Genomic DNA, 50,393 nt, shown 5'->3' with positions numbered 1-50,393 from the left:
GGGGCGAGCCCCCCCCCCCCCTCATCTTCATATTGCACCGGCCCCCCCCCCCCGGGCGGGGCGCGGAGGGGCTGCGGTTTTTTTTGCGTGGCCCGGCGGGGGGGGGGGGGGGGGGCCCCCCCCCCGCCCGGCCGGGCTCTTCGTGGAGGTGGAGCGTGAGCGAACCGCGGTCCGCGCCGACGGTCGGACAGGTCGTCCTCGGTCGGCGTCTTCTGGACCTGCGGGAAGGCGCCGGGCTCAAGCGCGAGGAGGCGGCCCGCATCCTGCGCGTCGCGCCCGCCACCGTCCGCCGTATGGAGATGGCCGAGGTCAGCCTCAAGATCCCGTACCTCCAGCTGCTGCTGAAGGCCTACGGGGTCACCGACGAGGAGGCCGAGGGATTCGTCCAGCTCGCCGAGGACGCGAACAGGCCCGGCTGGTGGCAGCGGTTCCACGACGTCCTGCCCGGCTGGTTCTCGATGCACGTCAGCCTCGAGGGCGCAGCGGCCCTCATCCGCCAGTACGAGCCCCACTTCGTCCCCGGACTGCTCCAGACCGAGGACTACGCGCGGGGGGTCCTCAAGTCCGGCGCGATCGGCCAGACCCGGCCGGAGGACATCGAGCGACTCGTCGCGCTGCGCATACAACGCCAGGATCTGCTCACCCGCGAGGACGCGCCCCGGTTGTGGGTCGTGATGGACGAGACCGTCCTGCGCCGACCGGCCGGCGGTCCGGAGGTGATGCGCGCGCAGATCGACAAACTGCTCGAAGCCGCGGCGCTGCCGAACGTGACGCTGCAGGTGGCCCCGTTCGCGAACGGGCCGCACCCGGGCACGTACGGGCCCTTCGTGCTCTTCCGGTTCGCCATGCCGGAGCTTCCGGACATGGTCTACAGCGAGTACCTGACCGGCGCGGTCTATCTCGACGCGCGTACCGAGGTGGCGACCCACCTCGAGGTCATGGACCGCATGGCGGCGCAGGCCGCTACAGCACATCGCACGAAGGAGATCCTCCGGGATCTCCGCAAGGAGTTGTGAATGGATCGCATCAAGCCGCGCAAACGGGTCTACAACGGCATGCCCGCGCGGGACTTGGGCAGCGAAGGCTGGCACAAGCCGTGGAGCGGCGGGAACGGCGGGAACTGCCTGGAGGCGATGAAGCTCGCCGACGGCCGGATCGCCGTTCGTCAGTCCACCGACCCGGACGGTCCGGCGTTGATCTACACCACCGACGAGATGACGGCCTTCATCGAGGGAGCGAAGGCGGGAGAGGCGGACTTCCTGTTGTCCTGACGTGACTGCCGTGACGTTTCTTCGATGCCGCGGCCGTCGAACGATTGTCTTTTTCCTGCTCAGCTTCCTAATTTGGTACTGAATTGATCATCATTGACCGCGTCGGGCGCTTACGGAGCGTCATATGACCGGGCAGCCCCCGGTCTCTGTCGCCAAGACCCAAATCGACGCCGACGCCGACCTCGACACCGACCTCGACACCGACACCGGCATCAATACCGACACCGACATCAACACTGGCATCGACATCGACCAGCCTCGTCCCGCACGGAGGTGCGATCGGTAGGTTTCCGCCCGGCCTTCGGTGGTGGAGGGCGGGCCGCCGCTCCGCGCGTCGACGACGGCCCGCCGTGCCTCATCCCTCGGCGGGGCGTCGCCGCGGGGCGGGCGGGAGCGCCTGGCACAGCGCGTCCAGCGCCGCCTCGTAGGCGTGGTCCGGCGGTGTCGCGTACCCGACGACGAGTCCGTCCCGCGCCGCCATGTTTGCGGCGGGATGACGGAACGCCGCCAGGCCGTCCAGTGCGACGCCCTGCCGGACGGCGGCCTTCAGCGCCGACCGCTCGGTGCCCGGCGGCAGCCGCAGCACCGCGTGGAGACCGGCCGCCACCCCGGTGACCTCGACGTGCGGCGCCTGTGCGGCGAGCGCCTCGACCAGCCGGTCCCGGCGGCCGCGGTACCGCTGCCGCATACGTCGTACGTGACGGTCGTAGGACCCGGACGCGATGAGGTCGGCCAGGCCGAGCTGGTCCAGGACGCTGGCCCACGCCTCCCGCTCGCCCTTGGCCGCGAGGACCCCGTCCACGTACCGCTCGGGCAGCGCCATCCAGCCGAGGCGCAGCGCGGGCGACAGGCTCTTGCTGACCGAGCCGATGTAGATCACCCGCTCGGGATCGAGTCCCTGGACCGCCCCGACCGGTTTGCGGTCGTAGCGGAACTCCCCGTCGTAGTCGTCCTCAATGACGATCCCGCCGCGCGTGCGCGCCCAGTCGATCACCGCCGCCCGGCGGTTCGCGTGCAGCGGGCCGCCGGTCGGGAACTGGTGCGCCGGCGTGAGCAGCACCGCCCGCTCGCGTCCCAGGGGTTCGACGCATGCCCCGTCCTCGTCCAGGGGAAGCGGCGTCGTCCGCACGCCCGCCGTCGCCAGCAGCTCCCGGTGGAAGCCCAGCCCGTAGGCCTCCACGGCCAGCGGACCGCGCAGCACCCCGCTGCCCGGGGCGAACAGCAGACGCAGTGCGTGAGCGAAGCCCGAGCAGATCACGAGGTGCTCGGGCACGGTGCGCACCCCACGCGCGCGTGCCAGATACTCCGCCAGGGCCTCCCTCAGTTCCCGGCGTCCGGCGGGGTCGCCGGGGCCGAACGCCTCGGCGGGCGCCTGCTGGAGGGCGCGCCGGTAGGAGGCCAACCAGGCCGTACGCGGGAACGACGACGCGTCCGGAACGCCCTGCCGCAGATCGTGCCGGGGGCCACGCGCGCGTGCGGGCGTCCTGACGGCGACGCGCGCGGACCGGCGCAGCGGCTCGGCCCGTTCGGCCACCCGGGTGCCGGAGCCCTGCCGTGCGGTCAGCCAGCCCTCCGCGACCAGTTCCGCGTAGGCGTCGGCCACCGTGTTGCGGGCGACGCCGAGGTCGGCGGCGAGTGAGCGGTAGGGCGGCAGACGGGTTCCCGGAGGGAGCCGTCCGCCGCGCACGGCCTCGCGCAGCGCCCGGATGAGCGCGGCTCGCCGCCCGCCCGGCCCGGAGAGCTCCAGATGCAGGTCCGCGCCGATCCGCTGACCGGCATCGACCCATGAATCTGCCATGGGAATGCACTCTACCGACGGTCTTTCCTCTCCCTGGGCTGCCGGTCATGGGATCAAGAGGGGCTTCGGCCGCGGCCGTCGTCCCCGACCGGTCCGCCGGCAAGGAGTACCGCGCGCTCGTCGGATTCGGCGCCGCCGCCCGCGAGAGCCTCGGCCTGCGAGAGCCTCGGCCCGGCCCTCGCCGAACGGGTCCGGATCGATCCGCGTCTCGCAGCCGGACGACTAGACGCTCATCGGCCGGTCGAACGGGCCGATCGGCGCGGGCAACCGGGAGACGCCCGTCAGACGACGATCGACGGCCGCCGCCACCGCCCGTCCCTCGGCGATGGCCCACACGATCAGCGACTGGCCACGGGCCGCGTCCCCCGCGGCGAAGACGCCGGGGACGTTCGTCGCGAAGTCGGCGTCCCGCGCGATCGTCCCGCGCGGGTCCAGGGCCAGCCCCAGCTGTTCGACGAGTCCGTCCTCCCGGTCGGGTCCGGAGAAGCCCAGGGCGAGCAGCACCAGATCGGTGCGGAGCGCGCGGGCGGTGCCCGCCACCGGCCTGCGTCGCGCGTCCACCTCCGTGAGATGCAGGGACCGCACATGACCGGTCTCGTCCCCGGTGAAACGGAGCGTGGACGCGGCGAACAGCCGGGCGTCCGCGTCCGCGAACGGCGCGGACCGCAGATCGCGCGCCTCCTCGTGCGCCGCGGAGAGGCGGTAGATCTTCGGATACGTCGGCCAGGGGTCGGCGTCCTCGTCGCGCTCCGCGCCGGGCTGCGCGTAGATGTCCAGCTGGGTCACGGACGCCGCGCCCTCGCGCACCGCCGTGCCCAGGCAGTCGGCGCCCGTGTCGCCGCCGCCGACGATGACCACGTGCTTCCCTGCGGCGGACATCGGGGACGTCTCCAGATCTCCCTCGCACACCCGGTTGGCCAGCGGCAGATACTCCATCGCCTGGTGTATGCCGGTCAACTCCCGCCCCGGGACGTGCAGTTCACGCCAGTCGGTCGCCCCGGTGGCGATCACCACGGCGTCGTAGCGGGACCGTAGATCCGCGGCCATGACGTCCCGCCCGACGGTGGTCGAGGTGCGGAACTTCGTGCCTTCGGCCCGCATCTGCTCGATCCGTCGTTCGAGGTGCAGCTTCTCCATCTTGAACGCGGGAATGCCGTACCGCATCAGTCCGCCGACACGGTCGTCCTTCTCGTAGACGGCGACCGTGTGACCGGCCCGGGTCAGCTGCTGTGCGGCGGCCAGTCCGGTGGGCCCGGAGCCGATCACGGCCACCGTTCTCCCCGACAGCCGGTCCGGCGGCCGCGGCGGTGTCAGACCGTCGGCCCAGGCCCGGTCGGCGATGGCCGCCTCGACGTTCTTGATGGTGACGGCGGGCTGGTTGATGGCCAGGACACAACCGGCCTCGCAGGGCGCCGGACACAACCGGCCGGTGAACTCGGGGAAGTTGTTCGTCGCGTGCAGCCGCTCGGCGGCGGCCCGCCAGTCCTCCCGCGACACCAGGTCGTTCCACTCCGGGATCAGATTGCCGAGCGGGCAGGCTTCGTGGCAGAACGGCACGCCGCAGTCCATGCACCGGTCGGCCTGCTCGCTGATGAGGGGCAGCAACGCCCCGGGGACGTACACCTCGTCCCAGTCCGCGACCCGTTCACCGACCGGCCGACGGGGCCAGTCCCGGCGCGGTGTGTGCATGAATCCCTTGGGATCGGCCATGGGCGTGCCCCTCGCGTGCGCGTACGACAGGCCGAGCGTCGTCGGGCGGCACTCTCTTCGCCACGATACGTTCTGCCGGCCCCCCGCGCAGAGGGGGGTGACAGAGATGATTCGGTCGGGTTCGGTCGGATCCGGACGCAATGCGATCGGAACGGGGAGTACGTCGGTCAGACGAGGGCGAGGAGGTACACGGCCGCCGAGGCCGCGGACGTCAGCGTGCGCACATGGTTCCACCGCGTCCACTCACGCAGGTAGACGGGCCAGTACGCGACGGCCTCCGGCGTGCCCGGGTCCTTGCTCATCAGCGCGTCGTTGCGCGGCACGTTCGCCACGACGGTCACCCCGAACGCCCCGCACAGGTACAGCGCGCTGCCCACCAGCAGGCGGGCGGCCCCGTGGTCCGGCCACAGCACGAACGTGACGACGGTGATCACCGCGCACAGCGCGGCGGAGCCGAGGAACAGGATCATGAACACCGGTGTCGTCGCCGAGGAGTTGATCGCGTTCATCGCGGCGACGCCCTGCGCGGGCGGCAGCGCGGCGAGTCCTCGCATCACCAGGACGGAGAAGGCGCAGAAGACCCCGGCCATCAGCCCCGTCGTCAGCGCGCCCAGCACCGCGAGCAGCACATACGGTCCCTCGATCATGACAACGTCAACTCCCCCCGTCGAGCGTGATCCTGCCCGGTACCGCCCCTCACCTCAAGTGAGAACCCGGTCGTGACCGTCCCCCCGGCCCCCGGCCGCGCTGCCGTCCCGGGCCGCCCGCACGTTCCGCACGTCCCGGTCCTCGCGCCAGGTGCGGATGACGGCCTCCACGTCCGCCGCGATCCGGCGGCGTGCCTCGTGCCGTGGCACGCCGCTCATCAACAGCCGGTCGTACGGAGTGTCGAGGTGCCGGACGGACGCCCTCACCGCGAAGACGACCGCCGCCTCGGACAGCGCCCGCCCGGCGGCACTGCGACCGACCCGGCCGCTGCCCCGCAGGGAGGCATGCGCGGCGATCCCGAGCGCCCGGTCCGCCGGACAGCCGGGGAACACCCGCAGGATCTCGGCCGCGAACGACTCCGCGAAGTGCGCGTCCTGCGCCGACCGCAGCCGGGCGTCGCGCGCCCGGCGCCGGCGCCGGGCCTCCGCGTCCGCCAGGCACCGCTCCTCGGCGCGGGCGAGCGCCGCCTCCTCGACCAGGACGCCCTGTCGTTCGTACCGGCCCTTGCGCCGGTTGAACCGGACGACCACCACCGACAGCCCGCTCTCCTCCCGCGACCTGCGTGTCAGCGCCGTGTCACCGCGCGGCAGGAACACCAGGTGCCCGAGGTCGGCGCAGTCCAGACAGCGCGGGGCGGCGTCCTCCAGGACCAGCATCGGCAGCGGCCCACGTCGGCAGCCGGCGCACTGTTTGCGCCGCAGCGGCTGGACGGCCAGGAGGCCGGACCCGATACCGACCACAGGGCCGGGTGCGGGCCCGGGTGCGGATTCGGGGCCGGGGCCAGGTCCGGGGCCAGGCCCGTCCGGGATCCCGGGTCTGTTTCCGGTTCCCGCTCCGGGCGCGGGGAGGGCTGCGCTTGCCATAGGGGCTTCATGCCCCGTCCCCTGCGCGGTGGCACCTCCCCGTCACCTGCCTTCTCCCCCCTTCCCACGCCACCCGCGACGAGCGCGCCGCCCGCCGCCCGCCCGCCGGAATCCGGGTCCCGGGTTCCGGGGACCGCCCGCAGGCCGTCGCCGCGCGTGCCTGACGCATCATGGCCGTGTGCGACTCGAAGCGATCACCTGGGAACGGCTCGGCGACCTCCTCGCCGAGCGCCTGCTCGACCTGGAGCCGGACGACGGCAGCCCCTGGCGCCGTATCGCCTTCGACGGCGCGCCGGCGGCCCGCCCCGGCGATCTCGCCGAGCGCGTCGCGCAAGCGCTGCGCACCCGCGGTCGGCCCTCGTGCGTCGTGGACACGCACGGCTTCCTGCGCCCGGCCTCCCTCCGCCTGGAGTACGGCCGCCACGACGTGGACGCCTACTTCGACGGCTGGTTCGACACCGGCGCTCTGTGGCGCGAGGTGTTCAATCCGCTCGACGCCGACGGCGACGGCCGGATCCTCCCCGACCTGCGGGACCCCGTCACCGACCGCGCCACCCGCAGCGACTACGTCCCCCTGCCCCGCGGAGGGTTTCTGCTGCTGCACGGCCCACTCCTCCTGCGGCACTGGTTCCCCTTCGATCTGACGGTCCACGCCCTCCTCTCCCCGGGCGCCCTGCGCCGCCGGACCCCCGAGGCCGACCACTGGACGCTGCTCGCCTTCGAGCGGTACGCCCAGGAGACCGACCCCGCCGCCACAGCGGATGTGCTGGTGCGCGCGGACGACCCCCGCCACCCGGCCTGGGGCGGCTGACCACCGGGGCCCGGGCCGCAGGCTTTCGCGCGGCTGAAGACGCTCCCGGCCGCGACGGCACCGACGGCAGCGCCGGCAGCGACGGCACCGGCCCCTGTGCCGGTGAACCGTGCGGAGTTGAGATGCGGGCGTCCCACGGCACGGCGAGAATGAAGGGCGCCGGGACTGCGTCGCCCCCCGCGCCGCGCCGGCCGTCCGGCACCGGGAGGTACGTCATGACCACCGCCGGAGACATCATGCACCGGGGCGCCCAGTGGATCCCCGCCCACGAGACCCTCGACCGCGCCGCCCAGTTGATGCGTGAGCTGAACGTCGGGGCGCTGCCGATCAGCGACGAGAACGAGCGGCTCTGCGGCATCCTCACCGACCGGGACATCGTCGTCGGCTGCGTGGCCGTGGGCCGCGACCCCGCCCGGGTCACCGCCGGGGACATGGCGCACGGCACCCCACGCTGGATCGACGCCGGTGCGGACGTCGGCGAGGTGCTCCAGGAGATGAAGGACCACCAGATCCGCCGGCTTCCCGTCATCGAGAACAAGCGCCTGGTGGGCATGATCAGCGAAGCCGACCTCGCCCGGCACCTGACCGACGACCAGATCGCCGCCTGGGCGGAGAGCGTCTACGCGAGGAGCGGACCGGCCACGGCATGACGGCCGACGTCGCCCCGGACCGCCGCGGTCAGAGCCACCCGTTGCGCCGGAAACCGCGGTGCAGGATCCGGCAGCCGACGGATATCAGCACGATGACCAAGGGGTAGCCGAACTTCCAGTGCAGCTCCGGCATGGTGTCGAAGTTCATGCCGTACACCCCGCAGACCATCGTCGGCACGGCGATGACGGCCGCCCACGCCGTGATCTTGCGCATGTCCTCGTTCTGCGCCACCGTGACCTGCGCCAGGTGCGCCTGCAGGATCGAGTTGAGCAGTTCGTCGAAGGCCGCGATCTGCTCCGTGGCCCGCAGCAGGTGGTCCGAGACGTCCCGGAAGTAGGCCTGTATCTCCGGGTCGACCACCCGCATCGACCGGTCCGCGAGGTCAACCAGCGGACGGCCGAGGGGGACCACCGCCCGTTTCAGCTGCAGGAGTTCCCGCTTGAGCTGATAGATGCGCCCCGGATCGGCCCGCGCGCCGTTCTCCGCGAACACGTCCGTCTCGACCTGGTCGATGTCCGCCTGCACAGCGTCGACGACGTGGAGATAGTCGTCGACCACGTGGTCCGCGACGGCGTGCAGCACCGCCGACGGCCCCTTGGCCAGCTGCGCCGCGTCGGACTCCAGCTCCTCGCGCAACGGTCCGAGCGAGCCGTGCCGCCCGTGCCGCACCGTGATCACGAAGTCCTGTCCGACGAACACCATGATCTCGCCGGTGTCGACCACTTCGCTGGTCGCGGTGAGCTCCTCGTGCTCCACGTAGCAGACCGTCTTGAACACCGCGAACAACGTCTCGCCGTACCGCTCGACCTTCGGCCGCTGATGGGCTTCGACGGCGTCCTCTACGGCCAGCGGATGCAGGTCGAAGAGCTGGGCCACACCGGCGAACTCGTCGTTCGTCGGCTCGTGCAGACCGAGCCACACGAAGCCGTGCCCGGTCCTGCGCATCCGCTCCACCGTGTCGACGAGATCCACGCCGTGCTCGGTCCGCATGCCGTCCCGGTACGTCACGCAGTTCACCACCGAGGACCCCAGCGGGGACCGTGCGTGATGACTCAGGTCGACCCGGGGGCGTCGCCGCCCCAGCCTCGCCACCCCGCGCAGGCCGCCGACCCTCCCGAGGCCCGTGACCTTCCGCAGATTCCCCGCCATGGTCATCCGGGTCTCCTTGCGTGATTCTCCCCGCGCCGCGACCTGCGCCCTGCCGCGCCAGTCTGCCAGGCCCGCGCACACCGTGGGCAAGCCTGTGGAAAGGAAGGATTCCGCTTGGTTCCCGGCTGTGGACGACGGGACTTCGGGCTGCTCAGGAGAGCTGAGCCCGCCTTCCCCGACACGGGATCCCGGCCGCGTCGACCACCTCCGGCGGGTCGCACGGCTGGGATGATCGACGTATGACGCGATCCGACGCATACCTCCTCGACAACCGGCAGCCCGAGGCGGGGGAACGCTTCGACGCCTTCGCCTCCCTCTTCGACCCCACCACGTTCCGTCATCTCGAAGGGCTCGGGGTCGGGCCCGGCTGGCGCTGCTGGGAGGCCGGTGCAGGCGGCGCCTCCGTCGTATCCTGGCTGGCGAAGAAGGTCGGTCCGACGGGCAAGGTCCTCGCGACCGACATCGACACCTCCCGCCTGACGTCCGCGGCCCGCCCGCCGGTCGAGGTCCGCGTACACGACCTCGGCTCCGGCGAACCGCCCATGGAGGGCTTCGACCTGGTGCACGCCCGGCTCGTGCTGGTCCACGTACCGGAACGGGAGCGGGCGCTGCGGTCGATGGTGGGCGCTCTGCGCCCGGGCGGACGGCTGCTGATCGAGGACGCGGACCCCGCCCTGCAGCCTCTGCTCTGCCCCGACGAGCACGGCCCCGAGCAGCAGCTCGCCAACCGTCTGCGGCACGGCTTCCGTCAGCTTCTCGCGGGCCGGGGCGCCGACCTCTCCTACGGGCGCAAGCTGCCGCGTCTGCTGCGCGAGGCCGGACTGCGCCGTGTCGAGGCCGACGCCTACTTCCCCGTCACCTCGCCCGCCTGTGCCGTCCTGGAGTCCGCGACCGTGCGCCAGATCCGCGAGCAGCTCGTCGGGGCGGGCGTCGCGACGGACGAGGAGATCGACCGGCATCTGACGAACGTCGCCGAGGGCAGCATGGACCTGGCGACGGCCCCGATGATCTCGGCCTGGGGACGCAAGGAGTAGCGGGGCCTCGGGAGCCGCCGACGGACGAAGGCGCGCCGCGGAAATGAGGCGCGCAAGGCCGGGGCAGACGTCGGCGGGAGCGGACGCCGGCAGGCACGGACGCCGGTGCGGACGGATGCCGGTGCGGACGGATGCCGGTGCGGACGGACGGCTCGGCGCGCCCGCTGGGAGCGCCCGGCACAAGGGTGAAGGCCGCGCGGCTTCAGCCCGCCCGGGAGGTCCGGTCGGTCGTCGTCGCCGTGCTCTCCCGCGGTGCCGGCGGTCTGCCGCCCACCCGTTCCACGGCGCGGGCCCCCGCCCGGCATCCCTCGACCGCCGCCGCCCCGGCGTCGGCGCCCGCGAGCAGCGCGGCGAGGAACGCACCGGTGAAGGCATCGCCGGCGCCCGTCGTGTCCCGGGGAGTCGCGGGAGCCGCGGGAACACGGGCGATGACCGTGCCCCTGCGGGCCACCAGCGCGCCGTCCGCCCCCTGCTTGGCCACCACCAGCGGCACATGGCGGCTCAGCTCGGCCGCCGCGTCGGCCCCGTCGGGCGCCCCGGTGAGCAGACGCGCCTCGTCACGGCTCGGCAGCAGCACGTCCACGTCCGCGACCAGGCCGAGGAAGCGGGGAAGACCCAGTTCCACCAGAAAGCCCGCCGACGCCGGATCGAGGCTCACCGGGATTCCCCGCGCGCGTGCCGACCCGGACGCCGTACGCACCAGTGCCCGCCCCGACTCCGAGAACAGCAGATATCCGGAGAGGTGCAGCCGGCCGACGCCGTCCAGCAGGGAGTCCGACCAGTCGGCGGGGGAGAGGCGCAGGGAGGCGCCGCTGTCGGTGAGGAACGTCCGCTCCGCCGCCGCGTCCGTGTTGACCAGGCAGATCACCGTGCCGGTCGACGCCTGCGGATCCACGACGAGAAGGGGCCGCACCTTGCCGGCGGTCAACGCCCGTTCGTGCCAGGTCACCGACTCCGCGCCCACCCGGCCGAGCAGCCGGACGTCCGCACAGCCCCAGTGGGCGGCCCAGCACGCCACGTTGGCGCCCGCGCCGCCCGGCAGCGTCCGGATCACCGCGGCCGTGTCCGTGCCCGAGACCGGCGGACCGCTGTGCCGGGCGACGACGTCCGTCACCACGTCCCCGACGACCAGCAGCGCCCCGCCGCCCGCAGGACCCGCCGGTGCGCGTCCGGACGGGCCCTCGGACAGGGCCGTCGCCGCCGAGCCGGCCGTCGCCCCGGATCCTCCGGCCGCCATGTCCGCGCCGGATGTCTCCGCCGCCCCGGCGGCCGGCCTCGCGCCCGCGGGCGCCTCCGGGCCGCGGACCGGTCCGGCGGGATCGCCGGCCGCACCGTCCGGTTGTGGCGTCATGCCCCGGCCCACGCCGCAGCGATCCGCGCCGCCAGGCGCACGTTGCCGCGCACCGCCGCCAGGTTGGCGCTCAGGGACGCCCCGTCGGTGTGCCGGACCAGGTAGTCGAGCAGGAACGGCGTGACGCCCTGGCCAAAGACGCCGGCCTCCTCGCACGCGTGCAGCGCGTCGGCGAGCACACGCGCGTGCAGCGCGGGATCCAGCTGCTCCTCCTCGGGCACCGGGTTGGCGACGATCAGGGCCGACCGGGGCGCGCCGAGCGCGTCCTGGGCCCGCATCACGTCGGCCACCTGCTCCGGAGCGTGCACCGTCCAGTCCACCGGATGACCCGAGTCCGACAGGTAGAACCCGGGGAAGCGGTCGGTGCCGTACCCGGCGACGGCGACGCCCAGCGTCTCCAGCCGTTGCAGGGTCGCGGGCACGTCCAGGATCGACTTGACCCCCGCGCAGACCACGGTGATCCGGGTGCTCGCCAGCAGCCCCAGGTCGGCCGACTCGTCCTGGGTGACCGTCCACTCCCGGTGCACCCCGCCGAGGCCACCCGTCGCGAACACCCGCACGCCCGCCAGCGACGCCAGCAGCGCCGTCGCCGACACCGTGGTCGCCCCGCTCGTACCGGAGGCCACTGCCAGCGGCAGGTCGCGATGGCCCAGCTTGCGGAACCCGTCCTCGTCGGCGACCCGCTCCAGCTGCTTGTCGTCCAGGCCCACATGGGGCCGCCCGTCCAGCACGGCGATCGTCGCCGGCACGGCGCCCTCCGCGCGGACGACGGCCTCCAGCTCCCGCGCCACCTGAAGATTGCGCGGGCGCGGCAGCCCGTGCGAGATGATCGTCGATTCCAGGGCCACCACGGGTTGACGCGCGTCGATCGCGCTCCGTACCTCCTCCGACACCACCAGCACCACGCGCCCGCCTCCTGTCCGTCGGTCTCCTCTCATCTCTGGCGGGCGGCGCGCCCGGTCAAACCCTTGCGTCCTGTGGGGCAGGACACCAGCCTGGAAGGCATGACGGAGCACAAGGCACGTATCGACCACGTCGTCCTGTGGGTGCGCGACCCGGCGGCCGCGGCCGCGTTCTACGCACAGGCCGTGGGGCTGACGCCCGTCAGGCTCGCCGAGTTCGTCGCCGGCGAAGCGCCCTTCCCCTCAGTCCGCGTCAGCGAGGACTGTCTCCTCGACCTGATGCCGTCGTCGGCGGCGGAGCGCATGACGATGCTCCCCGGCGCCGCCGACAGCGCGGGGCACCCCGTGAACCACGTCTGCCTCGCCCTGCCGAGGGCGGACTTCGACGCCCTCCACACCCGTCTGGCGGAGCGCGCCGTCCCGGTGTCGGACCTCGCGCACGGCTCCTTCGGCGCCCGCGGGGACGCCACGCGCAGCTTCTACTTCCGCGACCCGGACGGCAACGTCGTGGAGGCGCGGCACTACGACTGACGAACCGTGCTTTCGCCGCCGCGGTTCCGGGTGAACAGCGCCAGCGCGGCCAGCGGGAGGAGCAGGGTCGCCGCGGCGACGTTGAGCCATCCGTAGCTCGCCCGCGCCACCACGAGCCCGGCGATCGCCCCGCCGACACCCGCCGAGGCGTTCATGGTGAGGTCGGAGATCCCCTGGGCGGCGGCCCGCGCGGACTGCGGCAGCGCGTCGGTGAGCAGTGCCGAGCCGGAGACCAGCCCGGCCGACCAGCCGAGGCCCAGGACGAACAGCCCGGCGGCGGTCTGCCGGTGGTCGTCGCCGGCCGTCCCGGCCAGGAACAGGGCGACCGCCAGCAGCCCGGCCGCGAGGCCCGTCACCGAGAAGCGCCCCACCCGGTCGGCGAGCCGCCCCATCAACGGCGCGAACGCGTACATGCCGGCGATGTGCCCGCTGATGACCAGCCCGATCAACTCGATGCTCGCACCGTGGTGGGCGAGGGCCACCGGGGTCATCGACATGACCGAGACCATCGCCGTGTGCGACACGGCCACCGTCACCAGCGCCAGCCGTGCGTGCGGTGAGGCGGCGACGGCCGTCAGACCCGCCCGCAGGGAACGGCCCTGCGGGGACTGCTCGTCCTCCGGCGCGAGCGCGCGGGCCGTCAGCAGCGGGTCCGGGCGCAGCAGCACCGCCACCACCAGCGCGGCCGTGACGAAGATGCCGGCCGCCCACAGGAAGGGGCCCGCCGCCGCGGGTATCCCCAGCCCGGCGACGCTGCGGCCCGCGGGCGCGGCGATGTTCGGGCCCAGGACCGCACCGATGGTCGTCGCCCACACGACGTGGGAGATGGCCCGGGCGCGACGCTGCGGCTCGGCGAGGTCGGCGGCGGCGAACCGGGCCTGCAGATTCGCCGAGGAGGCCGCGCCGAAGGCGGCCATGCCGCACAGCAGCAGCGGGAAGCTCCCCAGCCGCGCCGCCACCACGACGACGCCCGCTCCCAGCGCGCCGACGAGGTAGGCCAGCACCAGCCCCGGCCGGCGGCCGCGCGCGGTCATCAACGCGGCCAGCGGCATCGACAGGACGGCCGTGCCGGCGACGGTCGCCGTGGGCGCGAGCCCGGACAGCGCCTCGGTGCCGCTGACCTGCCGGGCCAGGACGGCGGCCAAGGCGATGCCGGTGGCGACGCCGAGCCCGCCGAGGATCTGGCCGGCGATCAGCACGGCCATCGTGCGACGGCGCAGGGCGGACAGGCGCACCGCGTCCACAGGCGGCGCCGCGGCGCGCTCGACGGCGGTCACATCGGACTCCTCTCCACGGCACAGGTCCGCGCCGGCGCGCGGGAGATCCGCACCACGACAGGAACCTGCGCCACCGCGTGGCCGTGCGCGGCGGGCCGGCCACGCGGACAGACGGACATGCGGGTCACCGGCGCAGTCTCCCCCCTCGGCGCGGCGCCGCCCAGACCGCGGGGCGCGGCTCGGACCGCCGGTGCGAACGCTTCAGAACAACGGCTCGGGCAGGACGCCCTCCAGAGCGAGCAGCTTCCGCTTGGTCTCCCGACCGCCGCCGAAGCCGCCGAGGCCGCCGTCCCTCTCCACCACCCGGTGGCAGGGCACGACGACCGGCAGCGGATTGGACCCCATCGCCGCGCCCACCGCCTGCGCCGCACCCGGCTGCCCCACCCGCTCCGCCAGATCGCCGTAACCCACGACGGCCCCGTAGGGGACACCGGCCGCCAGCTCGCGCAGTACCTGTCGGTTGAAGCCCGAGATCAAGGACCAGTCCAGGGGCAGTTCGAAGACCTGCCGCTCTCCCGAGAAGTAGGCCTCGAACTGGCGTATCGCCTCGGCCAGCAATGGGGACCCTGGCGCCTCGACGGGCTCCGCGCCCAGCCGCTCCGCAAGCCTGGCCAGCGCCCTGTCGCGCACCGCGTCGGTGGCGTGGAAGACGACGTTGACCAGCCCCTCGGTGCTCGCCGCCAGCATCAGCGGCCCGATGTCGGTGCGCACGACGGCCCACACGACCCGCTGCCCGTACCCCGCATTGCTGTCCATGCGACCACCGTACGGGCAGCCACCGACAACGCCCGTGGGGTCGCACGTCAGTACCAGTACAGTGCCCTGCGCACCACGTCGGGCCGGTCGGTGATGACGCCGTCGACGCCGTACCCGGCGACTGCCCGGGCGGTCTCCGCGTCGTCGACGGTCCAGGCGAAGACCTTCATCGGCCGCCCGTGCGGCCCGGTCAGCTCCTGCACGGCGGCGACGTACGCCTCGGAGAGGGCGGTGTAGGACGGGTTGATCTGGTCGGCGAACACCGAGAACCGTGGCAGGTCCGACAGGGCCGGCATGCCGAGCAGACCGGTCCGCACCGCGGGCGCAAGCCGGTGGACGGTCCGCAGGCAGTCGGCGCTGAAACTCTGCACGATCAACCGGTTGGCGAGGTGGCGGTCGTCCACCCACCCCTCGTCGCCCAGCAGCTTCAGGACGTCCTGCTCGATGCCCGGGTAGAGCTCCGGATTCTTGATCTCCAGGAGCAGCTTCTGGTGGTTTCGGTCGACCCGGTCGACGTACTGCGTCAGCGTCGGCACGCGCACGCCCGCGTAGGCGGGATCGAACCAGCTTCCCGCGTCGAGCCGCGCGATCTCGGCGGCGGTGAAGTCCTTCACCCTCCAGGGAGCGCGGCCCGGGAAGACCTCTTCGACGTCGGTCGTCCGGCGCAGGCTGTCGTCGTGGACGACGACGAGCTCGCCGTCCCGGGTGCGCTGGACGTCGTTCTCCACCCACAGGGCGCCCAAGGACGCCGCCCGGTCGACGGCGTCGAGGGTGTTCTCCGGGGCGAGGGCGGAGGCGCCCCGGTGGGCTATCACCGCGGGCCGCAGAGCGATGCCCGCGCGGGCGCTGTGGACGGGGAGCAGGAGCGCCACGGCGCCCAGGATCGCGGTGGTCGTGACGGCAACTACGCGTGTGTGCATGCGTACTCCTCGCGTCGAGCGATCACATACAGCTCAACTGTGACAGCGAAGGGTCCACACCGGAGGGAGCGCGGGACGGTCACACAAGGGGGGAAGACGTCCCGACGTCGCTCACTGATGCCGCACATGTGGGGCAAGGACGTGTTTCTTTGCCGGAAAATCGTTCGACCATTGAGGTGGGAGTCATACTTTCCTTCAGCCTTGACCGCGCGCAGCGGCCCGGAAGGCCGCGTTCCAGAGACATCGGGCAAGATCCGCAACAGGGCGAAGGGCAACCGCGCATGCACGGCACGGTCGACGGTTTCAGCTACGGTCTCGTCACCCCGCTGGTGGCCTACGTCATGGCCTGCCTCGGCGGCGCACTGGGTCTGCGCTGCACCACCAGAGCCCTGCTCGTCGCCCACTCCTGGCGGCCGGGCTGGCTCGCCCTCGGCTCCGCGGCGATCGGCTCCGGCATCTGGACCATGCATTTCGTCGCGATGATGGGCTTCACCGTCCGTGGCGCCCCGATCCACTACGACAAACCCATGACCTACGGCAGCCTGGGCGTCGCCGTGGTCATGGTGGGCGTCGGGATCTTCATCGTCGGCTACCGGGGCGCGACCGGAACCGCACTGTTCACCGGGGGCACCCTCACCGGTCTCGGCATCGCGTCCATGCACTACCTGGGCATGGCCGGGATGCGTCTGAACGGCACGTTCGAGTACAACTCGCTCACCGTCTACGTCTCCGTGGCCATCGCCATGGCCGCCGCCACCGCCGCCCTGTGGGCCGCGGGGCAGGTCAGGGGCTTCCTGTGGAGCGTGGGCGCCGCCCTGGTCATGGGGCTCGCCGTCACCGGCATGCACTACACCGGCATGGCCGCCCTCAGCGTCCATCTGCACACGGGCGGCGCGCCGACGCCCGGCGACTCGCCCGCGACCCTGCTCGCACCGATGCTGATCGGCCCCTTCGCGTTCCTCTGTCTCGCCGGCGCCGTCGTGATGTTCGACCCGCTGATGATCACGGGCAGGCCCGACCGGACGGCTGCCCCGCACAGACCCGGAGTCCCTGCGCACCCGGTCATCGGGCCCCCGGCGCGCAACGCCCGCCTCCGCGGCCGCCGGAACACGGCCGGGCAGGAGTCCCGCACCCCGCAGAACCGCTGAGCCGGGCACCCGCGAACGCTCCGGAACCGCTGATCGGACCCCGTTGTCAGTGGGGGGTCGTACGGTGGATGGCATGCGGCCCGTTTCCCACATCGAACGCACGGTGGCGCCCTTCGAGGTCGTCAGTCCCTACCAGCCCAGCGGCGACCAGCCGACGGCCATCGCCGAGCTCGCCAAGCGTGTCGAGGCGGGCGAGAAGGACGTCGTCCTGCTCGGCGCGACCGGCACCGGAAAGTCCGCCACCACCGCGTGGATGATCGAGAAGCTCCAGCGCCCCACCCTGGTGATGGCGCCGAACAAGACCCTGGCCGCCCAGCTGGCGAACGAGTTCCGCGAACTGCTGCCGAACAACGCGGTCGAGTACTTCGTCTCCTACTACGACTACTACCAGCCCGAGGCGTACGTCCCGCAGTCGGACACCTATATCGAGAAGGACTCCTCGATCAACGAGGAGGTCGAGCGCCTGCGCCACTCCGCGACCAACTCGCTGCTCACCCGTCGTGACGTCGTCGTGGTCGCCTCGGTCTCCTGCATCTACGGCCTCGGCACCCCGCAGGAGTACGTGGACCGCATGGTCCCCCTGAAGGTCGGCGACGAACTCGACCGCGACCAGCTGCTGCGCCGCTTCGTCGACATCCAGTACACGCGCAACGACCTGGCGTTCACCCGCGGCACCTTCCGGGTGCGCGGCGACACCATCGAGATCTTCCCGGTCTACGAGGAGCTCGCCGTCCGCATCGAGATGTTCGGCGACGAGATCGAGGGCCTGTCCACGCTGCACCCGCTCACCGGCGAGATCATCAGTGAGGACCAGCAGCTGTACATCTTCCCCGCCACCCACTACGTGGCGGGCCCCGAGCGTCTCGAGCGGGCCGCGAACGACATCGAGAAGGAGCTCGGCGAGCGTCTGGCCGAGCTGGAGAAGCAGGGCAAGCTGCTGGAGGCCCAGCGCCTGCGCATGCGCACCACGTACGACCTCGAGATGCTCCGCCAGATCGGCTCCTGCTCCGGCGTCGAGAACTACTCGATGCACTTCGACGGCCGCTCGCCCGGCTCCCCGCCGAACACCCTGCTCGACTACTTCCCGGACGACTTCCTGCTCGTCATCGACGAGTCCCATGTCACCGTGCCGCAGATCGGCGCCATGTACGAGGGCGACGCCTCCCGCAAGCGCACCCTCGTCGACCACGGCTTCCGGCTGCCCTCGGCCCTCGACAACCGGCCGCTGAAGTGGGAGGAGTTCCAGGAGCGCATCGGGCAGACCGTGTATCTGTCGGCGACGCCCGGCAAGTACGAGCTCTCGCGCGGTGACGGCGTCGTGGAACAGATCATCCGCCCCACCGGCCTCATCGACCCCGAGGTCGTCGTCAAGCCGACCGAGGGGCAGATCGACGACCTGGTGCACGAGATCCGGGAGCGCGTCGAGAAGGACGAGCGGGTCCTGGTCACCACGCTCACCAAGAAGATGGCCGAGGACCTCACGGCCTATTTCCTGGAGCTCGGCATCCAGGTGCGCTATCTGCACAGCGACGTCGACACGTTGCGGCGCATCGAGCTGCTGCGCGAGCTGCGCGCCGGCGAGTTCGACGTGCTGGTCGGCATCAACCTCCTGCGGGAGGGCCTCGACCTGCCCGAGGTGTCCCTGGTGGCGATCCTCGACGCCGACAAGGAGGGCTTCCTGCGCTCCGGCACCTCGCTGATCCAGACCATCGGCCGTGCGGCGCGCAACGTCTCCGGTCAGGTCCACATGTACGCCGACAAGATCACCCCGGGCATGGAACGGGCCATCGACGAGACCAACCGCCGCCGGGAGAAGCAGGTCGCCTACAACACGGCTCACGGCATCGACCCGCAGCCGCTCCGCAAGAAGATCAACGACATCGTCGCGCAGATCGCGCGCGAGGAGGTCGACACGGAGCAGCTGCTCGGCTCCGGCTACCGGGCGAAGAAGGACGGCCGTGCCACCAAGGCCCCGGTGCCCTCCCTCGGCGACAAGGCGGTCAAGGGCGCGAAGTCCGGCCAGGCCAGGGGCAAGGCCGCGGCGACGGTGCCGACCGACCGTCCGGCGGCCGAACTCGCCGAGCAGATCGAGGAGATGACCGAGCGCATGCGGGCCGCCGCGGCGGACCTGCAGTTCGAGGTCGCCGCCCGCATCCGCGACGAAGTCTCCGAGATGAAGAAGGAATTGCGCCAGATGAAAGAGGCGGGTCTGGCCTGACGGACCCGTGCGACTCCTGTGCCCCGGCCCCGCACGTGCTGTGTTGCAAGACCGACACAAAGTGCGGGCCTGGGTGCGGCACTGTCAGTGCCCTTGCGTAGGGTTTCCGTCAACCGCGGGCGCCGCGGCAACAGGGGACAGCTCGAGAGGGGAATCAGCGCGTGACCGTCAACATGACCAAGGGTCAGGCCATCAGTCTGCAGAAGAACGACGGGGGCAGCCTGACCGCGGTGCGCATGGGTCTCGGCTGGCAGGCGGCCCCGCGGCGCGGCCTGTTCGGCTCCCGGACCCGGGAGATCGACCTCGACGCCTCCGCCGTCCTGTTCGCGGACAAGCAGCCGGTCGACGTCGTCTTCTTCCGCCACCTGGTGAGCGACGACGGCTCCGTCCGTCACACCGGTGACAACCTGGTCGGCGGCGTCGGCCAGGGCGGCGACGACGAGGCGATCCTCGTCGACCTGGCCCGTGTGCCGGTCCACATCGACCAGATCGTCTTCACCGTGAACTCCTTCACGGGCCAGACGTTCCAGGAGGTGCAGAACGCCTTCTGCCGCCTGGTCGACGAGACCAACGGCCAGGAGCTGGCGCGCTACACGCTCGCGGGCGGCGGCGCGTACACGGCGCAGATCATGGCGAAGGTGCACCGGGTCGGCGGAGGCTGGAACATGACGGCCCTCGGCACCCCGGCCAACGGCCGTACCTTCCAGGACCTGATGCCCGCCATCCTGCCGGCGCTGTAAGGCCGTCGGCCGGCGAGCGGCATCACCACAACACCACACGTGACGCAGGGGGACGACAGGCGATGACGGCCGAGCTGGTGCGGGGGCAGAACCACCCGCTCTCCCAGGTCCGGCTCGAGATCCGGATCTCGGCCGGCAAGCCCGTCGTGGCGACGGCCGTTCTCGGCGACGAGAGCGGCAGGATCCACGGCGTCGAGTGGGTGGCCCATCCGGGCGTGCCCACACTGCCCGGCCTGGAGGTCTCCCGCCAGGCCGCGGCGGACCACCGCCTAGCGGTGGACCTGGACGCGATGCCGGAGGCCGTGCACCGCGTCGGCGTCGTGCTGGCGCTCCCCACGGGCGTGGGCGGCCCGGCCGGCTTCGGCTCGGTGGCGGCTCCCTTCGTCGCGGTCACCGGCCTCGACGGGGCCGAGATCGCCACGTTCACCCTCACCGGCCTGGACACGGAATCGGCGGTCGTCGCGCTGGAGTTGTACCGGCGCCGGGGCGCCTGGAAGGTGCGCGCCGTCGGCCAGGGCTATGCGGGCGGCCTCGCCGAACTCCTCACCGACCAGGGTCTGCCGCAGGCGCACCGGCTCGCGGCCGAGATCAACGAGGCCGTGGTGCGGGGCCTGGCCCGCTCGGTGCCCGCCCCGCCGCGCACGCCCGACGGCGACCGCTCCCGGCAGACGGCGGGGTCCGCGCTCGGGCCGGAGCAGAGCGGCTCGCCGTACGGCTCTCAGAACACTCCCGGACAGGGAGCGCACGGCGCTCAGGGCATCTCGGGGAGCCCCGAGCCCGCGCAGTCGGCGCAGTCGGCGTCCGCGTCCGCCGTCGGTCCGATCGATTACAGCCATCCGCGTCGGCAGAACACGGCTCCGCCTCCGCCGCCGCCCACCGCGCCCCCGGCACAGCCCGGGGAGCCCGCCCGGCCGGTGGCCGGCGACGCGACCGGCTGGTCCATGGAGGAGCGGCTCTACAACCAGGTCTGGGGCATGTTCGAGGACTTGGCCCGCAGCACCGCCGCATACCGCAGCGCGGTCGACTTCGCCGACACGCGGATGGAGAAGGAGCTCGACCAGGTTCTGTCCGACCCGCGCAGCAGGATCGGCGGCCAGGGCGACGCCGCCCGCGAGGCGGCGCAGGCCAAGCACAGCCGGCTCGTCGACCAGGCTCGGGAGGCCCTGGATCGCGACCTCGGCCAGCTCGGCGCCGAGGCCGACGTCGTCGAACCGGCGCTGCCCGCCGCGTACGCGCGCTGGGACAACCCTGTCTGGCACGCCTACCGCGTGCCCATGGAGATGCCCATGGCGCTGCGTCTGGGCGACCTCCACGTGCCCGAGAGCGAACCGCTGCGCATCCCGATGCTGGTCCGGCTCCCGCTCGAACGCGGGCTGTGGATCGACAGCGGCCGCACCGGCTCCTCCGACGGGCTGTTCGCCGACTCGCACGACATGCGGCGCCTGGCCATGGAGTCGGCCGTGGCGCACACGGCCCGGCTGCTCGCGGTGCATCCGGCCGGCGAGTTCACCGTGCACGTCCTCGACCCGGCCGGTTCGGGCGCGCGGGAGCTGTCGCCGCTGGTGCGGTCCGGGGTTCTCGCGGCCCCGCCCGCGGCCGGGGCGGCGGGTGTGGCGGCGATCCTGGGGCAGCTCACCGAGCGCGTCGACCTGGTGCAGATGGCGGTGCGCGGCGGAGTGGCCGACTCGCTGCCGCCGGGATTCGACACGGCCCAGCAGTTGCTGGTCGTCAACGACTTCCCGCACGGTTTCGACGACCGTGCCGTGACCCAGCTGCGCTACCTCGCGGACGAGGGCCCGGCCGTCGGCGTGCACCTGATGATGGTCGCCGACCGGGAGGACGCCGCCGGTTACGGTCCGTTGCTGGACCCGCTGTGGCGCGGGCTGCTGCGGCTGACCCCGGTGGCCGACGACCACCTCGCAGACCCCTGGGTGGGCCATGCGTGGACATACGAGCCGGCTCTGGTGCCGCCGGGCAGTCAGGTCCTCCAGCAGGTGCTGACCCAGGTGGCGGCGGCCCGCACCAATTATTCGTAAACTCCTCTGACCAGCGGACTTGGCCTTTCTTTTGCCAACCGCTTTACCTTCTCTTGGTGATTGGGGTACTCTTCTTCTCACGGAGGGGAGTACTCCCTGCTGCGGTGTACCCGTCAATACGGATCAGGCCTGATCCCGGGGCGCCGGCCCGTTTCGGGTGGAAGAGACCTCCGGCAGCGCGACGGCGCTGTTCACCTGCCGTTACGTACTGCCGGAGGCGCAGTGGATGTTTCCGTGAACCTGTGGGTTCTGACCATCGTCGGCCTGGCCGCCCTCATCGCGGTCGACTTCTTCATCGGCCGCAAACCGCACGACGTCTCGATCAAGGAAGCGGGGATCTGGACGGTCGTCTGGATCGCCCTGGCCGGGCTGTTCGGCCTCGGCCTGCTCCTCTTCTCCGGGGGGCAGCCCGCCGGGGAGTTCTTCGCGGGCTTCATCACCGAGAAGTCGCTCAGCGTCGACAACCTCTTCGTGTTCGTCCTGATCATGGGCAAGTTCGCGGTCCCGTCGCAGTACCAGCAGCGGGTCCTGCTCGTCGGCGTTCTCATAGCCCTGGTCCTGCGGGCGATCTTCATCGCGGCGGGCGCCGCGATCCTCGCCAGCTTCGCGTGGGTCTTCTATCTCTTCGGCGCCTTCCTCATCTGGACGGCCTGGAAGCTCATCCAGGAGGCCCGGGCCGACGACGAGGACGAGGAGTTCGAGGAGAACAAGCTGCTCAAGGCCGCGGAGCGCAGGTTCGGCGTCGCCGACCGCTACCACGGCACGAAGCTGTGGATCGAGCAGAACGGCAAGCGGATCATGACCCCGATGCTGGTCGTGATGCTCGCGATCGGCACGACCGACGTGCTCTTCGCCCTCGACTCCATCCCCGCCATCTTCGGGCTGACGCAGGACCCGTACATCGTCTTCACCGCCAACGCCTTCGCGTTGATGGGGCTGCGCCAGCTGTACTTCCTCATCGGCGGTCTGCTGAAGAAGCTGGTCCACCTCAGCTACGGCCTGTCGATCATCCTCGGCTTCATCGGCGTGAAGCTGGTGCTGCACGCGCTGCACGAGTCCGGGGTGCACGTGCCCGAGATCAGCATTCCGGTCTCGCTCGGCGTCATCTGCTCGGTCCTGATCGTCACCACGATCACCAGCCTGCGGGCCTCCCGGAAGCAGGCGGCGGCCGAGGAGGCGCAGACGGCGAGCGAAGGCGCTCCGAAGGACACCATCGGAGCCTGACCACGCACGACGTAGGAACAACCACCCCCGGGAGCGGTGCGCGGCGAATTGCCGAGCACCGCTTCCGGTGCTTCTTTGGTAGCCGGGCGTTTCCACTCGGGGACGCCGCAGCCGGGGGGTGGAGGCACCATGAGCACAGCGCAGAAGTTCGTGCAGATCGTCGACTTCGAGACCGACCGCATCGAGGAGATGCGCGCACTGGCCGAGGAAGGGGAACAGGGATTCGCGGGCCGGGAGGACGCCCCGAGGCGCCGGCTCGTCCTCAGGGACAGGAACCGGCCGAACCACTACCTCGTGGTGGTCGAGTTCGACTCCTACGAAGCGGCCATGCGCAACAGCGAGTCCGAGGAGACGGGCAAGTTCGCGGAGCGGATGGCCGCGCTGTGCACCCGGCCCCCGTCCTTCATCGACTGCGACGTCGTGGACGCCGCCGAATTCTGAGGACGCCGCCGCACCGGGCCGTGCCGTAGGGCTGGGGGGCGTGCGGTAGGGCTGGGGGCGTGCGAGCCGGAGTGCGCGGCCCGCACGGCTCTGCGACGATCACTGCATGATCGCTCGGCTCAGGTCGGTCACGACCCGGTGGACGGCCCTCGTGCCGGCGCTGGCGGTCGTGCTGCTGGTCCTGACCTGGGGGCGCGACCTGCCGGGTCCGCTGGTGGCGCTGGCGACCCTGGTCCTCGCCGGAGCGGTCCTGGCAGCCGTGCACCATGCCGAGGTCGTCGCCCACCGGGTGGGCGAGCCCTTCGGCTCGCTCGTCCTCGCCGTCGCGGTGACGATCATCGAGGTGGCGCTGATCGTCACCTTGATGGCCGACGGCGGCGACAAGAGCTCGACGCTGGCCAGGGACACGGTCTTCGCGGCCGTGATGATCACCTGCAACGGCATCGTCGGCCTCAGTCTCCTGGTCGCCTCCCTGCGCCACGGCACGGCGGTCTTCAACCCGGAGGGCACGGGAGCCGCCCTGGCGACCGTCGCCACCCTGGCCACACTGAGCCTCGTCCTGCCGACCTTCACCACCAGCAAGCCGGGCCCGGAGTTCTCCAGCGTCCAGCTGACGTTCGCCGCCGTCTCCTCGCTGGTCCTCTACGGCCTCTTCGTGACGACGCAGACCGTACGGCACCGCGACTACTTCCTGCCGGTCACCCGCCAGGGAGACGTGATCACCGTCGACGACCACGCCGCCGTCCCCACCTCCCGGACCGCCCTGATCAGCCTCGGGCTGCTCGGTCTCGCCCTGATCGGCGTGGTGGGGCTCGCCAAGGGGGTCTCGCCCACGATCGAGTCCGGGGTGGAGGCGGCCGGGCTCCACCCCGCGGTCGTCGGCGTGGTCATCGCACTGCTCGTGCTGCTCCCCGAGACCATCGCCGCACTGCGCTCAGCGCGCCGCGACCGGGTGCAGACCAGCCTGAACCTGGCGCTCGGCTCCGCGATGGCCAGTATCGGCCTGACCATCCCCGCGGTCGCCCTGGCCTCGATCTGGCTCTCGGGCCCCCTCGTCCTCGGGCTCGGCTCCACCCACATGGTGCTGCTGGCGCTCACCATCGTGGTCAGCTCGCTGACGGTGGTCCCGGGAAGAGCCACCCCGCTGCAGGGCGGCGTCCACCTGGTGCTGTTCGCCGCCTACCTGGAACTGGCGATCAATCCGTAGCGCCGCGGTCCGCTCCCGCGGTCCGCTCCCGCGACCGCGGATCGGGTACGACGTCGGGGGCGTCCTCCGGACTGCTCGTCGAAGCGCTCGGCGCCCTCTTCGCCCAAGCTCAGTCCACGACGGCCCGTGCTGCCGCCGTGGCCGGCACCGGACGCGTCTCCGGCAGCAGCGCGAAGCAGCAAAGGCTCAACAGCGCGATCCCCGTCAGATACGCCCCGACACCCCACGGGACGCGCCCCGAGCCCTCCGCGAGGGCCGTCGCCACAACGGGCGTGAGCGCCCCGCCGAGGACCCCGCCGAGGTTGTAGCCGACCGACGCGCCCGTGCAGCGCACGCGCGGCGCGTACAGCTCCGGGAGATAGGCCGCCACCACCGCGAACATCGTGACGAACGCGACCAGCGCGCCGAGGAGGCCGAGGAACATCGGCAGCGGCTCGCCGGTCGAGAGGAGCGCCACCATCGGGAACATCCACAGTGCCGCGGCCCCACAGCCGGCGAGACACAGCGGCCGCCGCCCGTGGCGGTCGCCGAGCAGAGCCATCAGGGGCGTCAGCGCCCCCTTCACCAGCACCGCGGCCATGACGCAGGTCAGCATGACGGTTCGGCTCACGCCCAGCCGTTCCGTCGCGTACGCCAGCGACCAGGTCGTCACGGCGTAGAAGACCGCGTACCCGACGGCGAGCGCCCCGCCGGTCAGCACGACCAGCCGCCAGTGGTCGCGCAGCAGCTCGGCCAGCGGCACACGCGCGTGGTCGTCGATCTCCAGGAACCGGGGGCTCTCGGGCAGCGACGACCGGAGCCACAAGCCGAGCAGGGCGAGCACCCCGGCCGCCCAGAAGGGCGCCCGCCATCCCCACCGCGCGAACTGCGCGTCGGTCAGCGCCGCCGACAGCACCAGCACCGACCCGTTGGCGAGCAGGAAGCCCACCGCCGGCCCGACCTGCGGGAAGCTCGACCACAGGGCGCGCCGCCCGGCCGGTGCGTGCTCCGCCGTCAGCAGCACGGCCCCGCCCCACTCGCCGCCGAGTCCGAGCCCCTGCAGGAAGCGCAGCACGAGCAGCAGCAGGGGGGCGGCCGCGCCGATCGCGCCGTACGTCGGCACACAGCCGACCGCGACGGTCGAGGCGCCGGTCAGCAGCAGGGAGACGACGAGGACGGGGCGTCGTCCGTGCCGGTCCCCGACGTGGCCGAAGAGCACCGCTCCGAGCGGCCGGGCCACGAAGCCCACGCCGAAGGTCGCGAACGCGGCCAGCGTCCCCGCGAGCGGCGAGAACGCGGGGAAGAACAGGGGCCCGAGGACGAGGGCGGCCGCCGTCCCGTAGACGAAGAAGTCGTAGAACTCGATGGCGGTCCCGGCGAGCGAGGCGGCCGCGAGCCGGAGCATGGAGGGCGTCCCCGCGGTGGGTGCGTCGTGCATGCCGCGTCAACCCGCCACGGCGACCACCGGTTACGGGGCGCACGGGATCACGGCCCGGTGCCCCGTCGGCTCAGTAGGTGACCGTGATGCGCCGTGCCGGACCGTCCACGCGGACCGTGCCGCCGTAGGGGATGACGAGCTGGGGGTCGGTGTGGCCGAAGTCGACGTCGAAGACCGCAAGAGTGTCGGGGGCGTAGGCGGTTAGGGCGCGCTCCACCGCCGCACGCTGTTCGGCGGCGTACCGGGCTCCCGCCTCGGGCGAGTTGGGATGCTCGAAGGACCACGTCCTGGCGCGGCCCATGAGCAGTGCCGGGAAGCGCCGCAGCAGGTCGCGCTCGCCCATGCTGCGCAGCACCCGGTAGACGTCCGTGGCGCTCGGCAGCTCTTCCGAGGTCTCGAGGATCAGCACGCCGCCGTCGTAGGCCGACGGGTCGGGGGAGACCTCGCGGTCGGCCATCAGCAGCCCGGACAGGATCTCCAGGCAGCCGCCCCAACTGCGGCCCTCCACCACGCGGTCGGGGCCCCGCCAGATCCAGCCGCCCTTCTTCGGGGTCTGCGGCTCGGCCGCGAAGGTCGCGGGGTCGGCCCAGTCGCCGTTGACGTCGCCCCACCGCTCGGCGGGCCGCAGCTCGTAGGGGCCCGAGGTGAACAGCGCGGCCCGCAGGGAGTCGGCCGTCTGCGGGTGCATGGCTCCGGGCCGCCCGAACTCGACCATCACGCTCGTGCCGTGGTAGCCGACGACACCGGTGTTGTACAGGAACGCCAGAAGGTTGGTGTTGTCGCTCATCCCGAAGAACGGCTTGGGGTGAGCCCCGATCAACTCCCGGTCCAGATGGGGCAGCACGGTGATCTGGTCGTCCCCGCCGATCGTCGCGATCACGGCGGTGATGTCCGGGTCGGCGAACGCGGCGTGGATGTCGTCGGCGCGTGCCTGCGCGGTCGCCCCCATCGTGCGCGTGGTCGGGTACTCGACCGGCTCCAGGCCGAAGTCCTCGCGCAGCCGGGTCAGGCCCAGTTCGTAGGGGCGGGGGTAGAGCGCGGGCAGGCCGCTCGAGGGCGAGAGGACGGCTATGCGGTCTCCCGGGGACGGCTTGGGAGGATAGGCGGGGATGGGCATGCCCGGAGCGTACGGCTTCTCGTGCTGATCTTTCACCGTGATAGACCGGGGTCGAGCGCGGCCTCGGACGGCCGCCCCGACGGACCGGAGGAACCGTGCCCCGCAGCCTGGCCCAAGCCCCGATCATGATCCTCAACGGCCCCAACCTGAACCTTCTGGGGCAGCGCCAGCCGGAGATCTACGGGTCCGACACCCTGGCCGACGTCGAGGCGATGTGCGCCGAGGCGGCGGCGCGGCACGGCGGCGCGGTGGACTTCCGTCAGTCCAACCACGAGGGCGAGCTGGTCGACTGGATCCACGAGGCGCGGCTTAACCACTGCGGCGTCGTGATCAACCCGGGCGCGTACTCGCACACGTCGGTCGCGATCCTCGACGCGCTCAACACCTGCGACGGTATGCCGGTGCTGGAGGTCCACATCTCCAACATCCACCGGCGTGAGTCGTTCCGGCACCACTCCTACGTCTCGCTGCGTGCGGACGGCGTCATCGCGGGCTGCGGGGTCCAGGGGTACGTGTTCGGCGTGGAGCGGGTCGCGGCGCTGGCGGGCCCGGGCAAGGCGGACACGTAGACGCAGGGACGCACGCGTCGGGACGACCGGCAGCGACGACGGCAGGGAGGACGGTGGGGGCGAAGGCGAGGGCGGCAGCGGGGCCGGACACCCGCCCGCGTAAGGACCGGCCGCCAGGCGTACGCCCCTTACGCCCGTTACCGCGCGCCGGGCCGCCGGGCTCCCGGTCCGCCCGGCTCCCGGGCCCCCTCGGGACCGGTCTGCCGCCCGGAGCCGCCACTTCCCGGGGAGCCCGGGGAGAGCCGCCCGCGTCAGAGCCGGCCCGCCTCCACGATGCGCCGAAGGAAGCGCTGCGTACGCTCCTGCCGCGGGGCGCCGAAGACCTCCTCGGGGGCGCCGCGCTCCAGGACGACACCGCCCTCCAGGAAGCAGACCTGGTCGGCGACCTCGCGGGCGAAGCCCATCTCGTGCGTGGCCAGCACCATGGTCATGCCGTCGCCCTTCAGGTCGCGGACGACGTTCAGGACCTCGCCCACCAGCTCCGGGTCGAGGGCCGCGGTGATCTCGTCGAGCAGCAGCAGCCGGGGGCGTACCGCGAGGGCGCGCACGATCGCGACCCGCTGCTGCTGGCCGCCGCTGAGCCGGTCGGGGTACTCGCCCGCCCTGCCGGCCAGCCCGAGCCGCTCCAGAAGCTCCCCGGCGTGCTCCTCGGCCTCCTTGCGGGCCACGCCGTGCACACGGCGCGGGGCGAGCGTGATGTTCTCCAGGACCGTCATGTGCGGGAAGAGGTTGTACGCCTGGAAGACCACGCCGATACGGCGCCGCACCGCGTCCTGGTCGACGCGCGGGTCGGTGATCTCCTCGCCGTCCAGCCAGATCGCCCCGTCGTCGACGTCCTCCAGCAGGTTGGCGCAGCGCAGCAGTGTGGACTTGCCGGAGCCGGAGGCGCCGATCAGCGCGGTCACCGTGTGCGGGGCGACCTCCAGGTCGACGTCCCGCAGGACGACGTTCCCGCCGAAGGTCTTGCGGACGGACTCCATCCGCAGCACGGGTGCGTCGACGGGGGCGGCGGGTGCGTCGCTCATGTCGTTCCTCCCTGGGCCCGCTGACGGTCCATCCGGGCCGTCACCCAGTCCGTGAAGCGGGTCATCGGAATGGTCAGGGCCACGAAGACCAGCCCCGCGACGATGTACGGCGTGTAGTTGAGGCTGCGGCCCACGATGATGTCCGCCGCACGGACGGCGTCGATCGCGCCGCCGATCGACACGAGGCCGGTGTCCTTCTGCAGCGACACCAGGTCGTTCAGCAGCGGAGGCACCTGACGGCGCACGGCCTGGGGGAGCACCACGTGGCGCAGCGCCTGCCGGTTGCTCAGCCCCAGTGAGCGGGCCGCCGCCCGCTGCGAGGGGTGCACGGACTCGATGCCGGCCCGGAACACCTCGGCGACGTATGCCGAGTACGTCAGCGTCAAGGCCGTGCCGCCCAGCAGCACGGGGTCGACGGTGACGCCCTGAAGCCGCAGTGCGGGGACGCCCAGCACCACGATCATCAGGTTGATGATCAGCGGCAGACCGCGGAAGAAGTCCGTGTACGCCGCCGCCAGCGCCCGCAGCGGGAAGAACACGGGACCGCGCAGGGTGCGGGCGACGGCGATGAGCATGCCGAGCACCAGCACGGCCGCCCCGCAGACCAGCAGCAGCCGGACGTTCAGCCACAGCCCGTCGAGGACCCTGGGGAACGCCTCGCGCGCGTACTGCCCGTTGAAGAAGGTCTCCCTGGTGCGCGGCCAGCCCGGCGCACCGACCACCACCAGGTACAGGACCACGGCCGTGACGAGGGTGGAGAACGCGGCGAGAGCCGTCGCGCGACGTGCCCGTGTGCGCCGGTAGCGCTCGCGTTCCCGCCGGCGCGGCGACGGGACGTAGGCGTCGTCCGCGGTCGCGCCGCGCCCGGGCATGCCGCTCGGGTCGTCCGTCCCTTCCCGGCCGGAGTCGTCCTTGGTGAGCGTCACTTGAGCACCGGGGCGTCGACGGCGTCGGAGAGCCACTGCTGCTCGATCCGCGCCAGTGTGCCGTCCTTGCGCAGGGCGTCCACGGCGCCGGTCACGCACGCGGTGAGCGCGCTGCCCTTGTCGAGGACCAGCCCGAACTGCTCCGGTGCGCCGCCCCGGTTCTCGAACTGGCCGACGATCTTCGCGTCGGTCACCTCGGCGGCGGTGATGTAGAAGGCGGTCGGCAGATCGACCACGATGGCGTCGACCTGGCCGTTCTTCAGTGCGGACTTGGCCTGGTCGTTCTTCGCGTACACGGCCGCCTGCCGGGTCGGCTTCACCACGTCGTCGATGTAGTCCAGGCTCGTGGTGCCGACCTGCGCGCCCAGCTTAAGGCCCCGGAGACCGGCGACGCTCGTCACCTGGGCGGCCTTCGAGCCCTTCAGCGCGACGACGGCCTGGCGCACGTCGTAGTAGCCGGACGAGAAGTCCACGGCCTTCTTGCGCTCGTCGCTGATCGACACCTGGTTGATGTCGAAGTCGAACGTCTTCTCACCCGGTGCGAAGGCCTTGTTGAACGGCACGCTCTGCCAGACCACGGCGTTCTTGCCGTAACCGAGCTGTCCGGCCACGGCGTAGGCCACCGCCGACTCGAAGCCCTGGCCGTCGGCCGGCTTGCCGTCCTTGAACCACGGTTCGTAGGCGGGCTCGTCGGTCGCGATCGTCAGCTTGCCGGGGGTCTCGGTGGCCAGTTCGCCCTTGGCGCAGGCGCTCGCGCGCGAACCGGAGGCGGAGGGGGCCGCTTTCTCCTCCGGTTGCGGGGCGCAGCCGACGGCGGTGGCGAGGAGGGCCACGGTGGCGCCGGCGACGGTGCGGCGCAGGACACGGGGGGCGAGGTGCATGGCCGGAGAGTGGCAGCGAAAACCCTGGTTTGTCGAGGTCACGCCGGATTCTGTCCGCATGGTGGGAACGGGTGTTGCGTTCTTGTGAACCAGGACGGACACCGCTGTGCGAGGCGCGGGCGGGCGGCGCCCTCCCGACCCGGTGCGGGGGTTCGCCCGGGCCGCCGGTCGAGGGCGGGGAACGTGGACCGGCGGCCCATCCGCGCCGGAGCCGTCATCCCGCGCGGGGCTGCAACCAGTTGACCGCGCAACCACGCATGGGGGGAGCGCGCGTGAAGCGCCGGCGCGTGCACGCGATTCACACGGGGCGCGCGTTCAGAGCCGCGCGCCCCGTGCGGGGAGGGGTCACCACCCGCGCGCGTGCCACTCCGGAAGATGGGGCCGCTCGGCGCCGAGCGTCGTGTCGTCACCGTGTCCCGGGTAGACCCAGGTCTCGTCCGGCAGCACGTCGAAGATCTTCGTCTCGACGTCGTGGATCAGACGGGCGAAGGCCTCCGGGTCCTTACGGGTGTTGCCCACGCCGCCCGGGAACAGGCAGTCGCCGGTGAAGACGTGGGGGTGGCCGTGCGGGTCGTCGTAGACCAGGGCGATCGAGCCCGGCGTGTGCCCGACCAGATGGCGTGCCGTCAGCTCCACGTTCCCCACCCGGATGACGTCCCCGTCGACGACCGGGACGTCGGTCGGCACCGGGATGCCGTCGGCGTCCTCGCGGCCGGCGAAGGTGCGCGCCCGCGTGGCCTCGACGACCTCGGCGAGCGCCTGCCAGTGGTCGCCGTGCTGATGGGTGGTGACGACGGACGCGATGCCGTCGTCGCCGATGGTGCCGAGCAGTGTCTGCGCGTCGTTCGCCGCGTCGATCAGCAGTTGCTCGTCGGTGGCCCGGCAGCGCAGCAGGTAGGCGTTGTTGTTCATCGGGCCGACCGCGATCTTCGTGATCATCAGGTCCTTGAGCTCGTGCACGTCCGCCGGGCCGCCGACCGTCACCTGTCCGCTGTACGTCATGGCCGCAGCCTATAGCGGCGGAAGGGCCGGGAGCGGCCCGCCCTCGGCGGTCAGCCCGGCTCCGTCACGGCGTCCGGCGAGCCAGCCGAGGAGGTCCGCGGGCGTACCGGTGACGGTCACCTCGGGCTCGTCGGCCTTGCGGCCGGTGAGCCATACGCGCGTGCCGTCCGTGAGGCGGGTCGGCGGCACGTCGGGACGGCCGGTGAACCGCTCGGCGAGGAATCCGGTCTCCCGCTCGGTGAACTCCGCCGGCAGGTCCTCGAGCTCGTAGCCCATGCCGAGGTCCACGGCGTGCAGCTCGACCTCCACCCACCGCCGGAAGGGCACGCGGGCCGCCGAGTCGACGACGCCGTTGCGCAGCTCCACCGTGCGCGACCAGTCCCCGGGCGCGGCGCCGGCCGCCTGGAAGCGGGCCGCGCTCTCCCGGACGTCCGCGAGCTGGACCTTCAGGGGGCGCGGGGCGTCCCGTTCGATGTCGGCGTCGCGCACCTGTGCGTCGGCGTACATGGGCCGGCCCTCGAGGACGTTCACCAGGGCGTCGGCGTTGCGGGCGAGGTGGGCGAGGACGTGTCCGCGGCTCCAGCCGGGCAGCCGTGACGGCTCGGCGACCGATGCGTCGTCCCATCCGGCGACCGCGAGGAGCAGTCGCTCGGTCGCGGCGTGTACGGACTCCAGGTCATGAGCGTGATCAATCATGGTGCTGACCCTAGCCTCGCCACTCGTTCGGGTGAAGGAGGTCGGTCGAGACCGCTAATCGAATGCACGTGCTATATGGTCGGTGGCGGCGTCGGGCATGCTGGAAGGCCGGGGATTGTTGTGAACCGGTGAACCCCGGCTGAATCCCGACCGGCGTTGTCAGTGGCTCCCCCTAGTCTGAGGAAGACGGGGGCCCCGCCCCTGTCACTTCTCTCAAGAAAGGTGCGGACCGGCGTGGCCGACCGTCTCATCGTCCGTGGCGCGCGCGAGCACAACCTCAAGAATGTCTCGCTCGACCTGCCACGCGACTCGCTCATCGTCTTCACGGGCCTGTCGGGGTCGGGCAAGTCCTCGCTGGCCTTCGACACCATCTTCGCCGAGGGCCAGCGGCGCTACGTCGAGTCCCTCTCGTCCTACGCCCGGCAGTTCCTCGGGCAGATGGACAAGCCGGACGTCGACTTCATCGAGGGCCTCTCCCCGGCCGTCTCGATCGACCAGAAGTCGACCTCGCGCAACCCGCGCTCCACCGTGGGCACGATCACCGAGGTCTACGACTACCTGCGGCTGCTCTTCGCGCGGATCGGCAAGCCGCACTGTCCCGAGTGCTCCCGGCCGATCACCCGCCAGTCGCCGCAGGCCATCGTCGACAAGGTGCTGGAGCTGCCGGAGGGCAGCCGCTTCCAGGTGCTCTCGCCGCTGGTGCGCGAGCGCAAGGGCGAGTTCGTCGACCTCTTCGCCGATCTCCAGACCAAGGGCTACAGCCGCGCGCGCGTGGACGGCGAGACGGTCCAGCTCTCCAGCCCGCCCACGCTGAAGAAGCAGGAGAAGCACACCATCGAGGTGGTCATCGACCGCCTCACGGTGAAGGGGACCGCCAAGCGCCGCCTCACCGACTCCGTCGAGACCGCCCTCGGGCTCTCCGGCGGGATGGTGGTGCTCGACTTCGTCGACCTCGCAGCGGACGACCCCGAGCGCGAGCGCATGTACTCGGAGCACCTGTACTGCCCGTACGACGACCTGTCCTTCGAGGAGCTCGAGCCGCGCTCCTTCTCCTTCAACTCGCCCTTCGGCGCCTGTCCCGAGTGCTCCGGCATCGGCACGCGCATGGAGGTCGACCCCGAGCTGATCGTCCCGGACGAGGACAAGTCCCTCGACGAGGGAGCCATCCACCCCTGGTCGCACGGTCACACGAAGGACTACTTCGGCCGTCTGATCGGCGCCCTCGCCGACGCGCTCGGCTTCCGCACCGACATCCCCTTCGCGGGTCTGCCCCAGCGGGCCCGGAAGGCCCTGCTGCACGGCCACAAGACGCAGATCGAGGTCCGTTACCGCAACCGGTACGGCCGGGAGCGGGTGTACACCACGCCCTTCGAGGGCGCCGTCCCGTTCGTCAAGCGCCGGCACGGCGAGGCCGAGAGCGACGCCAGCCGGGAGCGCTTCGAGGGCTACATGCGCGAGGTGCCCTGCCCCACCTGCCAGGGCACCCGGCTGAAGCCGCTCGTCCTCGCGGTCACGGTGATGGGCAAGTCCATCGCCGAGGTCTCCGGGATGTCCATCAGCGACTGCGCCGAGTTCCTGGGCGAGCTGAAGCTCGACGCCCGCGACAAGAAGATCGCCGAACGGGTCCTCAAGGAGGTCAACGAGCGGCTGCGGTTCCTCGTCGACGTCGGCCTGGACTACCTCTCGCTCAACCGCGCGGCCGGCACGCTCTCGGGCGGCGAGGCCCAGCGCATCCGGCTGGCCACCCAGATCGGCTCCGGCCTCGTCGGCGTCCTGTACGTCCTCGACGAGCCGTCCATCGGTCTGCACCAGCGTGACAACCACCGGCTGATCGAGACCCTGGTCCGGCTGCGGGACATGGGCAACACGCTCATCGTCGTCGAGCACGACGAGGACACCATCAAGGTCGCCGACTGGATCGTCGACATCGGCCCCGGCGCCGGCGAGCACGGCGGGAAGGTCGTCCACAGCGGCTCCCTGAAGGAGCTGCTGGCCAACACGGAGTCGCAGACGGGGCAGTACCTGTCCGGCAGGAAGGCGATCCCGCTGCCGGACGTCCGGCGCCCGCAGGACCCCTCGCGCCGGCTCACCGTCCACGGCGCCCGTGAGAACAACCTGCAGGACATCGACGTGTCCTTCCCGCTGGGCCTGTTCACCGCGGTCACCGGCGTCTCGGGCTCCGGCAAGTCCACGCTGGTCAACGACATCCTGTACACGCATCTGGCCCGCGAGCTGAACGGCGCGAGAAGCGTCCCGGGACGGCACACCCGCGTGGACGGCGACGACCTCGTCGACAAGGTCGTGCACGTCGACCAGTCGCCCATCGGCCGCACCCCGCGTTCCAACCCGGCCACCTACACCGGCGTCTTCGACCACGTCCGCAAGCTCTTCGCGGAGACGACGGAGGCGAAGGTCCGCGGCTACCTGCCCGGCCGCTTCTCCTTCAACGTCAAGGGCGGCCGCTGCGAGAACTGCGCCGGCGACGGCACGATCAAGATCGAGATGAACTTCCTCCCGGACGTGTACGTCCCGTGCGAGGTCTGCCACGGCGCCCGGTACAACCGGGAGACCCTGGAGGTCCACTACAAGGGCAAGTCCATCGCCGAGGTCCTGAACATGCCGATCGAGGAGGCGACGGAGTTCTTCGAGGCCGTTCCCGCGATCGCCCGCCACCTCAACACCCTGAAGGACGTCGGCCTCGGCTACGTCCGGCTCGGTCAGGCCGCGACCACCCTGTCGGGCGGCGAGGCGCAGCGCGTGAAGCTCGCCAGCGAGCTGCAGAAGCGCTCCACCGGCCGCACGGTCTACGTCCTGGACGAGCCGACCACGGGCCTGCACTTCGAGGACATCAGCAAGCTGCTGAAGGTGCTCTCGGGTCTGGTCGAGAAGGGCAACACGGTCATCGTCATCGAGCACAACCTCGATGTCATCAAGACCGCGGACTGGGTCGTCGACATGGGCCCGGAGGGCGGCGCGGGCGGCGGACTCGTCATCGCCGAAGGCACGCCGGAGGAGGTCGCCGCGGTGCCGACCAGCCACACCGGGAAGTTCCTGCGCGAGATCCTCGGCGCCGACCGGATCAGCGACGGGGCCCCGGTCAAGGCCCCGCGCAGGACCGCGGCGAAGAAGACGGTCGCGGCCGGGGCGACGGCGCGCAAGACGGCCGCCACCGCCACGACCGCCTCGAAGACGGCGGCGAAGTCCGCTGCCGCCAAGTCGGCCACGACGAAGGCGACCCCCGCGAAGAAGACGACCCGGGCCCGCAAGGCCTGACGCGGGCACGCGGCGCGTGCGGGGCCCGGCCCCGCCGCGTGCAAGGGCGAAGGACGGCGCCCCGCGGGGGGATCCCGCGGGGCGCCGTCGCGTCCCTCGGCCGTGCGCCGCCCGACGGCGCGGTCCGCGCAAGGTTCAGGCCCGCACGGCCGCCGAGAGGCCGCGGGCCGCCGACCGGCCGGCGCCGGCGCCGGCGCCGACCGACCTCGCCGTCGCCGCGCTCACCCGCTCGGCCCGGCGCAGAGTCGCCCCGGACCCGTTCAGTCCCAGTCCCAGCCGATGCCCACCATCCCCGACCGCACCCGCGGCTCCACCAGGTGCACCGAGCGGTGCCGGCCGCTGAGCGGCAGTTCCTGGCGGCCGCCGCGCGGCGCCGCCGCCGAGTGCTGGGTGAAGCGGTGGCAGCGCACCGGAAGCGCGTTCTCCGTGAAGCGGATCTGCAGGGCGTACTGGCCGCCGGCGGCCCCGAAGCCGCGCACGTACTCGCGGCACACGTCGGCCGTGCCGTCCTCGACGCCGTAGCGGAAGAGGAACGTGTCGCCGGCCCGCAGCCGGGTGTCGAACAGGAACTCCGCCGCCAGCACGCCGGTGTCGTGGTGGCGGCGGACGCGGCCGGCCCGGCAGTTCTCCAGCGCGTGCACGGTCATCCGCTCCGGTGAGCAGCCCGGGTCGCCGTGGTGGACGGCGACGAAACGGTCGACGCCGTCGCGGTGGGCGCGCACGATGTGCTGCGACTCCCGGCTGGAGAGCTCGCGGCGTGCCCCGATGCGCACCCGCTCATGGTGGCCGAGCGTGTGCAGCCCGCCGTCCATGGAGCACTCCAGTTCGGTGAGCAGCTGTTCGAGCGCCCCGGAGGCCTGCAGCAGCGAACGGTAGGAGCGGCCCGCGGACGCTTTCGCCGACGTGGGCCCGTTTTCGTCGTCGGACTCCGCCAGCAGCCGGATCAGGGACTCGTCCGGCAGCTGCAGGATCTCCTCCAGCGCCCGCACGGCGCGCAGCGACTCGGGGCGCTGCGGCCGCCGGGCGCCCTGCTGCCAGTAGCTGAGGCTCGTCACGCCCACCCTGACCCCGTAACGCGACAGATGATGCTGGACGCGCTGCAGCGGCAGTCCGCGGGCGGCGATCGCGGCCCGCAGCGCCACATGGAAGGGGCCGCCCTGCAGGGCCGTGTCCAGTTCCGCGGCGGGGGCCCGGCCGGCGGCGTCCGCGTGCTGTGGGGCGTGCGGCATGCAAGGGGCCTTTCTGTGAAAGCTCACGACGGCTGGTCGGACCGTTCGTGCGAGGGGCCGGGGCTGCCGGCCGCGCGGAGCGTCTTCACATCCGTAAGTCGGCGTTCAGGCCCCGAGTTCCCCCGCATTGAAGCGTGTTGACCAAGTCCCGACAACACCTGATGCCCGAGTGGCATGTGCGTTTGGCCGAGTCGACGCCCTTGACCCCGCCGCCGCCGGGCCCGCGCGTGCACGGGCCCGGGCAGCCGCCCCGGCCGTTGTCCACAGCCCCGTCGGAGTGTCACCCCGCGCCAGTAGGGTGTGAGACATGGCCGATCCCTCCAGCTACCGCCCCAAGCCGGGACAGATCCCGGACTCTCCCGGGGTGTACCGGTTCCGCGACGAGCACCGCCGGGTGATCTACGTCGGAAAGGCGAAGAGCCTGCGCCAGCGCCTGGCGAACTACTTCCAGGATCTGGCGGGCCTGCACCCGCGGACCCGCTCGATGGTCACCACGGCCGCCTCGGTGGAGTGGACGGTGGTGTCCACGGAGGTCGAGGCACTGCAGCTGGAGTACTCCTGGATCAAGGAGTACGACCCCCGGTTCAACGTCAAGTACCGCGACGACAAGAGCTACCCGTATCTCGCGGTCACGATGAACGAGGAGTACCCGCGCGTGCAGGTGATGCGCGGCCACAAGAAGAAGGGCGTCAGGTACTTCGGGCCGTACGCGCACGCGTGGGCGATCCGGGACACGGTCGACCTGCTGCTGCGGGTGTTCCCCGTGCGCACCTGCTCCGCGGGCGTCTTCAAGAACGCCTCGCGCACGGGCCGGCCCTGCCTGCTCGGCTACATCGGCAAGTGCTCCGCGCCCTGCGTGGGCCGCATCGGCGCCGACGACCACTGGGAACTGGCCGACGAGTTCTGCGACTTCATGACCGGCCGTACCGGCACCTACCTCCGCCGGCTGGAGAAGCAGATGACGGAGGCGGCCGAGGAGATGGAGTACGAGCGGGCCGCCCGCCTGCGCGACGACATCGAGGCCCTGAAGAAGGCCATGGAGAAGAACGCGGTCGTGCTGGCGGACGCGACCGACGCCGACCTGATCGCCGTCGCCGAGGACGAGCTGGAGGCGGCCGTCCAGATCTTCCACGTCCGCGGCGGGCGGGTGCGCGGCCAGCGCGGCTGGGTGACCGACAAGGTCGAGGACGTCACGACCGGCGCCCTCGTCGAGCACGCCCTGCAGCAGCTGTACGGCGAGGAGCGCGGCGACTCCGTCCCCAAGGAGGTCCTGGTCCCCGCCCTGCCCGAGCCCGTGGAACCGGTCCAGGAGTGGCTCACCGGGCGCCGCGGGTCGAACGTGTCGCTGCGCATCCCGCAGCGGGGCGACAAGAAGGCCCTGATGGAGACCGTCGAGCGCAACGCGCAGCAGGCGCTCGTGCTGCACAAGACCAGGCGCGCCTCGGACCTGACCACGCGCTCGCGTGCGCTGGAGGAGATCGCCGAGGCCCTCGACCTGGACAGCGCCCCGCTGCGGATCGAGTGCTACGACATCTCCCACCTCCAGGGCGACGACGTGGTGGCCTCCATGGTCGTCTTCGAGGACGGCCTGCAGCGCAAGAGCGAGTACCGCCGCTTCCAGATCAAGGGCTTCGAGGGCCAGGACGACGTCCGCTCCATGCACGAGGTGATCACCCGCCGCTTCCGGCGCTACCTCGTCGAGAAGGAGCGGACGGGCGAGTGGACCGACACCGCCGGCAGCCCCGCCGACCCGCAGACGCCCGCAGCACCAGGGACGCCCGCCGCCGCGGGCGCCCCCGGGTACGACGCGGGGGAGCTCCTCACCGATGCCGCCGAAGCACCCCTGACCAGCAGCCTCAAGGACGAGGACGGCCGGCCGAGGCGATTCGCCTACCCGCCCCAGCTCGTCGTCGTCGACGGCGGTCAGCCGCAGGTGGCGGCCGCCCGGCGGGCCCTGGACGAGCTGGGCATCGACGACATCGCCGTCTGCGGCCTCGCCAAGCGCCTGGAGGAGGTCTGGCTGCCGGGCGACGACGACCCGGTCGTCCTGCCCCGCAGCAGCGAGGGCCTCTACCTGCTCCAGCGCGTGCGGGACGAGGCCCACCGCTTCGCGATCACCTACCAGCGCGCCAAGCGCGCCAAGCGCTTCCGCTCCGGGCCGCTAGACGAGGTGCCGGGCCTCGGGGAGACCCGCAAGCAGGCGCTGATCAAGCACTTCGGCTCGGTGAAGAAGTTGCGGGCCGCCACGATCCAGGAGATCTGCGAGGTCCCGGGTATAGGCCGCAAGACGGCCGAGACCATCGCCGCGGCCTTCGCCCGGGCGGCGCCGCCCGCCCCCGCCGTGAACACGGCCACCGGAGAGATCATTGAGGAAGAGGAACCCGGCGCCACGCCGGATTCCCCCGGAGACCCCGTCACCGCGGGCGCCCCGGAAGAACGACGGGGGCAGGAGACATGACCGAGCACGACGCAGACCCCACGGACCGGCGGGATCAGTCGCCCACTACTGTGCCGACAGCCGCCCCAGGGCAGGGCGGGGATCCCGACGGGGATCCCGCCCGGCGCCCCGCGGCCCCCGACAGCCCGCAGCAGGAAGCACGCCATGAAGACGGAGCACAGGTGAGTACCGACGTCTCGCCGCCCGGGATCCCCGAGGCGGCCATCCCCGAGCTGGTGATCATCTCCGGCATGTCCGGGGCCGGCCGTTCGACCGCGGCCAAGTGTCTGGAGGACCTCGGCTGGTTCGTCGTCGACAACCTGCCGCCCGCCCTGATCCCGACGATGGTGGAGCTGGGCGCCCGTTCCCAGGGCAACGTGGCGCGGATCGCGGTCGTCGTCGACGTCCGCGGCCGGCGCTTCTTCGACAACCTCCGCGAGTCGCTCGCCGACCTCGAGACCAAGGGCGTCACCCGGCGGATCGTGTTCCTCGAGTCCTCCGACGACGCCCTGGTGCGCCGTTTCGAGGGGGTGCGGCGCCCGCACCCCCTGCAGGGGGACGGCCGCATCGTCGACGGCATCGCCGCCGAGCGTGAGCTGCTGCGCGAGCTGCGCGGCGACGCCGACCTGGTCATCGACACCTCCAGCCTCAACGTGCACGAACTGCGCGCCAAGATGGACGCCCAGTTCGCCGGCGAGGAGGAGCCCGAGTTGCGGGCCACCGTCATGTCCTTCGGCTTCAAGTACGGCCTGCCGGTCGACGCCGACCTGGTCGTGGACATGCGCTTCCTGCCCAACCCGCACTGGGTTCCGGAGCTGCGCCCCTTCACCGGGCTCAACGAGGAGGTCTCGGCGTACGTCCTCAACCAGCCCGGCGCCAAGGAGTTCCTGGACCGGTACGCGGAGCTCCTCCAGCTGGTCGCCGCGGGCTACCGCCGGGAGGGCAAGCGCTATGTGACCATCGCGGTCGGCTGCACGGGCGGCAAGCACCGCTCGGTGGCCATGTCGGAGAAGCTCGCCGCGCGCCTCGCGGCCGAGGGCGTGGAGACGGTGGTCGTACACCGGGACATGGGACGGGAATGACGGGACGTTCTCCACGGCTCGGCCGGCTGCGCAAGGCGGCCCCGGAGGGGCGCACGGGCCGGCCGGCCGACGCCCGCGGCGGCAAACCGCGCCGCCGCGGCGCCCAGCCCAAGGTGGTCGCCCTCGGCGGCGGCATGGGCCTGTCCGCCTCGCTCACCGCACTGCGGCGGATCACCGGCGACCTCACCGGCGTGGTCACGGTGGCCGACGACGGCGGCTCCAGCGGCCGTCTGCGCGAGGAACTCGGCGTCCTGCCGCCCGGCGATCTGCGCAAGGCGCTCGCCGCGCTGTGCGGCGACGACGACTGGGGCCAGACGTGGGCCCGGGTCATCCAGCACCGCTTCCAGTCACAGGGCGAGATCAACGGCCACGCGGTGGGCAACCTGCTGATCGTCGCCCTGTGGGAGCAGCTCGGCGACCACGTCCAGGCCCTGGACCTGGTCGGCCGGCTGCTGGGTGCACAGGGCCGCGTGCTGCCCATGTCCGCCGTGCCGCTGGAACTCCAGGCGCTGGTGAAGGGGCACGATCCCGCGCGGCCCGAGGACGTCGACACGGTCCGCGGACAGGCGACCGTGGCGCTGACGCCGGGCGAGGTGCAGTCCGTGCATCTGGTGCCGCACGACCCGCCGGCCGTCCCGGAGGCCGTCGAAGCGGTCCTGGACGCCGACTGGGTGGTGCTGGGCCCCGGCTCCTGGTTCTCCTCGGTCATGCCGCATCTTCTGGTGCCCGATCTGCTCGACGCGCTCATGGAGACGAAGGCGCGCCGGGTGCTCTCCCTGAACCTCGCTCCGCAACCCGGGGAAACCGACGGCTTCTCCCCGCAGCGTCATTTGGAGGTTTTGGGACGACACGCCCCTAAACTCGCCCTGGACGTGGTGCTGGCCGACGAGGCAGCCGTGCCCGACCGCGACTCGCTGGCCGACGCCGCCCAGAGGTTCGGAGCCGCGGTCGAGCTGGCGCCGGTGGCCCGGCCCGACGGAACCCCGAGGCACGACCCGGAGCTGTTGGCCGCCGCGTACGACCGTATTTTTCGGATGCATGGAAGGATCGGCCCATGGCGATGACGGCAGCGGTGAAGGACGAGATCTCCCGGCTCCCCGTCACCCGGACCTGCTGCAGAAAGGCGGAGGTCTCCGCCATCCTGCGGTTCGCCGGCGGCCTCCACCTGGTGAGCGGGCGCATCGTGATCGAGGCGGAGCTGGACACGGCGATGGCGGCCCGTCGGCTCAAGCGGGACATCCTGGAGATCTTCGGGCACGGCTCGGAGCTGATCGTGATGGCTCCCGGCGGCCTGCGGCGCGGTTCGCGCTATGTCGTGCGGGTGGTCGCGGGCGGTGACCAGCTCGCCCGGCAGACGGGGCTCGTGGACGGCCGCGGGCGCCCCATCCGGGGTCTGCCCCCGCAGGTGGTCTCCGGCGCGACCTGTGACGCCGAGGCGGCCTGGCGCGGCGCCTTCCTGGCGCACGGCTCGCTCACCGAGCCCGGCCGCTCGTCCTCCCTTGAGGTGACCTGCCCGGGCCCCGAGGCCGCGCTCGCGCTGGTCGGCGCGGCCCGCCGGCTCTCCATCGCGGCGAAGGCCCGGGAGGTGCGCGGGGTCGACCGGGTGGTGGTACGCGACGGCGACGCGATTGGCGCCCTGCTCACCCGGCTGGGCGCGCACGAGTCGGTGCTGGCCTGGGAGGAGCGGCGGATGCGCCGCGAGGTGCGCGCCACCGCGAACCGGCTGGCGAACTTCGACGACGCCAACCTGCGCCGCTCGGCCCGCGCCGCGGTCGCTGCCGGCGCGCGCGTCCAGCGCGCCCTGGAGATCCTCGGCGACGAGGTTCCCGAGCACCTCGCGGCGGCCGGCCGGCTGCGTATGGACCACAAGCAGGCCTCCCTGGAGGAGCTGGGCGCGCTCGCCGACCCGCCGCTGACGAAGGACGCGGTGGCCGGGCGGATCCGCCGGCTGCTGGCGATGGCCGACAAGCGGGCCTCGGACCTCGGCATCCCGGGCACGGAGTGCAACCTGAGCGAGGAGCTCGCCGACAACCTGGTGGGCTGATCGATCGTCACAAAGCCGGTGGAGGCGTCTGATCGGGCGACTCCACCGGCTTTTGTCTGGCTATGAGGCGCTCTTGACTGGATCATGAACTGTCATGAGCCTGGCAGAGTTCGCTGCTGTGGCGAACTCACGCTAGGGGGGTTCATGAGACCTAGAGCGAGATCGATCCTCGCTGTCGGCGCACTCCTGCTCGGCGGAGCGGCACTCGCGCCCATCGCCCAGGCGCAGCCCGCACCATCACCGAAGCCCGATCCGGCCGAGGTCAAGGTGTTCCGGGCCGAGGTCACCGGACAGCAGGTACCCCTGCTGCTGGCGGCCGGCCAGGACGGACACGAACTCAGCGAGCAGGTGCCCGCCAAGGGCACCGCGACCGTCGAGGTCTACCTGACCGACGATCAGGCGAAGAAGCTCGGCAAGCAGGGTGTCCGGCTCGCCGAGCACACGATGTCGGCCACGTCCGAGAAGCGCGTGGAGGCCGCCGCCCAGGGCGTGTTCCGTCCGTACAGCGGAAGCGGCGGTCTGCGGGAGGAGATCCTGCGCACCGGCCGGGAGAACCCCGGCCTCACCAAGGTCGTCTCCCTCGGCAAGACCGTGAACGGCCAGGACATCCTCGCCCTCAAACTGACCAGGGACGCGAAGAAGTCCGCCGACGGCTCCAAGCCCTCGGTGCTGTACATGTCCAACCAGCACGCGCGCGAGTGGATCACCCCCGAGATGACCCGGCGGCTGATGCACTACTACCTGGACAACTACCGGACCGACAAACGCGTCAGGAAGATCGTCGACTCCAACGAGCTGTGGTTCGTCCTGTCGGCCAACCCCGACGGCTACGACTACACCTTCAAGAGCGCCGACAACCGCATGTGGCGCAAGAACCTGCGGGACGTCAACGGCGACGGCGCGATCTCCACCGGCGACGGCGTCGACCTCAACCGCAACTTCGCCTACAAGTGGGGCTATGACAACGAGGGTTCGTCGCCGAACCCCACCAGCGAGACCTACCGCGGCGCGAAGCCCGCATCGGAGCCCGAGACCAGGGCGCTCGACGCCTTCGAGAAGCGCATCGGCTTCACCTACGGCATCAACTACCACTCCGCCGCGGAACTCCTCCTCTACGGGGTCGGCTGGCAGGTCGCCACCGACACCCCGGACGACGTCGCCTACCGGGCGCTCGCCGGCACGCCCGAGAAGTCGGCCGTCCCGGGCTACCACCCGCAGGTCTCCTCGGAGCTGTACACGACCAACGGGGAGGCGGACGGCCACGCGTCGAACGTCAACGGCATGGCCATGTTCACCCCCGAGATGTCGACCTGTCAGACCGCTTCGAACGTGGACCCCGACGACCAGTGGAAGAGCGGGGACTGCCTGTCGGTCTTCACCTTCCCTGACGACGAGAAGCTGATCCAGGCCGAGTTCGCCAAGAACGTCCCGTTCGCGCTCTCGGTCGCGGAGTCCGCCGCGCGCCCCGACCGGCCGAAGTCCTCGGTCGGCCTGCCCGCCGCGGACTTCACCCCGGCGTCGTTCACCACGTCGTACGCGCGCGGCGCCGACCAGCAGGTCTCCGTCGTGGTGCGCAAGGCGATCCGCGACAAGGAACTGAAGTACCGCGTCAACGGCGGCCGTACCCGGGACCAGGCGCTCAGGCACTGGAAGGGCGGCGAGACCTACGGCGGCGAGGACAACCTCTACTTCGACGCCTACCGGGCCAGGGTGAAGGACGGCAGGCCGGGCGACAAGGTCGAGGTGTGGTTCACCGGGAAGGCCGAGAACGGCAAGAAGGTCTCCAGCGGGCACTTCACCTACACGGTCGCCGCGCGGCCCCAGGCCGACACGCTGGTGGTCGCCGAGGAGGGTGCGACCGCCACGCAGGCGCAGACCTATGTGGACGCGCTGAAGGCCAACGGCCGCAAGGCGGTCGTCTGGGACGTCGCCGCCCAGGGCGCGCCCGACCCGCTCGGCGTGCTGAGCCACTTCCGCACGGTCGTCCACTACACGGGTGCGAGCACTCCCGGCAACCCGACCCAGCTCGCGCTGCGCGCCTTCCTCAACGAGGGGGGCAAGCTGATCGAGGCGGGCGAGCTGGCCGGCGGCAGCGTCGCCCTCGCGGACGGCACCCCGTCCAACGACTTCAGCCAGTACTACCTGGGCGCGTACTCCCGCACCTCGACCCCCGGAGCCACCGGGTTCACCGGATCCGGCGGACTCGGCTCGCTGAGCGCGGCCCTCGGCCCGGCCACCGGCAACCCGCTCGACAAGGCCGGCACCTACGCGGTCACCTCGGACGAGCTGCCCGCGGCCGGCTACCCGCAGTTCGCGAGCGCGGGCGCGGGCCAGTTCGCCGGCACGGTCAACCCCTACGGGCCCTACGCGGGCTCGTACATGGCCGCGGCCGTGCACACCGACGACGCCTACAAGCGCCTCACCCGCACCATCGACCTCAGCGGCGTCGCCGCGGCGAGCAGGCCGACGCTGCGCACCCAGCTGCTGTGGGACACCGAACCCGGCTACGACAACGCGATCGTCGAGATCCACACGGTCGGCGGCGACGACTGGACCACGCTTCCCGAGGCGGGCGGCGCCACCCGCACCGCGGTGCCCGCGGAGTGCGGGGCCGGCTTCTACGTGGGTGAGCACCCATGGCTCGAGCACTACCTCACCCTCGGCACGAACGAGTGCTCCGCGACCGGGTCCACCGGCGCCTGGAACGCCCTCACCGGCGCGTCCAGCGGCTGGCAGCAGGTGAACTTCGACCTGAGCGCCTACGCGGGCAAGAACGTCGAGGTCTCCCTCGCCTACGTCACCGACCCGGGCAGCGGCGGCCGGGGCGTCCTCGCGGACGACGCCTCGCTGGTCGTCGGCGGCGGCGCCGTCGACACCGAGGGCTTCGAGACGTCGCTCGGCGCCTGGAAGGTCGGCGGACCGCCCGCCGGCAGCCCGGCCGTCCTGAAGGACTGGGCGCGCACCGGAGTCCTGTTCCAGACGTACGGAGCGGTCACCACCGACGACACCGTGCTGCTCGGCTTCGGCCTGGAGCACGTCACCGCCGCGGCCGACCGCAAGGCGCTCATCGGAAAGGCCCTGGCCTCACTTGCGCGATGACACGCCCAAGTCAACCATTCGTGACGGTTCGTAACCGGATCGAGTGATCGGGCCCGTCCGGCCCGTGCGGTCCGTACCCCTACTGGCGGGTACGGACCGCCGTGCCGTGTATGGGCGAACTCGATGTCACTCCGGCGGCCCCGGAGAGGTAGGGTCGTGGGTGGTCGGGGACATCCCAAATACAGCTCGCCGGCACCTCGTGGCCGGCGTACCAACGAGGAGATCGGTTCGTGACGATCCGCGTAGGCATCAACGGCTTTGGCCGCATCGGTCGTAACTACTTCCGCGCGCTGCTGGAGCAGGGTGCTGACATCGAGATCGTGGCTGTCAACGACCTGGGTGACACCGCGACCACCGCTCACCTGCTCAAGTACGACACCATCCTGGGCCGTCTCAAGGCAGAGGTGTCGCACACGGCGGACACGATCACCGTGGACGGCCACACGATCAAGGTGCTGTCCGAGCGCAACCCCGCCGACATCCCGTGGGGCGACCTCGGCGTCGACATCGTGATCGAGTCGACCGGCATCTTCACCAAGAAGGCCGACGCCGAGAAGCACATCGCGGGCGGCGCCAAGAAGGTCCTCATCTCGGCTCCGGCCAAGGACGAGGACATCACGATCGTGATGGGCGTCAACCAGGACAAGTACGACCCGGCGAACCACCACGTCATCTCCAACGCCTCCTGCACCACCAACTGTGTGGCGCCGATGGCCAAGGTCCTCGACGAGAACTTCGGCATCGTCAAGGGTCTGATGACGACGGTCCACGCGTACACCAACGACCAGCGCATCCTGGACTTCCCGCACTCGGACCTGCGTCGCGCCCGCGCCGCCGCCGAGAACATCATCCCGACCACGACGGGCGCCGCCAAGGCCACCGCCCTGGTCCTGCCGCAGCTCAAGGGCAAGCTCGACGGCATCGCGATGCGCGTCCCGGTCCCGACCGGCTCGGCCACCGACCTGGTCGTGACCCTCCAGCGCGAGGTCACCAAGGACGAGGTCAACGCCGCGTTCAAGAAGGCCTCCGAGGACGGCGACCTCAAGGGCTACCTGGCCTACACCGAGGACCCGATCGTCTCCTCGGACATCGTCAGCGACCCGGCCTCCTGCACCTTCGACTCCTCCCTGACCATGGTCCAGGAGGGCAACTCGGTGAAGATCCTCGGCTGGTACGACAACGAGTGGGGCTACTCCAACCGCCTCGTGGACCTGACGGTCTTCGTCGGCAACCAGCTCTGATCCACCGAGCAGGCACGTTGATGTGAGAGCAGGGCTCGGGCGGCGCAACGACGCGCCGCCCGGGCCCTGACTCACGTGCAGACCAGCCCTCTTAGGATCACGAGCACCACCAGCCCTCCCGGGAGCCCACTCAATGAAGACGATCGACGAACTTCTCGCCGAAGGCGTCGCAGGCAAGCGCGTCTTCGTGCGCGCCGACCTGAACGTGCCGCTGGCCGGCACCACCATCACCGACGACGGCCGTATCCGCGCCGTGCTGCCCACCGTCAAGGCGCTGGCCGAGGCGGGCGCCCGCGTGGTCGTCGCCTCCCATCTGGGCCGCCCCAAGGGCGCTCCGGACCCCGCCTTCTCCCTCGCACCCGCCGCCGCGCGCCTCGGTGAACTCCTCGGCGCCGACGTGGCCTTCGCGACCGACACCGTCGGCGACTCCGCCACGGCCACCGTCGCCGGCCTCGCCGACGGCCGGGTCGCGGTCCTCGAGAACCTGCGCTTCAACGCCGGCGAGACCTCGAAGGACGACGCCGAGCGCGCCGCCTTCGCCGACCGGCTGGCCGCCCTCGCCGACGTGTACGTGGGCGACGGCTTCGGCGCGGTGCACCGCAAGCACGCGTCCGTGTACGACCTCCCGGGCAAGCTGCCGCACTACGCCGGCCACCTGATCGCCACCGAGGTCGGCGTCCTGAAGAAGCTCACCGAGGACGTCGCACGCCCGTACGTCGTGGCGCTCGGCGGCTCCAAGGTCTCCGACAAGCTCGCGGTCATCGACGAGCTGCTCGGCAAGGCCGACCGCATCCTCATCGGCGGCGGCATGGCCTTCACCTTCCTCAAGGCCCAGGGCCACGAGGTCGGCGCCTCCCTCCTGCAGGAGGACCAGATCCCGGCCGTCACCGAGTACCTGGAACGCGCCGAGAAGCAGGGCGTCGAGCTGATCGTCCCGGTCGACGTCGTGGTCTCGCCCGGATTCCCGGACCTGAAGGCGAAGACGCCTGCCGAGCACGCCGCCGTCGACGCGGACAAGATGCCCGAGGGCCAGCTGGGCCTGGACATCGGCCCGAAGACCGGTGAGCTGTACGCGGGCAAGCTCGCCGACGCCGCGACCGTGTTCTGGAACGGTCCGATGGGCGTCTTCGAACACCCCGACTTCGCCGAGGGCACCAAGGCGGTCGCCCAGGCCCTCGTCGACTCGGACGGTTTCACCGTCGTCGGCGGCGGAGACTCCGCCGCGGCCGTGCGCACGCTCGGCTTCGACGAGAACGCGTTCGGCCACATCTCGACCGGAGGCGGCGCCTCCCTCGAATACCTCGAGGGCAAGACGCTCCCCGGCCTCGCCGCACTGGAAGGCTGACCCCGCATGACCACTCGTACGCCGCTGATGGCGGGCAACTGGAAGATGAACCTCAACCACCTCGAGGCCATCGCGCACGTCCAGAAGCTCGCCTTCGCCCTGGCCGACAAGGACTACGAGGCCGTCGAGGTCGCCGTCCTGCCGCCCTTCACCGACCTGCGCTCCGTGCAGACGCTGGTCGACGGCGACAAGCTCAAGATCAAGTACGGCGCCCAGGACATCTCGGCGCAGGACTCCGGCGCCTACACCGGCGAGATCTCCGGTGCGATGCTCGCCAAGCTGAAGTGCACGTTCGTCGCGGTCGGCCACTCCGAGCGCCGGCAGTACCACGACGAGACCGACGAGCTGGTGAACGCCAAGGTCAAGGCCGCCTACAAGCACGGCCTGACCCCGATCCTGTGCGTCGGCGAGGAGCTGGACGTCCGTGAGGCGGGCCATCACGTCGCCCACACCCTCGCGCAGGTCGAGGGCGGTCTGAAGGATCTCCCCGCAGAGCAGGCCGAGTCCGTCGTGATCGCCTACGAGCCCGTGTGGGCCATCGGCACCGGCAAGGTCTGCGGCGCCGAGGACGCGCAGGAGGTCTGCGCCGCCATCCGCGCCAGGATCGCCGAGCTGTACAGCCAGGAACTGGCCGACCAGGTGCGCATCCAGTACGGCGGCTCCGTCAAGTCCGGCAACGTCGCCGAGATCATGGCGCAGGCCGACATCGACGGCGCGCTGGTCGGCGGCGCCTCGCTGGACGCGGACGAGTTCGTCAAGATCGTCCGCTTCCGCGACCAGTGATCCGAGCTGTGAGTATGCGGTAGCGGCGATCCGTCGTACCCTTGCGGGGGCATAGCGCCATGCGGCACGCCACGCGGCGCAGCCGCACGGACGACGGCGCTGTGCCCCCGTTGTCCGTTCCGGTCCTTATCCGAATCCGAGGAAGTTGGTCCAGCCGTGGTTTTGGGGTTCTCGATCGCCCTGATCATCTTCAGCCTGCTGCTGATGCTGCTGGTGCTGATGCACAAGGGGAAGGGCGGCGGCCTCTCCGACATGTTCGGCGGCGGCATGCAGTCCTCCGTCGGCGGTTCCTCGGTCGCCGAGCGCAACCTCGACCGCATCACCGTCGTGGTCGGGATGCTGTGGTTCGCCTCCATCATCGTCCTCGGCATCCTGATGAAGACGAACAACTGATCAGCTTCTCACAGGCACGCACATTCCGGTACGTAAGGCCCCATGTTCGGTACGCGCAGCAGAGCGCGGCCTATCATGGGGCTTGCGTCCAGGTGTGGGAGCTGTAACTCCAATCACTGGACGCGCGTTGGGCCTTACGTAGACTGAGGCGCTCGCAGCGAAGCGAAACGCCGACTCGCTTCGCGGCACCATCACGCAGGGAGTTACGACCGTGGCAAGTGGCAACGCGATCCGAGGTAGCCGGGTCGGGGCGGGGCCGATGGGCGAGGCCGAGCGGGGCGAGTCCGCGCCCCGCCTGCGCATCTCCTTCTGGTGCTCCAACGGACACGAGACGGTGCCCAGCTTCGCCAGCGACGCGCAGGTGCCCGAGACCTGGGACTGCCCGCGCTGCGGGTTTCCCGCCGGGCAGGACCGGGACAACCCCCCGGACCCGCCGCGCACCGAGCCCTACAAGACGCACCTCGCCTATGTGCGGGAGCGGCGCAGCGACGCGGACGGCGAGGCGATCCTCGCCGAGGCGCTCGCCAAACTGCGGGGCGAGATCTAGTGATGTAGACCGGCCGGGCGCCCGAGGGCTCCCGGCCGGACCTGTCTCACGCGCGGGTCGTGCCCGCCCTCCTCCGCACGCCCGCGCAACGGCCTTGCGGGCTGTCCTCTGCCGTTCGCCGCGGCCTCTGCTCCTCGCACACGCCGTCGCCGCGCTGACACCCGGACGCCTCCGGCACGTACTTCTTGTTGCCCCGCGGGCGACGGCACGTCCGCTCGTGCCACCTCCTGATCAACTAGGTTGGGAGCGGCGGGGCAAAGGCGTGCGAGGCAGCACGGACAGGTGAGGAAGGGCTGAAGTCCGAGATGAACGCAGACGGCCGTACCAGGCTGAACCAGACGCCCGAGTGGACCGCTCTGGCCGAACACCGCGAGGCGCTCGGCGAGGTGCGGCTGAGGGAGCTGTTCGCCGACGACCCCGACCGCGTGGCCGGTCACACCCTGCAGGTCGGCGATCTGCGCATCGACTACTCGAAGAACCTCGTCACCGACGAGACGCTGCGACTGCTGCGTGAGCTGGCCGCGGCCGTCGACGTGTTCGG

The 50,393-nt window shown here is 71.7% G+C and carries 44 protein-coding genes and 1 pseudogene; 27 read left to right on the top strand and 18 right to left on the bottom strand.

All coding sequences use genetic code 11. The annotated features are described in order from the left end of the window. The first annotated feature begins 155 nt into the window (after positions 1 to 155). The 3 genes from ACH4ZA_RS37500 to ACH4ZA_RS37490 all read left to right on the top strand — a co-directional run bounded on the left by ACH4ZA_RS37500 (position 156) and on the right by ACH4ZA_RS37490 (position 1,557). Positions 156 to 1,016 (top strand): helix-turn-helix transcriptional regulator, encoded by an 861-nt coding sequence (locus ACH4ZA_RS37500; protein WP_319276606.1) that lies wholly within the window; start codon positions 156 to 158, stop codon positions 1,014 to 1,016. Next, positions 1,017 to 1,271, top strand: a complete 255-nt coding sequence (locus ACH4ZA_RS37495; RefSeq protein WP_057580268.1) for a DUF397 domain-containing protein — start codon at positions 1,017 to 1,019, stop codon at positions 1,269 to 1,271. A gap of 124 nt (positions 1,272 to 1,395) precedes the next feature. Continuing rightward, entirely contained in the window at positions 1,396 to 1,557 is a 162-nt protein-coding gene (locus ACH4ZA_RS37490; protein WP_398433536.1) for a hypothetical protein, read from the top strand. A gap of 69 nt (positions 1,558 to 1,626) precedes the next feature. Here ACH4ZA_RS37490 and ACH4ZA_RS37485 read toward each other — a convergent pair whose 3' ends face one another. The 4 genes from ACH4ZA_RS37485 to ACH4ZA_RS37470 all read right to left on the bottom strand — a co-directional run bounded on the left by ACH4ZA_RS37485 (position 1,627) and on the right by ACH4ZA_RS37470 (position 6,143). Beyond that, a complete protein-coding gene (locus ACH4ZA_RS37485; protein ID WP_319276601.1) occupies positions 1,627 to 3,069 on the bottom strand; it encodes a PLP-dependent aminotransferase family protein in 1,443 nt (480 codons plus the stop codon). A gap of 222 nt (positions 3,070 to 3,291) precedes the next feature. After that, positions 3,292 to 4,779: a glutamate synthase subunit beta gene (locus ACH4ZA_RS37480; protein ID WP_319276599.1), complete on the bottom strand. Its 1,488-nt coding sequence runs from the start codon at positions 4,777 to 4,779 to the stop codon at positions 3,292 to 3,294. Between the two features lie 167 nt (positions 4,780 to 4,946). Next, on the bottom strand, positions 4,947 to 5,426 hold the full coding sequence (locus tag ACH4ZA_RS37475) for a DUF1772 domain-containing protein (protein WP_398433535.1): 480 nt from the start codon (positions 5,424 to 5,426) through the stop codon (positions 4,947 to 4,949). A gap of 54 nt (positions 5,427 to 5,480) precedes the next feature. Then, positions 5,481 to 6,143, bottom strand: a complete 663-nt coding sequence (locus tag ACH4ZA_RS37470; protein WP_319276597.1) for a DUF2293 domain-containing protein — start codon at positions 6,141 to 6,143, stop codon at positions 5,481 to 5,483. A gap of 385 nt (positions 6,144 to 6,528) precedes the next feature. Between ACH4ZA_RS37470 and ACH4ZA_RS37465 the strand changes: the two genes are divergently transcribed. Next, positions 6,529 to 7,161, top strand: a complete 633-nt coding sequence (locus ACH4ZA_RS37465; RefSeq protein ID WP_398433534.1) for a uridine kinase — start codon at positions 6,529 to 6,531, stop codon at positions 7,159 to 7,161. Between the two features lie 215 nt (positions 7,162 to 7,376). Further along, positions 7,377 to 7,811, top strand: a complete 435-nt coding sequence (locus ACH4ZA_RS37460) for a CBS domain-containing protein (protein ID WP_319276592.1) — start codon at positions 7,377 to 7,379, stop codon at positions 7,809 to 7,811. 28 nt (positions 7,812 to 7,839) lie between these two features. On the opposite strand, the gene ACH4ZA_RS37455 is transcribed toward ACH4ZA_RS37460, so the two are convergent. Continuing rightward, the gene (locus ACH4ZA_RS37455; protein ID WP_319276590.1) at positions 7,840 to 8,967 is read right to left on the bottom strand and encodes a magnesium and cobalt transport protein CorA; all 1,128 of its coding nucleotides are present in this window, start codon (positions 8,965 to 8,967) and stop codon (positions 7,840 to 7,842) included. Between the two features lie 233 nt (positions 8,968 to 9,200). Here ACH4ZA_RS37455 and ACH4ZA_RS37450 point away from each other — a divergent pair, with 233 nt between their 5' ends. Next, positions 9,201 to 9,995 (top strand): methyltransferase, encoded by a 795-nt coding sequence (locus ACH4ZA_RS37450; RefSeq protein WP_319276588.1) that lies wholly within the window; start codon positions 9,201 to 9,203, stop codon positions 9,993 to 9,995. A 202-nt stretch (positions 9,996 to 10,197) separates the two neighbouring features. Here the strand turns inward: ACH4ZA_RS37450 and ACH4ZA_RS37445 are convergent, their stop codons facing one another. Together ACH4ZA_RS37445 and ACH4ZA_RS37440 are read right to left on the bottom strand one after the other, a co-directional pair. Further along, positions 10,198 to 11,232: a carbohydrate kinase family protein gene (locus ACH4ZA_RS37445; protein WP_398433537.1), complete on the bottom strand. Its 1,035-nt coding sequence runs from the start codon at positions 11,230 to 11,232 to the stop codon at positions 10,198 to 10,200. 110 nt (positions 11,233 to 11,342) lie between these two features. Beyond that, the gene (locus ACH4ZA_RS37440) at positions 11,343 to 12,251 is read right to left on the bottom strand and encodes a pseudouridine-5'-phosphate glycosidase (RefSeq protein ID WP_319276583.1); all 909 of its coding nucleotides are present in this window, start codon (positions 12,249 to 12,251) and stop codon (positions 11,343 to 11,345) included. Between the two features lie 99 nt (positions 12,252 to 12,350). Between ACH4ZA_RS37440 and ACH4ZA_RS37435 the strand changes: the two genes are divergently transcribed. Then, positions 12,351 to 12,779, top strand: coding sequence for a VOC family protein (locus ACH4ZA_RS37435; RefSeq protein ID WP_319276581.1), 429 nt, complete (start codon positions 12,351 to 12,353; stop codon positions 12,777 to 12,779). Here ACH4ZA_RS37435 and ACH4ZA_RS37430 read toward each other — a convergent pair. The 3 genes from ACH4ZA_RS37430 to ACH4ZA_RS37420 form a co-directional block, all read right to left on the bottom strand. Then, the gene (locus ACH4ZA_RS37430; RefSeq protein ID WP_398433533.1) at positions 12,770 to 14,056 is read right to left on the bottom strand and encodes an MFS transporter; all 1,287 of its coding nucleotides are present in this window, start codon (positions 14,054 to 14,056) and stop codon (positions 12,770 to 12,772) included. The genes ACH4ZA_RS37435 and ACH4ZA_RS37430 overlap by 10 nt on opposite strands. A 201-nt stretch (positions 14,057 to 14,257) precedes the next feature. Continuing rightward, complete coding sequence (locus tag ACH4ZA_RS37425) at positions 14,258 to 14,812, bottom strand: methylated-DNA--[protein]-cysteine S-methyltransferase (RefSeq protein ID WP_398433532.1); 555 nt, start codon at positions 14,810 to 14,812, stop codon at positions 14,258 to 14,260. A gap of 47 nt (positions 14,813 to 14,859) precedes the next feature. After that, complete coding sequence (locus tag ACH4ZA_RS37420) at positions 14,860 to 15,732, bottom strand: glycerophosphodiester phosphodiesterase (RefSeq protein ID WP_398433531.1); 873 nt, start codon at positions 15,730 to 15,732, stop codon at positions 14,860 to 14,862. Positions 15,733 to 16,013: 281 nt separating this feature from the next. Between ACH4ZA_RS37420 and ACH4ZA_RS37415 the strand changes: the two genes are divergently transcribed. The 7 genes from ACH4ZA_RS37415 (at position 16,014) to ACH4ZA_RS37385 (ending at position 24,746) form a co-directional block, all read left to right on the top strand. Then, entirely contained in the window at positions 16,014 to 16,880 is an 867-nt protein-coding gene (locus ACH4ZA_RS37415) for an MHYT domain-containing protein (protein WP_319276574.1), read from the top strand. 73 nt (positions 16,881 to 16,953) lie between these two features. Next, on the top strand, positions 16,954 to 19,098 hold the full coding sequence (gene uvrB, locus ACH4ZA_RS37410) for an excinuclease ABC subunit UvrB (protein WP_398433530.1): 2,145 nt from the start codon (positions 16,954 to 16,956) through the stop codon (positions 19,096 to 19,098). 161 nt (positions 19,099 to 19,259) lie between these two features. Next, positions 19,260 to 19,838 carry a TerD family protein gene (locus ACH4ZA_RS37405; RefSeq protein ID WP_057580284.1) on the top strand — a complete coding sequence of 193 codons (579 nt, stop codon included), beginning with the start codon at positions 19,260 to 19,262 and terminating at the stop codon, positions 19,836 to 19,838. A gap of 62 nt (positions 19,839 to 19,900) precedes the next feature. Beyond that, on the top strand, positions 19,901 to 21,874 hold the full coding sequence (locus tag ACH4ZA_RS37400) for a TerD family protein (protein ID WP_398433529.1): 1,974 nt from the start codon (positions 19,901 to 19,903) through the stop codon (positions 21,872 to 21,874). Positions 21,875 to 22,096: 222 nt separating this feature from the next. Continuing rightward, positions 22,097 to 23,098: a TerC/Alx family metal homeostasis membrane protein gene (locus ACH4ZA_RS37395; protein WP_319276570.1), complete on the top strand. Its 1,002-nt coding sequence runs from the start codon at positions 22,097 to 22,099 to the stop codon at positions 23,096 to 23,098. Between the two features lie 129 nt (positions 23,099 to 23,227). Beyond that, positions 23,228 to 23,539 (top strand): hypothetical protein, encoded by a 312-nt coding sequence (locus ACH4ZA_RS37390; protein ID WP_319276569.1) that lies wholly within the window; start codon positions 23,228 to 23,230, stop codon positions 23,537 to 23,539. A 106-nt stretch (positions 23,540 to 23,645) separates the two neighbouring features. After that, on the top strand, positions 23,646 to 24,746 hold the full coding sequence (locus tag ACH4ZA_RS37385; RefSeq protein ID WP_319276567.1) for an ionic transporter y4hA: 1,101 nt from the start codon (positions 23,646 to 23,648) through the stop codon (positions 24,744 to 24,746). A gap of 109 nt (positions 24,747 to 24,855) precedes the next feature. Here the strand turns inward: ACH4ZA_RS37385 and ACH4ZA_RS37380 are convergent, their stop codons facing one another. Together ACH4ZA_RS37380 and ACH4ZA_RS37375 are read right to left on the bottom strand one after the other, a co-directional pair. Further along, the gene (locus tag ACH4ZA_RS37380; RefSeq protein WP_319276769.1) at positions 24,856 to 26,130 is read right to left on the bottom strand and encodes an MFS transporter; all 1,275 of its coding nucleotides are present in this window, start codon (positions 26,128 to 26,130) and stop codon (positions 24,856 to 24,858) included. A 103-nt stretch (positions 26,131 to 26,233) separates the two neighbouring features. Continuing rightward, on the bottom strand, positions 26,234 to 27,280 hold the full coding sequence (locus ACH4ZA_RS37375) for a S66 peptidase family protein (RefSeq protein ID WP_398433528.1): 1,047 nt from the start codon (positions 27,278 to 27,280) through the stop codon (positions 26,234 to 26,236). A gap of 95 nt (positions 27,281 to 27,375) precedes the next feature. Here ACH4ZA_RS37375 and aroQ point away from each other — a divergent pair, with 95 nt between their 5' ends. Beyond that, a complete protein-coding gene (gene aroQ, locus ACH4ZA_RS37370) occupies positions 27,376 to 27,849 on the top strand; it encodes a type II 3-dehydroquinate dehydratase (RefSeq protein WP_319276565.1) in 474 nt (157 codons plus the stop codon). Between the two features lie 251 nt (positions 27,850 to 28,100). On the opposite strand, the gene ACH4ZA_RS37365 is transcribed toward aroQ, so the two are convergent. From ACH4ZA_RS37365 to ACH4ZA_RS37345, 5 genes are all read right to left on the bottom strand, one after another. Continuing rightward, positions 28,101 to 28,874: an amino acid ABC transporter ATP-binding protein gene (locus ACH4ZA_RS37365; RefSeq protein WP_319276564.1), complete on the bottom strand. Its 774-nt coding sequence runs from the start codon at positions 28,872 to 28,874 to the stop codon at positions 28,101 to 28,103. Beyond that, on the bottom strand, positions 28,871 to 29,800 hold the full coding sequence (locus tag ACH4ZA_RS37360; protein WP_398433527.1) for an amino acid ABC transporter permease: 930 nt from the start codon (positions 29,798 to 29,800) through the stop codon (positions 28,871 to 28,873). Before ACH4ZA_RS37360 ends, ACH4ZA_RS37365 begins: the two co-directional genes overlap by 4 nt. Further along, positions 29,797 to 30,681, bottom strand: a complete 885-nt coding sequence (locus tag ACH4ZA_RS37355; RefSeq protein WP_319276562.1) for an ABC transporter substrate-binding protein — start codon at positions 30,679 to 30,681, stop codon at positions 29,797 to 29,799. The genes ACH4ZA_RS37360 and ACH4ZA_RS37355 overlap by 4 nt, the downstream gene beginning before the upstream one ends. 345 nt (positions 30,682 to 31,026) lie before the next feature. Beyond that, positions 31,027 to 31,683 (bottom strand): MBL fold metallo-hydrolase, encoded by a 657-nt coding sequence (locus ACH4ZA_RS37350; protein WP_319276561.1) that lies wholly within the window; start codon positions 31,681 to 31,683, stop codon positions 31,027 to 31,029. Between the two features lie 9 nt (positions 31,684 to 31,692). Continuing rightward, positions 31,693 to 32,379, bottom strand: a complete 687-nt coding sequence (locus ACH4ZA_RS37345) for a maleylpyruvate isomerase family mycothiol-dependent enzyme (protein WP_319276560.1) — start codon at positions 32,377 to 32,379, stop codon at positions 31,693 to 31,695. Positions 32,380 to 32,613: 234 nt separating this feature from the next. On the opposite strand from ACH4ZA_RS37345, the gene uvrA reads away from it, so the two are divergent. Next, positions 32,614 to 35,652, top strand: coding sequence for an excinuclease ABC subunit UvrA (gene uvrA / locus ACH4ZA_RS37340; RefSeq protein ID WP_319276558.1), 3,039 nt, complete (start codon positions 32,614 to 32,616; stop codon positions 35,650 to 35,652). 260 nt (positions 35,653 to 35,912) lie between these two features. On the opposite strand, the gene ACH4ZA_RS37335 is transcribed toward uvrA, so the two are convergent. Further along, the gene (locus ACH4ZA_RS37335) at positions 35,913 to 36,881 is read right to left on the bottom strand and encodes a hypothetical protein (protein ID WP_398433526.1); all 969 of its coding nucleotides are present in this window, start codon (positions 36,879 to 36,881) and stop codon (positions 35,913 to 35,915) included. A gap of 307 nt (positions 36,882 to 37,188) precedes the next feature. Here ACH4ZA_RS37335 and uvrC point away from each other — a divergent pair, with 307 nt between their 5' ends. The 11 genes and pseudogenes from uvrC to ACH4ZA_RS37280 all read left to right on the top strand — a co-directional run. Further along, positions 37,189 to 39,339, top strand: a complete 2,151-nt coding sequence (uvrC, locus tag ACH4ZA_RS37330) for an excinuclease ABC subunit UvrC (RefSeq protein ID WP_319276555.1) — start codon at positions 37,189 to 37,191, stop codon at positions 39,337 to 39,339. Beyond that, positions 39,336 to 40,400, top strand: a complete 1,065-nt coding sequence (gene rapZ / locus ACH4ZA_RS37325; RefSeq protein ID WP_319276554.1) for an RNase adapter RapZ — start codon at positions 39,336 to 39,338, stop codon at positions 40,398 to 40,400. The genes uvrC and rapZ overlap by 4 nt, the downstream gene beginning before the upstream one ends. Further along, complete coding sequence (gene yvcK, locus ACH4ZA_RS37320) at positions 40,397 to 41,464, top strand: uridine diphosphate-N-acetylglucosamine-binding protein YvcK (RefSeq protein ID WP_319276553.1); 1,068 nt, start codon at positions 40,397 to 40,399, stop codon at positions 41,462 to 41,464. The genes rapZ and yvcK overlap by 4 nt, the downstream gene beginning before the upstream one ends. Then, on the top strand, positions 41,455 to 42,444 hold the full coding sequence (whiA, locus tag ACH4ZA_RS37315; protein WP_057580302.1) for a DNA-binding protein WhiA: 990 nt from the start codon (positions 41,455 to 41,457) through the stop codon (positions 42,442 to 42,444). Before yvcK ends, whiA begins: the two co-directional genes overlap by 10 nt. Before the next feature lie 144 nt (positions 42,445 to 42,588). Next, positions 42,589 to 45,543, top strand: a complete 2,955-nt coding sequence (locus ACH4ZA_RS37310; protein WP_319276552.1) for a M14 family zinc carboxypeptidase — start codon at positions 42,589 to 42,591, stop codon at positions 45,541 to 45,543. Between the two features lie 230 nt (positions 45,544 to 45,773). After that, the gene (gene gap / locus ACH4ZA_RS37305; RefSeq protein ID WP_319276551.1) at positions 45,774 to 46,784 is read left to right on the top strand and encodes a type I glyceraldehyde-3-phosphate dehydrogenase; all 1,011 of its coding nucleotides are present in this window, start codon (positions 45,774 to 45,776) and stop codon (positions 46,782 to 46,784) included. A 133-nt stretch (positions 46,785 to 46,917) separates the two neighbouring features. Beyond that, complete coding sequence (locus tag ACH4ZA_RS37300) at positions 46,918 to 48,129, top strand: phosphoglycerate kinase (protein WP_319276550.1); 1,212 nt, start codon at positions 46,918 to 46,920, stop codon at positions 48,127 to 48,129. Positions 48,130 to 48,135: 6 nt separating this feature from the next. Next, positions 48,136 to 48,912, top strand: coding sequence for a triose-phosphate isomerase (gene tpiA, locus ACH4ZA_RS37295; RefSeq protein ID WP_319276548.1), 777 nt, complete (start codon positions 48,136 to 48,138; stop codon positions 48,910 to 48,912). A 156-nt stretch (positions 48,913 to 49,068) separates the two neighbouring features. Then, a complete protein-coding gene (gene secG, locus ACH4ZA_RS37290) occupies positions 49,069 to 49,305 on the top strand; it encodes a preprotein translocase subunit SecG (protein ID WP_319276546.1) in 237 nt (78 codons plus the stop codon). Between the two features lie 211 nt (positions 49,306 to 49,516). After that, positions 49,517 to 49,852, top strand: a complete 336-nt coding sequence (locus tag ACH4ZA_RS37285; RefSeq protein WP_078615979.1) for an RNA polymerase-binding protein RbpA — start codon at positions 49,517 to 49,519, stop codon at positions 49,850 to 49,852. A 305-nt stretch (positions 49,853 to 50,157) separates the two neighbouring features. After that, a pseudogene (locus ACH4ZA_RS37280) lies at positions 50,158 to 50,393 on the top strand (glucose-6-phosphate isomerase); the annotation flags it as partial.

The sequence above is a fragment of the Streptomyces sp. NPDC020597 genome (genome assembly GCF_044335095.1).
Lineage (GTDB): Bacteria > Actinomycetota > Actinomycetes > Streptomycetales > Streptomycetaceae > Streptomyces.
Note: the sequence above shows the minus strand (reverse complement) of the source record. Positions and strands in the feature narration are given on the sequence as shown.

Excerpts from the sequence above, each read along its gene's own strand:
- ACH4ZA_RS37480 (WP_319276599.1), bottom strand. The coding sequence starts at position 4,779 with ATGGCCGATCCCAAGGGATTCATGCACACACCGCGCCGGGACTGGCCC.
- ACH4ZA_RS37435 (WP_319276581.1), top strand. The coding sequence starts at position 12,351 with ATGACGGAGCACAAGGCACGTATCGACCACGTCGTCCTGTGGGTGCGC.
- ACH4ZA_RS37495 (WP_057580268.1), top strand. The coding sequence starts at position 1,017 with ATGGATCGCATCAAGCCGCGCAAACGGGTCTACAACGGCATGCCCGCG.
- ACH4ZA_RS37355 (WP_319276562.1), bottom strand. The coding sequence starts at position 30,681 with ATGCACCTCGCCCCCCGTGTCCTGCGCCGCACCGTCGCCGGCGCCACC.
- ACH4ZA_RS37470 (WP_319276597.1), bottom strand. The coding sequence starts at position 6,143 with ATGCTGGTCCTGGAGGACGCCGCCCCGCGCTGTCTGGACTGCGCCGAC.
- ACH4ZA_RS37310 (WP_319276552.1), top strand. The coding sequence starts at position 42,589 with ATGAGACCTAGAGCGAGATCGATCCTCGCTGTCGGCGCACTCCTGCTC.
- ACH4ZA_RS37490 (WP_398433536.1), top strand. The coding sequence starts at position 1,396 with ATGACCGGGCAGCCCCCGGTCTCTGTCGCCAAGACCCAAATCGACGCC.
- ACH4ZA_RS37425 (WP_398433532.1), bottom strand. The coding sequence starts at position 14,812 with ATGGACAGCAATGCGGGGTACGGGCAGCGGGTCGTGTGGGCCGTCGTG.
- ACH4ZA_RS37445 (WP_398433537.1), bottom strand. The coding sequence starts at position 11,232 with ATGGCGGCCGGAGGATCCGGGGCGACGGCCGGCTCGGCGGCGACGGCC.
- ACH4ZA_RS37385 (WP_319276567.1), top strand. The coding sequence starts at position 23,646 with ATGATCGCTCGGCTCAGGTCGGTCACGACCCGGTGGACGGCCCTCGTG.
- ACH4ZA_RS37350 (WP_319276561.1), bottom strand. The coding sequence starts at position 31,683 with ATGACGTACAGCGGACAGGTGACGGTCGGCGGCCCGGCGGACGTGCAC.
- tpiA (WP_319276548.1), top strand. The coding sequence starts at position 48,136 with ATGACCACTCGTACGCCGCTGATGGCGGGCAACTGGAAGATGAACCTC.
- ACH4ZA_RS37400 (WP_398433529.1), top strand. The coding sequence starts at position 19,901 with ATGACGGCCGAGCTGGTGCGGGGGCAGAACCACCCGCTCTCCCAGGTC.
- ACH4ZA_RS37335 (WP_398433526.1), bottom strand. The coding sequence starts at position 36,881 with ATGCCGCACGCCCCACAGCACGCGGACGCCGCCGGCCGGGCCCCCGCC.
- uvrC (WP_319276555.1), top strand. The coding sequence starts at position 37,189 with ATGGCCGATCCCTCCAGCTACCGCCCCAAGCCGGGACAGATCCCGGAC.
- rapZ (WP_319276554.1), top strand. The coding sequence starts at position 39,336 with ATGACCGAGCACGACGCAGACCCCACGGACCGGCGGGATCAGTCGCCC.
- ACH4ZA_RS37365 (WP_319276564.1), bottom strand. The coding sequence starts at position 28,874 with ATGAGCGACGCACCCGCCGCCCCCGTCGACGCACCCGTGCTGCGGATG.
- ACH4ZA_RS37475 (WP_398433535.1), bottom strand. The coding sequence starts at position 5,426 with ATGATCGAGGGACCGTATGTGCTGCTCGCGGTGCTGGGCGCGCTGACG.
- uvrB (WP_398433530.1), top strand. The coding sequence starts at position 16,954 with ATGCGGCCCGTTTCCCACATCGAACGCACGGTGGCGCCCTTCGAGGTC.
- ACH4ZA_RS37450 (WP_319276588.1), top strand. The coding sequence starts at position 9,201 with ATGACGCGATCCGACGCATACCTCCTCGACAACCGGCAGCCCGAGGCG.
- whiA (WP_057580302.1), top strand. The coding sequence starts at position 41,455 with ATGGCGATGACGGCAGCGGTGAAGGACGAGATCTCCCGGCTCCCCGTC.
- yvcK (WP_319276553.1), top strand. The coding sequence starts at position 40,397 with ATGACGGGACGTTCTCCACGGCTCGGCCGGCTGCGCAAGGCGGCCCCG.
- ACH4ZA_RS37455 (WP_319276590.1), bottom strand. The coding sequence starts at position 8,967 with ATGACCATGGCGGGGAATCTGCGGAAGGTCACGGGCCTCGGGAGGGTC.
- ACH4ZA_RS37415 (WP_319276574.1), top strand. The coding sequence starts at position 16,014 with ATGCACGGCACGGTCGACGGTTTCAGCTACGGTCTCGTCACCCCGCTG.
- ACH4ZA_RS37345 (WP_319276560.1), bottom strand. The coding sequence starts at position 32,379 with ATGATTGATCACGCTCATGACCTGGAGTCCGTACACGCCGCGACCGAG.
- ACH4ZA_RS37460 (WP_319276592.1), top strand. The coding sequence starts at position 7,377 with ATGACCACCGCCGGAGACATCATGCACCGGGGCGCCCAGTGGATCCCC.
- ACH4ZA_RS37300 (WP_319276550.1), top strand. The coding sequence starts at position 46,918 with ATGAAGACGATCGACGAACTTCTCGCCGAAGGCGTCGCAGGCAAGCGC.
- ACH4ZA_RS37390 (WP_319276569.1), top strand. The coding sequence starts at position 23,228 with ATGAGCACAGCGCAGAAGTTCGTGCAGATCGTCGACTTCGAGACCGAC.
- ACH4ZA_RS37375 (WP_398433528.1), bottom strand. The coding sequence starts at position 27,280 with ATGCCCATCCCCGCCTATCCTCCCAAGCCGTCCCCGGGAGACCGCATA.
- ACH4ZA_RS37380 (WP_319276769.1), bottom strand. The coding sequence starts at position 26,130 with ATGCTCCGGCTCGCGGCCGCCTCGCTCGCCGGGACCGCCATCGAGTTC.
- ACH4ZA_RS37420 (WP_398433531.1), bottom strand. The coding sequence starts at position 15,732 with ATGCACACACGCGTAGTTGCCGTCACGACCACCGCGATCCTGGGCGCC.
- ACH4ZA_RS37485 (WP_319276601.1), bottom strand. The coding sequence starts at position 3,069 with ATGGCAGATTCATGGGTCGATGCCGGTCAGCGGATCGGCGCGGACCTG.